The 57,100-nt window shown below is 61.0% G+C and carries 53 protein-coding genes, 1 tRNA gene and 1 pseudogene; 28 read left to right on the top strand and 27 right to left on the bottom strand.

Features of this window, described 5'->3' with window-relative positions:
- Positions 1 to 39: 39 nt before the first annotated feature.
- From C8264_RS10885 to C8264_RS10855, 7 genes are all read right to left on the bottom strand, one after another.
- On the bottom strand, positions 40 to 1,938 hold the full coding sequence (locus tag C8264_RS10885; RefSeq protein WP_162783578.1) for an ABC transporter ATP-binding protein: 1,899 nt from the start codon (positions 1,936 to 1,938) through the stop codon (positions 40 to 42).
- Complete coding sequence (locus C8264_RS10880) at positions 1,935 to 3,791, bottom strand: ABC transporter ATP-binding protein (protein WP_108461005.1); 1,857 nt, start codon at positions 3,789 to 3,791, stop codon at positions 1,935 to 1,937. The genes C8264_RS10885 and C8264_RS10880 overlap by 4 nt, the downstream gene beginning before the upstream one ends.
- A gap of 171 nt (positions 3,792 to 3,962) precedes the next feature.
- Positions 3,963 to 4,964: a heparan-alpha-glucosaminide N-acetyltransferase gene (locus tag C8264_RS10875; RefSeq protein ID WP_162783577.1), complete on the bottom strand. Its 1,002-nt coding sequence runs from the start codon at positions 4,962 to 4,964 to the stop codon at positions 3,963 to 3,965.
- Positions 4,965 to 5,088: 124 nt separating this feature from the next.
- Positions 5,089 to 6,891, bottom strand: a complete 1,803-nt coding sequence (gene recQ, locus C8264_RS10870; RefSeq protein ID WP_108461116.1) for a DNA helicase RecQ — start codon at positions 6,889 to 6,891, stop codon at positions 5,089 to 5,091.
- Between the two features lie 140 nt (positions 6,892 to 7,031).
- Entirely contained in the window at positions 7,032 to 7,598 is a 567-nt protein-coding gene (locus C8264_RS10865) for a DNA-3-methyladenine glycosylase (protein ID WP_108461003.1), read from the bottom strand.
- A 25-nt stretch (positions 7,599 to 7,623) separates the two neighbouring features.
- The gene (locus C8264_RS10860; protein ID WP_108461002.1) at positions 7,624 to 9,501 is read right to left on the bottom strand and encodes an ABC transporter ATP-binding protein; all 1,878 of its coding nucleotides are present in this window, start codon (positions 9,499 to 9,501) and stop codon (positions 7,624 to 7,626) included.
- A gap of 126 nt (positions 9,502 to 9,627) precedes the next feature.
- Positions 9,628 to 10,617, bottom strand: coding sequence for a potassium channel beta subunit family protein (locus C8264_RS10855; protein ID WP_108461001.1), 990 nt, complete (start codon positions 10,615 to 10,617; stop codon positions 9,628 to 9,630).
- 133 nt (positions 10,618 to 10,750) lie between these two features.
- Between C8264_RS10855 and C8264_RS10850 the strand changes: the two genes are divergently transcribed.
- Positions 10,751 to 11,122 (top strand): VOC family protein, encoded by a 372-nt coding sequence (locus C8264_RS10850; RefSeq protein WP_108461000.1) that lies wholly within the window; start codon positions 10,751 to 10,753, stop codon positions 11,120 to 11,122.
- Here the strand turns inward: C8264_RS10850 and C8264_RS10845 are convergent.
- From C8264_RS10845 to ilvA, 3 genes are all read right to left on the bottom strand, one after another.
- Positions 11,119 to 11,823, bottom strand: a complete 705-nt coding sequence (locus C8264_RS10845) for a pyrimidine 5'-nucleotidase (protein WP_108460999.1) — start codon at positions 11,821 to 11,823, stop codon at positions 11,119 to 11,121. The genes C8264_RS10850 and C8264_RS10845 overlap by 4 nt on opposite strands.
- A gap of 79 nt (positions 11,824 to 11,902) precedes the next feature.
- Positions 11,903 to 13,144: a hypothetical protein gene (locus tag C8264_RS10840; RefSeq protein WP_108460998.1), complete on the bottom strand. Its 1,242-nt coding sequence runs from the start codon at positions 13,142 to 13,144 to the stop codon at positions 11,903 to 11,905.
- Positions 13,145 to 13,332: 188 nt separating this feature from the next.
- Positions 13,333 to 14,850, bottom strand: a complete 1,518-nt coding sequence (gene ilvA / locus C8264_RS10835; protein ID WP_108460997.1) for a threonine ammonia-lyase, biosynthetic — start codon at positions 14,848 to 14,850, stop codon at positions 13,333 to 13,335.
- 229 nt (positions 14,851 to 15,079) lie between these two features.
- Between ilvA and C8264_RS10830 the strand changes: the two genes are divergently transcribed.
- Complete coding sequence (locus C8264_RS10830; protein ID WP_108460996.1) at positions 15,080 to 16,567, top strand: DHA2 family efflux MFS transporter permease subunit; 1,488 nt, start codon at positions 15,080 to 15,082, stop codon at positions 16,565 to 16,567.
- Between the two features lie 36 nt (positions 16,568 to 16,603).
- Here the strand turns inward: C8264_RS10830 and argB are convergent, their stop codons facing one another.
- On the bottom strand, positions 16,604 to 17,506 hold the full coding sequence (argB, locus tag C8264_RS10825; protein WP_108461115.1) for an acetylglutamate kinase: 903 nt from the start codon (positions 17,504 to 17,506) through the stop codon (positions 16,604 to 16,606).
- A gap of 192 nt (positions 17,507 to 17,698) precedes the next feature.
- Between argB and C8264_RS10820 the strand changes: the two genes are divergently transcribed.
- The 7 genes from C8264_RS10820 to C8264_RS10795 all read left to right on the top strand — a co-directional run bounded on the left by C8264_RS10820 (position 17,699) and on the right by C8264_RS10795 (position 21,532).
- Positions 17,699 to 18,253 carry a sigma-70 family RNA polymerase sigma factor gene (locus C8264_RS10820; protein ID WP_108461114.1) on the top strand — a complete coding sequence of 185 codons (555 nt, stop codon included), beginning with the start codon at positions 17,699 to 17,701 and terminating at the stop codon, positions 18,251 to 18,253.
- A complete protein-coding gene (locus tag C8264_RS10815) occupies positions 18,250 to 18,975 on the top strand; it encodes an anti-sigma factor (protein ID WP_162783576.1) in 726 nt (241 codons plus the stop codon). The genes C8264_RS10820 and C8264_RS10815 overlap by 4 nt, the downstream gene beginning before the upstream one ends.
- Before the next feature lie 151 nt (positions 18,976 to 19,126).
- A complete protein-coding gene (locus C8264_RS10810; RefSeq protein ID WP_108460994.1) occupies positions 19,127 to 19,693 on the top strand; it encodes a fasciclin domain-containing protein in 567 nt (188 codons plus the stop codon).
- Between the two features lie 162 nt (positions 19,694 to 19,855).
- Positions 19,856 to 20,347: a peptide-methionine (R)-S-oxide reductase MsrB gene (gene msrB / locus C8264_RS10805; RefSeq protein WP_245893106.1), complete on the top strand. Its 492-nt coding sequence runs from the start codon at positions 19,856 to 19,858 to the stop codon at positions 20,345 to 20,347.
- Between the two features lie 78 nt (positions 20,348 to 20,425).
- Positions 20,426 to 20,596, top strand: coding sequence for a type 1 glutamine amidotransferase family protein (locus C8264_RS22530; RefSeq protein WP_245893069.1), 171 nt, complete (start codon positions 20,426 to 20,428; stop codon positions 20,594 to 20,596).
- A gap of 3 nt (positions 20,597 to 20,599) precedes the next feature.
- Positions 20,600 to 21,133 (top strand): type 1 glutamine amidotransferase, encoded by a 534-nt coding sequence (locus C8264_RS22525; protein WP_342748694.1) that lies wholly within the window; start codon positions 20,600 to 20,602, stop codon positions 21,131 to 21,133.
- 3 nt (positions 21,134 to 21,136) lie between these two features.
- Positions 21,137 to 21,532, top strand: a complete 396-nt coding sequence (locus tag C8264_RS10795) for a DUF1801 domain-containing protein (RefSeq protein WP_108460992.1) — start codon at positions 21,137 to 21,139, stop codon at positions 21,530 to 21,532.
- 193 nt (positions 21,533 to 21,725) lie between these two features.
- On the opposite strand, the gene yihA is transcribed toward C8264_RS10795, so the two are convergent.
- From yihA to rpmH, 4 genes are all read right to left on the bottom strand, one after another.
- Positions 21,726 to 22,370, bottom strand: coding sequence for a ribosome biogenesis GTP-binding protein YihA/YsxC (gene yihA, locus C8264_RS10790; RefSeq protein WP_108460991.1), 645 nt, complete (start codon positions 22,368 to 22,370; stop codon positions 21,726 to 21,728).
- Positions 22,371 to 22,445: 75 nt separating this feature from the next.
- Positions 22,446 to 24,287, bottom strand: a complete 1,842-nt coding sequence (yidC, locus tag C8264_RS10785) for a membrane protein insertase YidC (RefSeq protein ID WP_108460990.1) — start codon at positions 24,285 to 24,287, stop codon at positions 22,446 to 22,448.
- Complete coding sequence (gene rnpA / locus C8264_RS10780) at positions 24,287 to 24,658, bottom strand: ribonuclease P protein component (RefSeq protein ID WP_245893066.1); 372 nt, start codon at positions 24,656 to 24,658, stop codon at positions 24,287 to 24,289. Before rnpA ends, yidC begins: the two co-directional genes overlap by 1 nt.
- A gap of 44 nt (positions 24,659 to 24,702) precedes the next feature.
- Positions 24,703 to 24,837: a 50S ribosomal protein L34 gene (rpmH, locus tag C8264_RS10775; protein WP_108396167.1), complete on the bottom strand. Its 135-nt coding sequence runs from the start codon at positions 24,835 to 24,837 to the stop codon at positions 24,703 to 24,705.
- Between the two features lie 216 nt (positions 24,838 to 25,053).
- Between rpmH and C8264_RS10770 the strand changes: the two genes are divergently transcribed.
- From C8264_RS10770 to C8264_RS10760, 3 genes are all read left to right on the top strand, one after another.
- Complete coding sequence (locus C8264_RS10770; protein WP_162783575.1) at positions 25,054 to 26,496, top strand: FAD-dependent oxidoreductase; 1,443 nt, start codon at positions 25,054 to 25,056, stop codon at positions 26,494 to 26,496.
- Between the two features lie 53 nt (positions 26,497 to 26,549).
- Positions 26,550 to 27,977, top strand: a complete 1,428-nt coding sequence (locus C8264_RS10765; RefSeq protein ID WP_108460988.1) for a sensor histidine kinase — start codon at positions 26,550 to 26,552, stop codon at positions 27,975 to 27,977.
- Between the two features lie 120 nt (positions 27,978 to 28,097).
- Positions 28,098 to 28,174, top strand: a tRNA-Arg gene (locus C8264_RS10760).
- Between the two features lie 18 nt (positions 28,175 to 28,192).
- On the opposite strand, the gene C8264_RS10755 is transcribed toward C8264_RS10760, so the two are convergent.
- The 4 genes from C8264_RS10755 to C8264_RS10740 all read right to left on the bottom strand — a co-directional run bounded on the left by C8264_RS10755 (position 28,193) and on the right by C8264_RS10740 (position 30,624).
- On the bottom strand, positions 28,193 to 29,305 hold the full coding sequence (locus tag C8264_RS10755; protein ID WP_108460987.1) for a tyrosine-type recombinase/integrase: 1,113 nt from the start codon (positions 29,303 to 29,305) through the stop codon (positions 28,193 to 28,195).
- Positions 29,292 to 29,579 (bottom strand): hypothetical protein, encoded by a 288-nt coding sequence (locus C8264_RS10750; protein ID WP_108460986.1) that lies wholly within the window; start codon positions 29,577 to 29,579, stop codon positions 29,292 to 29,294. The genes C8264_RS10755 and C8264_RS10750 overlap by 14 nt, the downstream gene beginning before the upstream one ends.
- Positions 29,580 to 29,648: 69 nt before the next feature.
- The gene (locus C8264_RS10745) at positions 29,649 to 29,972 is read right to left on the bottom strand and encodes a DUF2190 family protein (RefSeq protein WP_162783574.1); all 324 of its coding nucleotides are present in this window, start codon (positions 29,970 to 29,972) and stop codon (positions 29,649 to 29,651) included.
- A 118-nt stretch (positions 29,973 to 30,090) separates the two neighbouring features.
- Complete coding sequence (locus C8264_RS10740) at positions 30,091 to 30,624, bottom strand: hypothetical protein (protein ID WP_108460984.1); 534 nt, start codon at positions 30,622 to 30,624, stop codon at positions 30,091 to 30,093.
- Positions 30,625 to 30,802: 178 nt separating this feature from the next.
- Here C8264_RS10740 and C8264_RS10735 point away from each other — a divergent pair, with 178 nt between their 5' ends.
- The 3 genes from C8264_RS10735 to C8264_RS10725 all read left to right on the top strand — a co-directional run bounded on the left by C8264_RS10735 (position 30,803) and on the right by C8264_RS10725 (position 35,122).
- Complete coding sequence (locus C8264_RS10735; protein WP_108460983.1) at positions 30,803 to 31,081, top strand: hypothetical protein; 279 nt, start codon at positions 30,803 to 30,805, stop codon at positions 31,079 to 31,081.
- An 844-nt stretch (positions 31,082 to 31,925) separates the two neighbouring features.
- On the top strand, positions 31,926 to 33,776 hold the full coding sequence (locus C8264_RS10730) for a sensor histidine kinase (protein WP_108460982.1): 1,851 nt from the start codon (positions 31,926 to 31,928) through the stop codon (positions 33,774 to 33,776).
- Positions 33,773 to 35,122, top strand: coding sequence for a sigma-54-dependent transcriptional regulator (locus tag C8264_RS10725; RefSeq protein ID WP_108460981.1), 1,350 nt, complete (start codon positions 33,773 to 33,775; stop codon positions 35,120 to 35,122). Before C8264_RS10730 ends, C8264_RS10725 begins: the two co-directional genes overlap by 4 nt.
- Before the next feature lie 31 nt (positions 35,123 to 35,153).
- Here the strand turns inward: C8264_RS10725 and C8264_RS10720 are convergent, their stop codons facing one another.
- Genes C8264_RS10720 through C8264_RS10710 form a run of 3 tightly spaced genes read right to left on the bottom strand, consistent with a single transcriptional unit; the run spans position 35,154 to position 37,967 of the window.
- The gene (locus C8264_RS10720; protein WP_108460980.1) at positions 35,154 to 35,513 is read right to left on the bottom strand and encodes a hypothetical protein; all 360 of its coding nucleotides are present in this window, start codon (positions 35,511 to 35,513) and stop codon (positions 35,154 to 35,156) included.
- 3 nt (positions 35,514 to 35,516) lie between these two features.
- Entirely contained in the window at positions 35,517 to 35,972 is a 456-nt protein-coding gene (locus tag C8264_RS10715; RefSeq protein ID WP_108460979.1) for a hypothetical protein, read from the bottom strand.
- A gap of 45 nt (positions 35,973 to 36,017) precedes the next feature.
- Positions 36,018 to 37,967: a thiamine pyrophosphate-binding protein gene (locus tag C8264_RS10710; protein ID WP_162783573.1), complete on the bottom strand. Its 1,950-nt coding sequence runs from the start codon at positions 37,965 to 37,967 to the stop codon at positions 36,018 to 36,020.
- A 315-nt stretch (positions 37,968 to 38,282) separates the two neighbouring features.
- Here C8264_RS10710 and C8264_RS10705 point away from each other — a divergent pair, with 315 nt between their 5' ends.
- Positions 38,283 to 38,690, top strand: coding sequence for a hypothetical protein (locus C8264_RS10705; RefSeq protein WP_108460977.1), 408 nt, complete (start codon positions 38,283 to 38,285; stop codon positions 38,688 to 38,690).
- Positions 38,691 to 38,766: 76 nt separating this feature from the next.
- Here the strand turns inward: C8264_RS10705 and C8264_RS10700 are convergent, their stop codons facing one another.
- Both C8264_RS10700 and C8264_RS10695 read right to left on the bottom strand, forming a co-directional pair.
- On the bottom strand, positions 38,767 to 39,099 hold the full coding sequence (locus tag C8264_RS10700; protein WP_108460976.1) for a hypothetical protein: 333 nt from the start codon (positions 39,097 to 39,099) through the stop codon (positions 38,767 to 38,769).
- A gap of 515 nt (positions 39,100 to 39,614) precedes the next feature.
- Positions 39,615 to 40,772: a pyridoxal-phosphate-dependent aminotransferase family protein gene (locus C8264_RS10695; protein ID WP_108460975.1), complete on the bottom strand. Its 1,158-nt coding sequence runs from the start codon at positions 40,770 to 40,772 to the stop codon at positions 39,615 to 39,617.
- 165 nt (positions 40,773 to 40,937) lie between these two features.
- Between C8264_RS10695 and C8264_RS10690 the strand changes: the two genes are divergently transcribed.
- The 10 genes from C8264_RS10690 (at position 40,938) to C8264_RS10645 (ending at position 52,006) form a co-directional block, all read left to right on the top strand.
- Positions 40,938 to 41,609, top strand: coding sequence for a GntR family transcriptional regulator (locus C8264_RS10690; protein WP_245893104.1), 672 nt, complete (start codon positions 40,938 to 40,940; stop codon positions 41,607 to 41,609).
- A 159-nt stretch (positions 41,610 to 41,768) separates the two neighbouring features.
- Positions 41,769 to 42,908: an NAD(P)/FAD-dependent oxidoreductase gene (locus tag C8264_RS10685; protein WP_108460973.1), complete on the top strand. Its 1,140-nt coding sequence runs from the start codon at positions 41,769 to 41,771 to the stop codon at positions 42,906 to 42,908.
- Positions 42,905 to 43,894, top strand: a complete 990-nt coding sequence (locus C8264_RS10680) for an ABC transporter ATP-binding protein (RefSeq protein WP_108460972.1) — start codon at positions 42,905 to 42,907, stop codon at positions 43,892 to 43,894. Before C8264_RS10685 ends, C8264_RS10680 begins: the two co-directional genes overlap by 4 nt.
- Entirely contained in the window at positions 43,891 to 44,979 is a 1,089-nt protein-coding gene (locus tag C8264_RS10675) for an ABC transporter ATP-binding protein (RefSeq protein WP_108460971.1), read from the top strand. Before C8264_RS10680 ends, C8264_RS10675 begins: the two co-directional genes overlap by 4 nt.
- A gap of 73 nt (positions 44,980 to 45,052) precedes the next feature.
- Positions 45,053 to 46,552 carry an ABC transporter substrate-binding protein gene (locus C8264_RS10670; RefSeq protein WP_245893064.1) on the top strand — a complete coding sequence of 500 codons (1,500 nt, stop codon included), beginning with the start codon at positions 45,053 to 45,055 and terminating at the stop codon, positions 46,550 to 46,552.
- A 62-nt stretch (positions 46,553 to 46,614) separates the two neighbouring features.
- Entirely contained in the window at positions 46,615 to 47,562 is a 948-nt protein-coding gene (locus tag C8264_RS10665; RefSeq protein WP_108461111.1) for an ABC transporter permease, read from the top strand.
- Entirely contained in the window at positions 47,559 to 48,428 is an 870-nt protein-coding gene (locus C8264_RS10660) for an ABC transporter permease (RefSeq protein ID WP_108460970.1), read from the top strand. Before C8264_RS10665 ends, C8264_RS10660 begins: the two co-directional genes overlap by 4 nt.
- Before the next feature lie 18 nt (positions 48,429 to 48,446).
- Positions 48,447 to 49,832: a M20/M25/M40 family metallo-hydrolase gene (locus C8264_RS10655; RefSeq protein WP_108460969.1), complete on the top strand. Its 1,386-nt coding sequence runs from the start codon at positions 48,447 to 48,449 to the stop codon at positions 49,830 to 49,832.
- Positions 49,833 to 49,845: 13 nt separating this feature from the next.
- Entirely contained in the window at positions 49,846 to 50,967 is a 1,122-nt protein-coding gene (locus C8264_RS10650; RefSeq protein WP_108460968.1) for an NAD(P)/FAD-dependent oxidoreductase, read from the top strand.
- A gap of 4 nt (positions 50,968 to 50,971) precedes the next feature.
- A complete protein-coding gene (locus C8264_RS10645; protein ID WP_108460967.1) occupies positions 50,972 to 52,006 on the top strand; it encodes an NAD/NADP octopine/nopaline dehydrogenase family protein in 1,035 nt (344 codons plus the stop codon).
- Positions 52,007 to 52,306: 300 nt separating this feature from the next.
- Here the strand turns inward: C8264_RS10645 and xth are convergent, their stop codons facing one another.
- The 3 genes and pseudogenes from xth to C8264_RS22520 all read right to left on the bottom strand — a co-directional run.
- Positions 52,307 to 53,077, bottom strand: a complete 771-nt coding sequence (xth, locus tag C8264_RS10640; RefSeq protein WP_108460966.1) for an exodeoxyribonuclease III — start codon at positions 53,075 to 53,077, stop codon at positions 52,307 to 52,309.
- Positions 53,078 to 53,088: 11 nt separating this feature from the next.
- Positions 53,089 to 55,023 (bottom strand): DNA ligase D, encoded by a 1,935-nt coding sequence (gene ligD, locus C8264_RS10635; protein WP_108460965.1) that lies wholly within the window; start codon positions 55,021 to 55,023, stop codon positions 53,089 to 53,091.
- Positions 55,024 to 55,135: 112 nt separating this feature from the next.
- A pseudogene (locus C8264_RS22520) lies at positions 55,136 to 55,402 on the bottom strand (transposase family protein); the annotation flags it as partial.
- On the opposite strand from C8264_RS22520, the gene C8264_RS22515 reads away from it, so the two are divergent.
- Both C8264_RS22515 and C8264_RS10625 read left to right on the top strand, forming a co-directional pair.
- A complete protein-coding gene (locus C8264_RS22515; RefSeq protein WP_245893111.1) occupies positions 55,371 to 55,643 on the top strand; it encodes a hypothetical protein in 273 nt (90 codons plus the stop codon). The pseudogene C8264_RS22520 and the gene C8264_RS22515 overlap by 32 nt on opposite strands.
- Positions 55,644 to 55,656: 13 nt before the next feature.
- Positions 55,657 to 56,688 carry an IS110 family RNA-guided transposase gene (locus C8264_RS10625; RefSeq protein ID WP_108460963.1) on the top strand — a complete coding sequence of 344 codons (1,032 nt, stop codon included), beginning with the start codon at positions 55,657 to 55,659 and terminating at the stop codon, positions 56,686 to 56,688.
- The last annotated feature ends 412 nt before the right edge of the window (positions 56,689 to 57,100 follow it).

Below are 57,100 nucleotides of genomic sequence, written 5' to 3'. Positions count from 1 at the left end.
GGGAGAAATAGCACGCCCGGCGAGGGCCGCAGCACCGGTTCAGGTGTTTGCGGCCCTGGCATTTGCCTGCGCCACCAGTTCGTCGGGAATGTCGTCGAAGCTGGCGTAGTTCATGTTGTAGAGCTTGGCGTAGAGCCCGTCCCTGGCCATGAGTTCGTCATGATTGCCGCTCTCGATCAGCTCGCCATTCTGCAGCACGATGATGCGGTCAGCGCCGCGAATGGTGGCGAGGCGATGGGCTATCACCATGCCAGTGCGGCCCTGCAACAGGGTGACGAGGGCCTTCTGGATCTGCCGCTCGGTGTAACTGTCGATATTGGCGGTTGCTTCGTCGAGCACCAGGATTTTGGCGTCGGCCACCAGCGCCCGGGCGAAGCTGAGCAATTGGCGCTGCCCGAGCGAGAGATTGGAGCCACGTTGCTCCAGAACACTGTCATAGCCGCCGGGCAGGCGCATGATGAAGTCGTGCGCGCCCACCGCCTTGCAGGCAGCAATCACATCATCGAGCGTCGCCGAAACCTTGTTGTAGCGGATGTTGTCGAAGACGCTGCCGGTGAACAGGAATGGCTCCTGCAGCACCATCGCCACCTGCTCGCCCAGCGATTCCTGGGTGACGTCGCGCACGTCGTGCCCGCCGACGAGCACCGCGCCTGACTGCACTTCGTAGAAGCGGTGCACCAGCGACATGGCGGACGTCTTGCCCGAGCCGGTAGGACCGACCAGGGCGACGGTTTCGCCGGGCTTGACCACGAAGCTGACGTTTTTGAGCACGGGCCGGTCGGCGCTATAGCCGAAGTCCACATTGCGGAACTCGACCGAGCCATCCATGTCGCGCGTCAGGGTAATGGCATCGGGCTTGTCGGTGATCGAGGCGGGAACATCGAGCACTTCGGTGATGCGGCGGCCCGAGGTCATGGCGCGCTGCATGATGGAATACTGCATGGTCAGCGAGCGGATCGGGTCGAAGAAGCGCTGGATATAGAAGATGAACGCGACGATCACGCCGATCTCGAGGCTCCCGTTGAGCACGAGCGAACCGCCAACGACTATGACAATAGCCATGGCCATGCCGGTGAGGCTGTCCACGATCGGTACCATGACCTGGGCGTAGCGCGAGCCGGTCAGCTGGGTTTGCAGGTTCGCATAAGCCTTGTCGTCATAGAGGTCGAAATTGACCTTCTGGCGGTCCAGATTCTGCACGGTGCGCACGCCATTGATGCCTTCGGCCATGGCGCCCGCGGTGATCGAATTGGTTTCATGCGCGGCCCAGAAGGCACGCTTGGCGCGGGGCAGCCAGAAAATGCGCACGATAAACAGCACCGGCATGGTGGAAAGCGTCAGCAGCCCCAGCCGGAAATCGAGCGTCAGCAGCACAACAATGATGCCGACGAGGAGCACCATGTCGCCCACCGAAATGACGGAGGTTTCGAGGAACTCCTGCATGGAGCTGACGTCGCCCTGCAGCCGGCTCATCAGGCGGCCGACTTCGGTTTTGTCCATGAAGCTGAGGGAAACGCGTTGCAGCTGGGCGAACATCGCCCGGCGCATGTCGAACAGCACGTTCTCGGCAACCTTGCCGACCTGGGTTTCCTGCACGAACGAGGCGCCGTAATTGACCAGGAGCACCACGGCGAACATGCCTACGGCCCATAGCAGATTGGTGTGGTTGCCGCCTTCCGTCATGCCGCTGTCGATGGCGCGGCCGATGATCAGGGGAATGGCGAGCTGGGTCGCGGTGAAGACCAGGACGGCCGCCACCGAGAGGTAAATCTTGCGCCGATAGGGCTTAACGAACGCCCAGATGCGGCGGACGGTGCGCGGGTCATATGCCTTGCCGAAGACTTCTTCTTCGATGCGGTGCGAGCCGACGCTGGCGCGCGGTGGGCGCTGGCCGGGGAAGCGGGCAGTCTCGCGGTCGTCTTCCTCGATAACGCTCACTGTGCCGCACTCCCGAAATGAATGTCCTCGTCTGGCCGGGTCTGCAAATCATAGAGCGCCCGGTAGCGTCCGCCTTTTGCCAAAAGCTCCTCATGGCTGCCGCTCTCGACGATTCTGCCGTCTTCGAGGAACAGGATCATGTCGGCGTGCAGGAGCGAACTCAATCGGTGAGAGATCACCAGGGTGACCCGGTCCTTGGCGTAGCGGCGAATGGCGCTGCGGATACGATGCTCGGTGCCGGCGTCAATGGCGGCGGTGGAGTCGTCGAACACCATCACGGCGGGTTTAAGCACCAGGCTGCGTGCGATCGCCAGACGTTGCCGCTGGCCGCCGGAAAGCGATACGCCGCGTTCGCCCACAACCGTGTCGTAGCCCAGGGGAAGTCCCTTGATGTAATTGTGGAGCTGCGCGCTTTCGGCTGCTCTTTCGATCTTGGTTTCCTTGGACCACGGGTCGCCATAGGCGATGTTGTTTTCGATGGTGGTGGTGAAGAGGAATGAATCCTGCTGCACCACGGCAACCGAGCGGCGTAGCGATTGCAGCGACACTTCGCTGACATCCTGCCCATCGATGGTGATCCTGCCCCCGGAAACATCGTAGAAGCGCGGGATGAGGTGGGCCAGGGTGGATTTCCCGCTTCCCGGCGCGCCGACAATGCCGATGGTCTGGCCGGGATGGGCTTCGAACGAAACGCCATCCAGCGTCGGATGGGTGGCGCCAGGATAGGTGAACCGCACGTCTTCGAAGCGAAGAATGCCCTTGCTGACCTTCAGGTCCGGCACGCCGGGCTTGTCGGCAATGCTGATGGGTTCATCGATGAAGCTGAACAGGCGATTGCCGCAGATGGAGGCGCGGGCAAAGGAATTGACCATCATGCCCAATTGGCGAACCGGCATCTGCAGGATGGTCATGAAGGTGAGGAACGAGGCAAGCGTGCCCACGCTCATTTCGCCCGCGATGACTTTTGTGCCACCGATCCAGAGCACCAGCCCCATGGCGGCAAAGAAGGAAAAGGTCATGATCGAGGTGTTGCGCACGCGAATGCCGACGCGTTCGTGTGACAGCTCCAGCGCCGCCTCGGACGCCGCTTCGAACTTGGCGAGTTCGAAATTCTGCGCGGAAAAGGCGCGCACCACGCGGATGCCGCCCAGGTTCTCTTCCATCACGCGGGTCAGGGCGGAGAGCTTGTCCTGCAGCACAATCCATGTGGCGCGCAGGGTCAGTTGCGCCACTGATGAGCGCCAGGCGACGAAGGGCACGAAGCTGAGCGCCAGCAGGCCCAGCACCACATCGGTCGAGAGCAGCATATAGGCGCCGACCCCGATCAGCACCGAGAGCAGGACGACGCGCACCAGCCCGGTCGAGAAGAACATGCGCACGCCATCGAGGTCGAGCAGGCCCATGGTGATCAGATCGCCGGTATGGACCTTGTCGTGATAGGCGTAGGGCAGGCGCTGAACCTTGTCGTAGAAGGCCAGGCGCAACTCGTAGCCGACATGGTGGCCGACCGATTCCGAGAAATAGTTCTGGCACAAGGTGAAAACGCCGCGCGCGACCGACACCGCGAGGAGGGTCATGGCGCTCCAGAACAGCGCCTGTTCGGCGCCCTCGGCGCCAACGCTGAGGATACCCTGCGCCTGATCGACGGCGTGACCCAGAAGCCGGGGGATCATCAATTGCAACACCGAGGCGATGATTGTCGCCCCGATAGCGGCAGCGGCCCGCCAGGGATGGCGCAGCGAATAAAGCGTGATCCGCAATAATGGGCTTTGACCTTTGCCCGCATGGGCAGCGGCAACATGTGCCTGTGCATCGCCGCGTGAATGGACGCGGCCAGCCTTATCGGTGGTCAAGGAAGTATCCAGACTTCTTAAAATGTGGAGTTCGAAACGGGGGCGGAGCAAACCGTTAGCCACGGATCGAACAAAAAAATAAACTCGCGCTCCCTATAGAATGCCCATTCGCCCTACCATTCAAGATCGAATCTAAGCAAAAAACGCAAATCAGTGGCGGAACTGTCGCAATCAGGGGGCGGGCAAGTCCTCGGGCGCCACAAGGTTGAGTTCTGGATAGATTACTGCCGAGCATTGCCGGTTGCTGGCATCAAGGATCGTCTGCTCCTGCGCAGTCAGCAGGCCGGAATAGACCGCCTCCCACAAATCATTGTCCTCGATGGTCTTGAGGCCGCATTGGCAATAAGTGGTGCAGAGCCCGGGCGCGGTGCCGCCCTCTTCACAGGTGCTCTGGCAGGAGCCGAGGAAATCGGATTGCCGCATGGCGATCTGCGGCTGCGCGATGGCGGCAGCCGGATAGATCAGCGCCAGGAGCAGCGGCTGATGCAGCAAATAGATCAACAGGCTCCGGCGGCCCACGAAGGCGAGGACGCGCGGCAGTCGCCCCAGCGGATTGATGGCGGCGAGGCGTGTGGCAAGCGGGGACGCCAGGACGATCCGCGTGGCGACGACCCCCAGCAGCACCACACCGAACCAGGGAAACAGCGGGACCAGATCATTGGCGGGCGGCGGCACTTGCCAGAAGCCGATCCAGGAGAAGGGTTTGGCATTGAACAGCGCGTCCGAATAGAACCAGGGCAGGGCGATGACCAGTATCGCCACGGCGATGGGCAGCCATAGCGGCGCGAGCAGGAACGGCAGGGTGAGAACGCTGAACAGGGCAATGGCGTGCAGGACGCCGAAATAAACAAAGCTTGCCGGGAAGGCGATGAAGGTGCCCAGCGTAATCAGCAGCGCGCCGGCCAGCACGAACCACCACCGGCGCCAGAATGCGCGCCAGCGAATGCCGCGACCATGACCGAGCACTAGGCCGACGCCGACCAGGAACAGGAAGGCACTCAGGATGGTGCGGGCTATGGCCACCCATTGCGGGTCATAGCCCACATCGGCGGAAATGAAGCGGAAATAGCTGAGGTCCCAGCAAAGGTGATAGGCGATCATGGCGATGATCGCGACGCCCCGGGCGATGTCGACGACGGCGAAGCGGGGTTTAGACGAACGAGGATCGGTCATGGGATCTGCATTGTCCAATTCTCGGTGTCATTCCCGCGAAAGCGGGAATCTCGGTTTCCTTGCGCTTGATAACAGAGGTTCCCGCTTTCGCGGGAATGACCCGGTGGCAGGGTCGCCGCCTTGTTCAACTGGCGAACCCTGCCAGCACCGCTAAAAAGTCCTCGCCATAGCGGTCGAGCTTGGCCTGGCCGACGCCGGGCAGGTTCAGCATGTCATGCGGATGGGTGGGCTTAGCTAGGGCCATGGCGCGGAGCGTGGCATCATGGAAGATGACATAGGGCGGCACGCCCTGCGCCTTGGCAATGCGCGTCCGCTCCTCGCGCAATGCCTCGAAAAGGGGCAGCGCATGGTCCGGCACGGTCGCTGCCCGCGCCAGCGCGCGTCGAACCTCGATCGATTTCTTGGGCCGGTCCTTGCGCAGCGTTACCGTGCGCTCGCGCTTGAAGACGGCGCGAGCGCCTTCGCCCAGCGTCAGTGCGCCATGGGCGGCGTGGTCGACCACGATCAGGCCGGCGGCGGTCAATTGCCGGATCACCGATTGCCAGGTTTTGCTGTCGAGATCGGCGCCCTGGCCGAACACGGCCTGGTTGTGGTGGCCGAAGCGTTCGACCTTTTCGGTCTGCTTACCCATCAGCACATCGATGACATGGGCGGCGCCGAAGCGCATGCCGGTGCGGTAGATGGCGGCCAGTGCCTTGATGGCGGCTTCCGTGCCGTCCCAGGATTCGACGGGCGAACGGCAGGTGTCGCAATTGCCGCAATTGCCAGGGTGCGGTTCGCCGAAATGATTGAGGATGGCCTTGCGGCGGCATTCGGGCGTTTCGCAGACGCCGAGCAGGGCATTGAGCTTGCCGTGCTCCAGCCGCTTGATATCGTCGGGCGCATTGCCTTCGTCGATCATGCGGCGGCGCTGCACCACATCGGCCATGCCATAGCTCATCCAGGCGTCGGCTGGCTGGCCATCGCGCCCGGCGCGGCCGGTTTCCTGGTAATAGGCCTCGATGGAGGCGGGCAGGTCCATATGGGCGACGTAGCGCACATCGGGCTTGTCGATGCCCATGCCGAAGGCGACGGTCGCCACCATGCAGATATTGTCTTCGCGCAGGAACGCGTCCTGGTTGGTGCTGCGCATCTCGGCGCTGAGGCCCGCATGATAGGGTAGGGCCGGAATGCCCTTGGCCGATAGCCAATCGGCAACGTCCTCGACCTTGGCGCGGGAGAGGCAATAGACGATTCCCGAGCTGCCCTTGTGCGCGGCAAGGAACGCCAGCAGCTGCTCGCGCGCCTTGTCCCGCTCGACGATGGAATAGGAGATGTTGGGGCGGTCGAAACTCGTGGTGAAAACCTGTGCCGTTTCCAGCCCCAGCCGCTCGATGATATCGGCGCGGGTGGTGGGATCGGCCGTGGCGGTGAGGGCAATGCGCGGCACGCCGGGGAAGAGTTCGGTGAGATGGCTGAGCTCGCGATATTCCGGGCGGAAATCGTGGCCCCATTGCGAGACGCAGTGCGCTTCGTCGATCGCGAACAGCGCGATTTCGATGCCCGAAAGCATGTTGGCGAAGCCCGATGTCGCGACGCGTTCGGGGGCGACATAGAGCAGGTCAAGCTCGCCCGCCCGCAACTGACGCCGGACGGCGGTGGATTCCTCGGGCGTGAGCGAGGAGTTGAGCGCAGCCGCCGCAACGCCGGCCTGGCGCAGGGCTTCCACTTGGTCACGCATCAGGGCGATCAATGGCGAGATGACGATGCCGACGCCTGGACGGCAGATCGCGGGGATCTGGTAGCACATGGATTTGCCGGCGCCGGTGGGGAACAGCACGACGGCATCGCCGCCATCCACCAGATGATTGACCACGTCGGCCTGCTGGCCGCGGAAGCTCTTGTGGCCGAACACGTCGCGCAACACGGCCAGCGGGTCACGCGGCATGGCGGCGGTGCCAATGCCGAAGAGATCAAAGCTCGATTCGAGAGTGCTCACATCCGGTGTTGAATCACAGGGGTGGGTGCGCCGCAAGGCGGCAAAAGGCCGTGATGGGCTCTATGCACCGGCCATGTGGCCTGCCGCAGTCACGATTCAGCCAGGCGCCTGCTGAGGAATGGCGATCCACGGCGCACGAAACGCCAGGGCACTTCGGCGGCCTTGGTGATGCCGATGCGCGTACCGGTGGCGACCTCGTGACCTTCCTCGGCGCTGCTTAGGGCGAATGGCGGTGCGTCGAGCGGCAGGCCATTGTGCCTGAGGTCTATGCCGAGCGCCTGGCAAAGCTTGCCGGGGCCGGAGCACAATTGCCGCTCGGTCAAGCCGCCGCGCCGCTCTTGCATCTGGTCCAGCCCATGCGTGGGCTCGAGCGCGCGCACAAGCACGGCGCTGCCCGGCTGGCAGACGAAATTGAGGCACCAGTGAATGCCGTAGATCTTGTAGACATAGGCATGCCCGGGAGGGCCGAACATGGCGGCATTGCGCGTCGTGGGGCCGCGGAAACTGTGGGAGGCCGGATCGCTCTGGTCATAGGCCTCGACTTCCACCAGCACGCCGCCAGCGCCGTCGAAAAGCAGTGTCGCGCCGATGAGTTCGCGCGCCACATCGACCACGGGCCGGTCGAAAAAGGCGCGCCCGAGAGGCTGGGGGCTCATGAATGCTCCGGCCTTGTTGCGCGCATTAGCGATAGCCCGCCGCCTGCAGTTCGAACAGTTCGGCATAATGCCCGCGCAGGGCAACGAGTTCATCGTGCGAACCGGATTCGAGAATTCTGCCGTTTTCCAGGACCAGGATGCGATCGGCCATGCGCACGGTGGAGAAGCGGTGCGAAATGATGACGGCCGTCTTGCCGGAAGCCAGGCTCTTGAAACGGGAGAACACGTCTGCCTCCGCCTTGGCATCGAGGGCCGCAGTGGGTTCGTCGAGGATGATGAGGCCGGCGTCGCGCATATAGGCGCGGGCGATGGCGACCTTCTGCCACTCGCCGCCGCTGAGATCGCGTCCCTTCTTGAACAGGCGCCCGAGTTGCTGGTCATAGCCCTGCGGCAGCTTGCGGATGACAGCATCGGCAAGGCTGCGCTCGGCGGCATCCTCGATGCGGGCCATGTCGTTCTGGTCTTCGATGCGGCCGACCCCGATATTCTCGCGGGCGGTGAGGCTATAGCGGATGAAATCCTGGAAGATGACGCCGATATTGGCGTGAATATCTTCCACGGCAAAGTCCTTGAGGTCGATGCCATCGATGGTGATGCGGCCTTCGCTGGGATCGTAGAGCCGGGTCAGGAGCTTGACGATGGTGGTTTTGCCGGCGCCATTTTCGCCCACCAGCGCCAGGGTTTCGCCGGCCGACAGGGTGAAGCTCAGGTTTCGGATGGTCCAGTCTTCGGCCTCGGGATAGCGGAAGCCCACATTGTCGAAGACGATGCACTGCCGGATCGGCTGCGGGAACGGCTTTGGCGCTGCCGGCGAGAGGATGGTCGGCTCGATCTCGAAGAACGAGAACAGATCATCGAGATACATCGACTGCCCGGCTATCTGGGTGAAGCCGAGCAGGATCTTCTGGAACAGGCTGTTGAGGCGCAGGAACGAGCCCGACAGGAAGGTCAGGTCGCCGATGGTGAAATCGCCGGTGATGGTGCGCCAGACGATGAAGCCGTAAGCGCCGTAATAGGTCAGCGTCGAAATGGACGAGAACAATGCGCCCCAGCCGGCGCGCTGGGTGGCCAGCGAGCGGTTTTCGAGGAAGATGGTGTGCGCAAGTTGCTTGAAGCGGCCGATCAGGAAACCGCCCAGGCCGAACAGCTTGAGCTCCTTGGCGGTTTCGGCGCTGGCGCCGATGTAGCGGATGTATTCGAGCTCGCGCCGCTCGGGTGTGCGCCAGCGGCTCATGGAATAGGCGAGGCTGTTGAACCGCGTCTCGCCCCAGATGGCGGGAATGAAGCTGAGCGGCAGCAGCAGGATCAGCCAGGGTGCGAAGGCAAAGAGACCCGCCGCGAGGGTGGCGACGGTAATGATGTCCTGCGCCTGCCCGAACATCTGGCTGAGCAGCGCATTGCGTCCTGCGGCCTGCCGGCGGGCGCGCTCCAGCCGGTCCTGGTATTCGGCGGATTCGAAGTGCATCAGGTCGAGCCTGGCCGCGTGGGTCATCAGCTCGACGCTGACTGTGTTGGAGTGCAGCTCGGACAGCACGGAATCGACCAGCCCCGTAGCGCGGGAGAGGAGGTCCGAGCCGATCACTAACGTCAGTTCGATAGCGAGCAGCGTGAGGATGGGCGAGAGCGCGCCGCTTTCCCACCAGTCGGCAAAGCTGGGGCCGGGGGCGACGGTGCCGGTGAGGCGCACCACCTCGTCGATGATCAGCTTGCCCACATAGAGCATGGCGATGGGCTGCAGCGAGGCGACGAGGCGCAGGCCGATGCTGGCGGAGGTCAGCGGGGCACTGGTGCGCCAGATCTGGGCCACTAGCCTGCCCAGATGGCGCAGATTGTGCAGCCGTTCGCGAAAGCTGGGCGCTTGATCGGGCGTAGGCAGGGGGCGGCGCCCGGAGGGGTTGGTCATGCGTGGATGATAGCGGGGCGGTGGGGAGGGGGAAATAGGGTTGCGGCGAATGTCGCACCAACGCTTCCACGAACACTGGGCGGTCCCTCCCCGCAAGGGGGAGGGTGCCGACTACTGGTCTTGCGCTCAGTACCGCTGGGCAGCTTCGGGCTTGTTGCCCATGATGGCTTCGATCTTTTCGATCACGTCGCCACTCAGCTTGTCCTTGGACTTGAGGGCCGAAAGGTTGTCCTCAAGCTGGGCTTTCTTGGAAGCGCCCAGGATGACCGTGGACACATGGGGATTGTGGAGGCACCACAGCAGCGCCAGATGGTGGACGGGCAGGCCGATCTCCTTGGCCAGATCAGCCAGCTGGCGGATCTGCTCGAGCTTGGCCTTGCCGGCTTCGCTGGTCCATTCCTTCTTGAGCCATTCATAGCCGGGCAGGTTCATGCGGCTGTCCGCGGGGATGCCGTCATTGTACTTGCCGGTGAGGGCGCCGGACGCGAGCGGCGACCAGATCGTGGTGCCAAGACCCATCAGCTCGTAGAGCGGCAGATAGTCCTTTTCGACCTTTTCGCGCACGAACAGGTTATATTGCGGCTGCTCCATGCTGGGGCCGATCAGGCTGTTGGCGCGCGCGAAAGCCCAGGCTTCGGTCAGCTGCTGGGCGTTCCACTCGGAGGTGCCCCAATAGAGCACTTTGCCTTGCGTGATGAGGTTATGCATGGCCCAGACGGTTTCTTCGATAGGGGTATCGATGTCGGGGCGGTGGCAGAAATAGAGATCGAGATAGTCCACCTGCAGGCGCTTGAGCGCGGCGTGGCAGGCTTCGGTCACGTGCTTGCGCGAAAGGCCCTTCTGCGTCGGTTTGGTGCCGCCCCAGAATACCTTGGATGAAACCGAATAGCTGTCCCGGTCCCAGCCAAGGTCCTTGAGTGCGGCGCCCATCAGTCTTTCGGATTCGCCGGCTTCGTAGCCCTCGGCGTTGTCGAAGAAATTGACGCCTTCGTCATAGGCATGGGCCATCAGGGCAAGCGCTTCCTTGTGATCCACCTGCTTGCTGAAGGTGACCCAACTGCCCAGCGACAGTTCACTGACCTTGAGGCCAGACTTGCCCAAGCGACGATATTCCATGGCTCATGTCCTTGATTTGTTTCATCGGCGATTGCCGATACCTGTTTAGGCCGCTGCCCGGCAAAGGCAAGCTTGAACCATCGGGGCCATCGCGGCGTTCCCTAGGGAGCGCTCAGAAAGGACGCAGGGGAAAATGCTCAAGGACAAGGATTCTGCCGCCATCGTTGCGGTCACCGATGTCGCCAAGGCGCGACAATTCTATGAGCAGACGCTCGGACTGCAACTGATCCGGGGCGATGAGGACGTGCTCGAGTTTGCGACCGGCAAGACATCACTCGTCGTGTATGTCTCCGACTTCGCTGGTACCAACAAGGCCAATGCGGTGGTTTGGGGTGTTGGCGAGGAAATCGAGCAGATCGTCGCCGATCTTGCCGCCAAGGGCGTTACCTTCGAGCACTATGAAGGCATAAATTTGCGCGGCGATATCCATCACGCCGGAGATTTCCGGATGGTGTGGTTCAAGGACCCGGACGGCAATATCCTGCACATCAACAGCGCCGACTAGGGCCGTTCGCGCAGGAAGCGGGCCAGATCATCGGTGACATGATGCACATGGGCACCCAGGGCGCGGTCCAGTTCCCAGGCTTCCACCTGCTCATGCCTATAATCGGGCGCCGCAACCACCTGGACGGTTGCCATGCCCATGTCATGGGGTACGACGAGGTTCTTTTCCAGATCGTCGAACATCACGGCCCGGGTCGGGTCGATACCGTAAAGGGCAAAGAAGCCTTCATAGGCTGCGCGGTGCGGCTTGGGCACGAAAGTCATGGCGCGGATATCATGCACATGCTCGAACAGGTCATCGCCACCCAGGCGCGTCAGGACGGAGCGGGCGTGGCTGGTATCGCCATTGGTGAGGATGAACTTGCGGCCGGGCAGGGCGCGGATGGTTTCCACCAGGTCCGGATGCGGATCGACCGGCGAATAGTCGATGGCATGGACGGTGTTCAGGAAATGCTCGGCATCGACCTTGTGCTGGTGCATCAGCCCGTTCAGCGTTGTGCCGAACTCACGGTAGTAGGATTTCTGCAGATCGCGGGCGGCCTCGAAGTCGAGCTTGGTCAGGTCCATCACATAATTGGTGATCCTGACGTCGATCTGCGCGAACAGATTACAGGTGCGCGGATAAAGCGTGTTGTCGAGGTCGAACACCCAATCGGTGACATGGGAGAGGCTGCGAGCGGCGGACGGCGTAAGATCGTTCATCGCGCCACTCTATGCCGAAACGGTGAAATTTTCATCTAACGAGTGCGGGAACGGTACAATGCGCCGTTCCCGCTGATCGTTATTGGGCCGCCTGGTTGGCCTGAACGGTCAAGCCAAGGGCGCTAATCAGGCCAGCAGGATTGGCCGCAGCGGCCATCAGGACCAGCACCGAAGTGGGGGATGGGGGCGCCACCGCGATCTCTAGGCTCTGTGGATTGTCGAGGAATTCCGAGACCGGCGGCACCACGAGGTCGTTGAGGGCCGGAATGCCCGACTGTGAGATCATCGCGGGCAGGGTGGACTTGAGGCCTTCAACGAAGCTGGCGCGATCGGCGCCCGACTGGGCGGCGAAATAGTCCAGCAGCTTGCCGGCAAGCGAAGCATCGTCATAGCGAATGGAAGCGCCGACGATGGAAACGCCCTGCATGATGGCCATGCCCTGCATCATCTGGGCCTGGGACTGCTCTTCGGTGGTCTCGCCGCCCGCTGCCATCTGCGCCTGCATGGCGTAGATCTGGTCGAGCACTGCGGGGGTCATGCCGGTGACATCGAGATTGATGTCGAGTGCGCCGACATCGGCAAAGTCGAACAGGAACTGATCGACAACCATGTGGCCATCGGCCATGGACCAGGTGAGGCTCTGGGTAATATCGCCGGACACATTGGTGAGGCCCAATTGCTCGATGGTCTCGGCGGCAGCGGCGTCTTCCTCCTCGACGCTCGACAGGTCCAGCGTCATACCCGTGATCGACAGGGTGGAGGTAAGGTCCGCCAGCGCGTCGCTGCCCTGCTCGGGATTGAAGGTGTTGGCCGCTTCGATGCCCTCATAGGCGAACACTTGCTCGCCATTGCGCTCGACCGAGAGCGGTCCCGTGCTGATGGTGCCCACCAGCTGCAGGATGTCGGACGCCGGCACGGTTTCCCCGCCCGGCACAAAGAACCCGTCAATGCGGATATCGCTGAGGGTGATGTGGCCGGTGGGCTCTTCGGCGAAATCGGTGTCGATATCGGGAATCGTGACGCTATCGGCCATGTAACCGCCGTCGGGGCGTTCGTTAACGCCGGTGAAGGTGATCACTGCATCTGATTCAAAGCTGGTCGGCTCGCCTTCCATGCCGATCAATTTGACCGTCACGCCATCCACCGTGACGGTGTCGCCGTCCAGTGTTGCCGGGCCGAATTCGAAATCATAACCGATGGTCTGATAAACCTCGGCAACCCGATCCACGAAAGCCTGTGCCTCAAGGGCTGAAGCAGGCTGCATCAGAACGCCGGTCGCGACACTGGCGAGCAGCAGGAGCTTGGATGAAGGCATCGGCATGAAATCGTCTCCGGTCAGGTGATGGTTTGTCGTGCGGTGATCGGGAAGGCTTTTGTTTTCGGGAAGTCGTCCCAAGCGGATGGCAACGCAATACGGCAGAATAACGCTCCCGTGAGCGATAATGTAATTGTCTCGCAAAGATAAGACAGTCTCAGGCGAAGTTGCCCACGCCGGCGACGGTTTGCCTTTTACTGGTTAGCCAAAAATTGCCGGTAAGCCGGGTTTTCGGTTTCATCCCAGTAGGGAAAGCCGATGGCATCGATATGGGCGATGAAGGCGCTGCGCGTTGCGGCCGGCACCTGTATGCCGACCAGCACCCGTCCATAATCGGCGCCGTGATTGCGGTAGTGGAACAGGGAAATGTTCCACTCGTCATTGAGGCCTTCGAGGAATTTGAGCAGGGCGCCCGGCCGTTCGGGGAACTGGAAGCGATAAACGGTTTCATCGGGCAGGTCCGCAACGCGGCCACCGACCATGTGCCGGACGTGGAGCTTGGCGACCTCGTTGTCGGTCAGGTCGGTCACCGACAGGCCGTGGCCCTGAAGCTGCGCGATGATTTCCCGCTTTTCGGCATCGCCGCCCGTGAGCTTGATACCCACGAAGATCTTGGCCGTGGTGCCATGGGCAAAGCGGTAGTTGAATTCGCTGATCGAGCGCTGGCCGAGAAGCCGGATAAAGGCGCGATAGCTGCCTGGGCGTTCGGGGATTTCCACCGCCAGCAGCGCTTCGGCCCGCTCCCCGATCTCGGCGCGCTCAGCCACATAGCGCAGGCGGTCGAAATTGACATTGGCGCCTGAATTGATGGCGATCAGGGCGCCCTTGGGTGCCTCGCCGGTTTCAACCTGCCGGCGCAGGCCCGCCAGCGCCAGGGCCCCGGCCGGCTCGGCAATGGCGCGCATGTCATCGAAGATGTCCTTGATACCAGCGCAGATCTCGTCGGCCGAAACGGTGACGATATCGTCCAGCAGGTCGCGGCACAGGCGGAACGTCTCGTTGCCGACCTGTCGCACGGCAACACCGTCGGCGAAGAGGCCAACCTGATCGAGCGCTACGGGATGGCCCGCAGCGATGGCCGCCTTCATGCTGGCGGCCTCTTCGGGCTCGACGCCGATGATGCGGATCTCGGGGCGCAGGAATTTGACGAACGCCGCAATGCCCGCCGCTAGCCCGCCACCGCCGACTGGCACATAGATGGCGCCGATATCGCCGGGATGCTGGCGCAACAATTCCATGCCGATCGTACCCTGGCCCGCAATGACATCGGGATCGTCGAACGGATGGACCACGACATAGCCGTGCTTGTCTGCCAGTTCCTGCGCATGGGCACGAGCCGCGTCGAACCCATCGCCAAACAGCACCACTTCGCCTCCGAGCCGGCGCACCGCGCCGACCTTGATCGCGGGCGTCGTGGTGGGCATGACGATGACGGCGCGGATGCCCAGGCGCGTGGCCGAGAGCGCTACACCCTGCGCGTGATTGCCGGCCGAAGCGCAGATAACGCCGCGGGCCCGTTCACCGGCACTCAGCTGGGCAATGCGATTATGGGCGCCGCGAATCTTGAACGAGAATACCGGCTGCAGATCTTCGCGCTTGAGCAGCACTTCGGCGCCAAGGCGCGCAGATAGCAGCTGCATCTTTTCCAGCGGCGTTTCCTCGGCGGCCTGGTAGACCGACGATGTAAGAATGCGGCGGACATAATCCAGCATGATGGCGCTCCATTGGTCTGAGGGGAGGGAAGCCAGCGCCGCTGTTTTGTCAACCGCAGACCGTTTAGGCGCAAGCAAACGATTGAATGTTGTCGGAGGCAGGCGTATGGCTACGCCCCCCGAACATCATGACCGCAAAATTGTTCAGCGCGCCGTCGTCGCTGCTCGGGGCACCCCGGAGCCTATGGTGCTCCTGCTGCATCTAGACCCATCATCAAGGACTATTTCGATGGCTGACACCCATGCGCATGGCGCGCCCGCTACTCTTGATCCGCGCCGCTGGCCCGCGCTGTTCGTGCTGCTCATCGCCAATTTCATGAATTTGATCGATGTGACCATCGTCAATGTGGCGCTGCCCTCGATGCGCGAGAGCCTGGGCGCCAGTGACAGCCAGATCGAGTGGGTAGTTGCAGCCTATATCCTGGCATTTGCGCTGGGCCTGCTGCCCTTTGGGCGGCTGGGCGATATCTTCGGCCGTACGCGGCTGTTCCTGATCGGCGTTGCAAGCTTTACCGGTGCCTCAGCGCTGTGCGGGCTTGCGCCCAATATCGAGCTTCTCATCCTGGCGCGAATTCTCCAGGGCTTGGGCGGCGCGATGATGACGCCGCAGGTGCTGGCCATTGCCACCGTTACCTTCCCGCCGCACGAGCGTGGGCAGGCCTTCTCGCTGTTCGGTCTGTCCGCGGGCCTCGCGTCGGTTTGCGGCCCGATCCTGGGCGGCGTGCTGGTTTCGGCCAATCTCTTCGGCATGGAATGGCAGCCGATATTCCTGGTCAATATCCCGATCGGGATCGCGACGATTGTCGCCGGCTGGTTCCTCATCCCGCGCCTGCCCGGACATACCGGGCTCAAGAATGATTTCGTCGGCATCGTGCTGTTTGGCGCCGCCATCCTCGCTGTGGTGTTCCCGATTGTCGAAGGGCGCACCTATGGCTGGCCGCTCTGGGCGTTCGGGATGATGCTGGCCGGACTGGTGCTGATGGGTGTGTTCGTGGTCTGGACGCGTGGGCGCGCCAAGGCGGGCGAACCGCAATTGCTCAACTTCGATCTTATCACCAACCGGCAGTTCATGTTCGGCGCCTTCGTGATCACGGTCTTTGCCTCGGGTATTCCGGGCATGTTCATGATCATCTCGCTGCTGCTGCAGGGTGGCTTTGGCTTTACCCCGCTCGAATCGGGGCTGACCAACACCCCGTTCTCGGTTGGCGTCCTGGTTGCATCGGGCATCGCTGCGCGTCTGGGCTCGCGTTATCTGCGGGCGCGGCTGGCCACTGCCGGCTTGCTGCTGGTGCTTGGTATCGGCAGCCTGCGATTCTATATCGCCGGTGTCACCGACACCATCGATCACTGGGCGTTCCTCGCGCCGCTGCTGATCGCCGGCATTGGGCTGGGGCTTGGCTTCTCGTCGTTGTTCCAACTGGTGCTGGCCAATGTGCCGCCGCGTGACGCAGGGGCCGGGTCGGGTGCTTTGCAGGCGTTCCAGCAGGTTGGCGGCGCCTTGGGCGTGGCCTTTATCGGCGAACTGTTCTTCTCCAATCTGGGCAGTGGCCTCGCCTCGGGTGCGCCACAGCACGAAGCCTTCGCGTCCGCGGCAGGTGCCGCGTTCTGGTACGTGGTGGGCAGTTTCGCGCTGGTGCTGCTGATGGCGCGGTTCTTCAAGCGGCCCGCTCCCGTGGCGGGGCAGGCACCGGCCCAGCCGGTTCTGGTGGAAGCCTAAAAGCAAAGGCCGCCCGGTGGGCGGCCTTTTCGTTGGTCAGTGCACGATCAGCGTGCCGGCACCGAATTCGGTGAACAGCTCCACCAGCACCACGTGGGGCTGCTTGCCATTGAGGATTACCACGCCCTCGACGCCGTTCTCCAGCGCTTCGAGGCAGGTTTCGACCTTGGGGATCATGCCGCCCGAGATCGTGCCGTCGGCAATGAGTTCCTTGGCTTCACGGACCGAAAGCTCGGGGATCAGCTTGCCGTTCTTGTCGAGCACGCCGGGAACGTCGGTCAGGAACAGCAGGCGCTTGGCGCCCAACGAACCTGCGATGGCGCCCGCAAAGGTATCGGCGTTGATATTGTAGGTATTGCCGTCGCGGCCCGGCGCAACCGGCGCGATCACGGGGATCATTTCGGAGCGGGCCAGCAGGTCGAGCAGGGTGCGATCAACTTCCACCGGCTCGCCGACGAAGCCAAGATCGAGCACCTTTTCGATATTTGAGGACGGGTCCTTGACCGTCTTCACCGCCTTCTTGGCAAACACCATGTTGCCGTCCTTGCCGCAAAGGCCAATGGCCCATTCGCCCTCGGCATTGATCAGCGCCACAATTTCCTTGTTGATCGAGCCGGCCAGGACCATTTCGACCACTTCCATAGTGCGTTGGTCGGTGACGCGCAGGCCGCCTTCGAACTTGGATTCGATCCCCAGCTTGGCCAGCATCGAGGCAATTTGGGGCCCGCCACCATGCACCACGATCGGGTTGACCTTGGACTGCTTGAGCAGCGCGATATCGCGCGCAAAGGCGGCGCCCAGCTTGGCATCGCCCATGGCGTGCCCGCCATATTTCACCACGACGGTCTTGCCCTCGTAGCGCTGCATATAGGGCAGGGCCTGCGCGAGAATGCCCGCGTCGTGGCTGAACCGTTCGGTCGTTGAAGTCTGATCAGTCATGGACGGACCCATTGGTTGGCGCGCAGGCGAGGAAAAGAACCAAAACGGGTCTAGAGCATCAGTGCGGAAAGGAAAAGACGGTTCGGCCATTTCCGCAATGATCCAATTGAGTGTAACAGTCGTTGTGGACATGCCGACACATCGCGCCGGGAGGGGCGAAGGAAAGGCATGCGCCCGGAGGCCGCCACATCCATGTCAATACAGACGACCCCCTCACAGGACATCTCCGACCTCATCGCGCGGTGCGCCCTACGTGACCGAGCCGCGTTTCGTGTGCTCTACGAGCGTACCAGCGCGAAACTCTTCGGGGTGACGCTGCGTATCTTGAAAGACCGTTCGGAGGCCGAAGAGGCCATTCAGGAAGTTTACGTCAAGGTCTGGCAACGCGCCGATCGCTACGTGGCCGGCAATACCAGCCCGATCAGCTGGCTGGTGGCCGTAGCGCGCAACCATGCGCTCGACATCCTGAGGGCCCGTCGCCCGGTTTCCGAGGACATCGATGTGGCGCTGGAGATACCCGATGGCGGACCTTCCCCGGAGCGGGCCGTTCAGGACAGCCAGGACAGGGGCCGCATCGATCATTGCCTGGGCACGCTCGAACCCGATCGCGCGGATGCCGTGCGGGGCGCGTATCTCGATGGCTATTCCTATGAGGAATTGGCCAGCCGATATGCAGTGCCCATCAATACGATGCGAACATGGCTGCGCCGCAGCCTGATCAAACTGAAGGATTGCCTTTCGGCATGAGCACGAGCGATGACAATAGCGAGCAGGTGGACGGACGCAATGCCTTGGTGGCAGAGCATGTGCTCGGCCTGTTGTCCGCTTCCGAGCACGAGCGGATTGGACGCCTGATCGAAAACGACCCGGCACTCCGCAGCGAACGCGACTTCTGGGTATCGCGGTTTGCAGCCCTCAACGCCGAATACGAGGAAACCCCGGTTCCTCCCTATCTTTATGCCAAAATCGAAGCCCGCGCCTTTGGCGACGTGGTGCGAGCCGGAAGACGCACATCGTGGTGGGATAGCCTCGCCCTGTGGCGCAGTGTTGCTGCCGGCGCGCTGGCAGTCGCTGTCGCTGCGGTTGGGTTCAATCTCCTGACGCCGCGCTTCGACGCCGACCAGGTGGCGGTGCAACTGGTAGCAGCCTTGCAGGCGCAGGAAGGCAGCGGCGTCGAGTTCCTCGCGGTCTATGACCAGGGCCAGGGAGAGGTGCGCATCACTTCGCTCAAGGGTGCAGCCGTGCCCGAGAAGGATTTCGAACTCTGGTACATCAATGGCGATCAGCCCGCCGTATCCATGGGCGTTATCCCGGTCGATCAGCGGCTCCAGATTCCGCTCGATGAGGCGACCAGGGCCCAGATCGAACCGGGCACGGTCTTGGCCGTGACGCTGGAACAGGCCGGTGGTTCGCCCACCGGCGTCGCCCAGGGCCCGATCGTGGCTGTGGGCTCGGCCATTCCGATCTGATGGGTGCGCCCGCTACGAAAGCGGGCGCCACAAAGTTTCACTCGAAACGCGAAATATAGGGTGAAACTGACCGAAACCAGCTTTGGCGGTTCCTCGTAACTTCCTTCGTCCCAGCCGAACAATGGGAACGAAACACAGGAAGGAACACCACATGAATTTCCGCACTCTCACTCTTGCCGCCATGCTCTCGGTCGCTTCGCTCTCGGGCACTGCAGCCTTCGCTCAGGACAATCCCGAAGTCGGTGGCGCTGCCATGTTCGCCGACAAGAACATCATCGAAAACGCAGTAAACTCGGCTGACCACACGACGCTGGTTGCCGCCGTTCAGGCCGCCGGCCTGGTCGAGACGCTGTCCGGCGAAGGCCCGTTCACGGTTCTGGCTCCGGTCAACGCAGCATTCGAAGCCCTGCCCGAAGGCACGGTCGAAACCCTGCTCAAGCCAGAAAACAAGGAAATGCTGTCCACCATCCTGGCTTGCCACGTGATCCCGGCCAAGGCGCTGTCTACCGACATCGTCGGCATGGTTGAGGCCGATGGCGGCGAGCACATGGTTGACACCGTCGGCGGTTGCAAGCTGACGCTCAAGGCTGCCGATGGCAAGGTCACCGTCACCGACGAAAACGGCACCGTCGCCAACGTAACCATCGCCGACGTGATCCAGTCCAACGGCGTGATCCACGTGATCGACGCCGTGCTGACGCCAAAGTCTGCCATGTAGTCGCCTACCTGAGGGGCCGCACAGCGCCGCCCCTCACCACAACTTGACGTGCCACGACCCTGCCGCAAGGCGTAGGGTGGCAGTCATATCAGCCCCGCACCGGGCGCCGCGTCCCTCCCGCGGCTCGGGTGCGGGGTTATTGCCAAAAGGGGAAAGACCATGGTGATCGATCGTCGTAGCGTGCTTTTGGGCGGAACCGGTATCGTCGCACTTGCCGCCTTCGGCATTCTGCGCCCGGTGGCCCCCGCCCAGGCTGCGGAAGGGGACTTTCCATTCAAATTGAGCGATGAAGAATGGCGGGCAAAGCTTGATCCGGCCGCCTATGACGTGCTGCGCCACGAAGGAACGGAACGCGCCTTTACTTCGCCTCTCGATGCCGAGAAGCGGGCAGGAACCTTCATCTGTGCCGGATGCGATCAACCGCTGTTTTCTTCGGAAACCAAATTCGACAGCGGCACGGGCTGGCCGAGCTTTTATACCTTCATCGATGGCGCCCTCGGCACCTCAGAAGACAATTCGTTGTTCATGGCCCGTATCGAAGTCCACTGCTCCAATTGCGGCGGCCACCAGGGGCACGTGTTCGAAGATGGTCCACCGCCCACTGGCCTGCGCTATTGCATCAATGGCCTGTCGCTGAAGTTCGTGCCGGCCTGATCGGGGCGCCGCGTTTCGGCTTCCGCTCGGGCGGGATCGTGAGCTATATGGGCTGACGATCCGCTCCCCTTGTGTTCCATGAAACTGACCATCATCCAGACTGGCGACGTGCCCGCGCCGCTACGGCCTAGATTCGGGCCCTATGGCAAAATGTTCGAAACCATGTTCTACAGCACCGGACATGGCTTTTCCTATGTCCTGGTGGCAGTCTCCGAGGGGGAGCCATTCCCCGATCCGTCTAGCCTGTAAGGCATCGTCATCACCGGCTCGGCGGCCGGGGTCTATGAAGACCTGCCCTGGCTGGAGCCGCTACGCAACTTTATCCGGGTGGGCTATGACAGCCGCACGCCAATGCTCGGCATCTGTTTTGGTCACCAGGTCATGGCGGACGCGCTGGGCGGAGACGTGCGCAAGTCCGAGAAGGGCTGGGGGCTCGGCCGGCATAGCTACGATGTTGTCCGGCGGCCCGGTTTCATGGGTTCAGCCCCTGTTGCGCTCTCCATTGCCTGTTCGCACCAGGATCAGGTGATCGCGCCGCCTGCTGAAGCCGAAGTGCTGCTTGCTTCCGAATTTACGCCCAATGCCGGACTGGTTTACCGCAACGGCGCCGCGTTGAGCTTCCAGGCGCATCCCGAATTCGCCGATGACTACACCCTTGCCCTGGCCGAGATGCGGCGCGGCAAGGCGCCCGACGCTGTCGTGGACAAGGCGCTTGCCTCGATTGCCAAACCTTCTCACAGCGGTGATGTTGCGGGCTATATCGGGCAGTTCTTCAAACGAGGCTAGTTCATGGTCGTGGCAGGACAGGTGTCGGCACTCGATAGCTATTTCGACGATCTGGAGCATGACCGCAAGGCCGAGATCCAAGCGCTGCGCCTGCTGATCCTGGATGCCGTTCCAGGGTTGAGCGAAACCCTCAAGGGAACAACCCCCGCCTTTGCCCGAGGCGACGCCGAGCGCATTGCCATGCGGCTGCAGCCTGGCAATCGCGTCCAGCTGATCCTGCATCGCGGCACCAAGGCTGGGGCCGACGATCTGTTCCGCTTCGAAGATCCGGATAGGCTGATTGCCTGGGCAGCACCCGATCGCGGCGTCATCACCATCTGCGATGCGGCCGATCTGGCAGGTAAGTCCGAGGCGATCAGCCAAGTACTCCGCCGCTGGGTGGCAATGACGACGCGCTAGGGCGTGACGTGCAGAATAGGATGCACTCAGTAGACCTCATCCTGAGCCTGTCGAAGGACGAGGTCGTGGCACCCAAGCCTCCACTCGCTCGACCCAGGGACAAGGCCAGCGCAGGCTCTCGTGGCTCGACAAGCTCACCATGAGGTCTTCCAGGAGCTGTCAATTGAGGCCAAAAGCGACGCGTTGTAAGGCCTCAGCTTTCCAGCAGCATCGCGATTTCGGTGCGCAACTCCCGCAGGCCATCGCCTTTGACCGACGAGGTCAGGATCACATGCGGATGGGCTGCCGGACGCTTGGCGATGGCGGCCTTCGTGGCGGCAATGACCTTTTCCAGGTCCTTGGCTAGCGGCTTGTCGGCCTTGGTCAGCACGATCTGATAGCTGACGGCCGATTTATCGAGTTCGTTCATCACCGTCAGGTCATTTTCCTTGGGTCCGTGACGGCCATCCACCAGCACATAGACGCGCCGCAGCGTCGCGCGGCCGGTCAGGTATTGGTGGATCAGCTTGGTCCAGGCACGCACCTTGTCTTCGGGCGCCTTGGCATAGCCATAGCCGGGCATATCGACGATGCGCAGATTTTCGCTCTGGCTCTCGAAGATATTGAGCTCTTGCGTGCGACCGGGCGTGTTGGACGTGCGGGCCAGGCCGGAGGTGCCGCACAGCGCGTTGATCAGGCTCGACTTGCCGACGTTGGATCGACCGGCAAAGGCAATCTCGACACGATCCATTGGCGGCAAATCGGCGATCCGGACGCAGCCCTTGGTAAACAGGAACGGCCGTGCAAACAGCAGGCGGCCGCGTTCGATGCTGTCGGGCGGATAGTCGATTTCGCTCATCTTTGGCTCGCTTGAAAGAATTTGCCCGCCGGAGGGTGTCCGGCGGGCTGTAGCATTTCTGACACCAAATGGCGATCAGGACTTGGTGGGTTCGACCGTCTTTGGCTTGCGCCGGAAGCTGTCGATGATGTTGCCGAGCAGGTTAACCTCGGCGCCATGGCGCTTCATGATGAACCACTGCTGGGTGACCGATAGCGTATTGTTCCACGCCCAGTAGATCACCAGGCCCGCCGGGAAGGTCCCGAGCATGAAGGTGAAGATCACCGGCATCCAGTTGAAGATCATGGCCTGCGTCGGATCGGGCGGCGGCGGATTGAGCTTCATCTGGACCCACATGGTGATGCCCATGATGACCGGCCAGATGCCCAGGTGCAGGAAGCTTCCGACAACCGGCAGCACGGTTGGGTCCCACGGGATCAGTCCGAACAGGGTGAAGATATTAGTCGGATCGGGCGCTGCCAGATCCTGGATCCAGCCAAAGAACGGCGCATGACGCATGTCGAGGCTGATGAAGATGACGGTGTAGAGGGCGAAGAACACCGGAATCTGGATCAGGATCGGCCAGCACCCGCTCAGCGGATTGATCTTTTCGGTCTTGTAAAGCGCCATCATCGCCTGCTGCTGGGCAGCGCGGTCATCCTTGTGGCGCTCCTGGATGGCCTTCATTTCCGGCTGCACACGACGCATGGCGGCCATGGAGGCGTAGGAGCGGCTGGCGAGCGGGAAGAAGATCGCCTTGACGATCACCGTCACCGCCAGGATGGCGAGGCCGAAATTGCCCAGGATTCCGTAGAGGAACGTCAGCAGGTAGTACATCGGCTTGGTGATGAAGTGCAGCCAGCCCCAGTCGATCAGCAACTCCAGCCGATCAAAGCCATATTGCTGCTCATAGGAGGAGATGACCGATTCTTCCTTGGCACCGGCAAAGAGGTAGCTTTCATGGGACGCCGTCTGGCCGGGCGCTACGACAATCGGCGTCGTTTCGACGAAGCTGGTCTGGTAATCGTCATAGCCATTGGCGTTCTTCCAGGAGAACAGGGCGTTGATCTGCTGGTCCGGCTTGGCCAATACGGCGGTGGCCCAGTACTTGTCGGAAAAGCCGAGCCAGCCCGTGGTGTTGTCGAGGCGCACCTGTTGGTCGTTCTGCAGGTCGGAGTATTTTCTGGAAACCAGGTTGTTGGAGCCCAGCACCCCGTGCGGGCCTTCATGCTGGATGAAGAAGTTGGCGACCTTGGGCGTGCCATGGCGCGCAATACGAGCATAGGGGAACAGCGCAACGTCACCGGTACCGACGTTCTCGATCGATTGGGTGACGGTGAACAGATAGTGCTCGTCGACCGCAAAGGTGCGGCGGAAAATCAGGCCCGCGCCATTGTCCCAGACCAGGGTGACTGGCGTTTCGGCGGTCAGCGTTGCGTTCTCGCCCTCGACCGACCAGACCGTCCGCCCGTCTGGAACGGCGATATTGGCGCCGGCAGCCGGCACCCAGCCCTGTTCGGCAAAATAGGCGTTTGGCGCACCGGCGGGGGTCAGCAGCGTGATGATCGGGGATTCTGGATCGACCGTCTCGCGATACTGCTTGAGCTCGAGATCATCGAGCCGCGCGCCGGTCAGGTTGATCGAGCCTTCGAGATCCTCGGTGTTGATGGTCACGCGCTCGCTGGCGGCAATCGCTGTGGCGCGATCAGGGAAGGAAACCGTACCATCGGCAGCCACCGCGCCCGGAGCGCCAGCGACACCTGGCTGGGCGTTTGCCGCAGGCGTTGCCAGCGCGGCTTCGGACTGCGCCTGTTCCGCCGCGATCTGCGCCTGCTGCTGGGCACGCTCGAGCTGCGGACCGGCAACGAAGAACTGCCAGCCGAACAGCACGATCATGCTGAGCACAATGGCCAGGATTATGTTGCGATTGTCAGTCATTATTTCGGTTTCCGTGGGCCGCGGCCGGATGATTTATGATCATTGGGCGATCTGGGAGCGTGCACGCGCACGAGTGTGGCACCCAGATCGGCAACCAGCTTGCTAAAGGGTTCACTCAACGCTTCGCGCTTACCGACCAGCACATAGTCATGCGCGGGCTGAAAGTCACGCGCGCAAGCTGTCACAGCCGCGCGAAGACGGCGCTTGATACGATTGCGCTGTGGAGAATTGCCCGTCTTCTTGGTGACGGTGAAGCCGATGCCGGCATCCGGCTGAGGCGCGGCGATAGCCTGCAGGCCAAACGCAGAACGCCCGGCGCGATTGCCCCGGGCGGCCCGTTGAAACTGCGAACGCTTGGTGAGCCGGCGCAATTTGGTGCTCGGCTGCTCCATGGCCGTCATCCGGCCAGAAGGCCTTAAGCCGAGAGCTTTTTGCGGCCCTGATTGCGGCGGCGGTTCAGGATGATGCGACCGTCCTTGGTCGCCATGCGGGCGCGGAAACCGTGACGGCGGGCACGCACGAGCTTGGACGGCTGGTAAGTACGCTTCATGACATTAAACCGCGCCGGGCACGGTTCCTCTTGTTTGGCTGCTTATCGCAAGAATTTAGGGCACACACGGGCGCTGGGCGTCCACGGTGCGGTTGGTGGGCTCTATAGGGAAAACTTGGCCCCAAGTCAACGCGGCCGCGCGCACTTCCTTGGCCCATCGATCCCCGGTTGTCATGGCGCCCTTATCGCCCCATAAGTCCCTTCGAGTTCTGTTGCGTGCTGCTGGCGGTCATGGCCGAAATTCTCAAACCAGATGTCTGCATCGTCGGCGCCGACGATCTGGGCATAAACCTTGCTATCGCTGCGCGCCAGCGTGGCCTCGACACCGTGCTGATCGATCGTGGAACGCCCGAAGCAGGAGACCCGCGCCAGGGGAGCCTGCAACGCGCGGCCCTGCGGGCAAGCGCCGGGCGAGCCGAAGCAATCCGCAGCGGCGCGCGCCTGGGTCTCGACAACGCCACCCTCAAGCTCAACTACAAGACCATCGCCGAGCACGCGGCAACGCTAGCCCGGGCGACCTCACCCAATAGCAGCGCCGAACGGCTTGTGGCATTGGGCGTGGCCGTGGTGAAAGGTGCGCCAGAATGGGTTGACCGGCGCAGCATGCGCGTCGGCGAGACGATGCTCAGGCCCGGACACATTATACTCGCAACCGGCGCTGCGCCCTTCGTGCCCGAACTGCCGGGTCTTGCGGAGCTTCCCTTTTTTACGCCGGACACGATCCTGGCCAATGTGCGCAAGCTCAGCCATCTCCTCGTGGTGGGGGGCGACGCCGTGGCGCTGGAATGGGCCCAGATCTATCGCCGCCTCGGCTCGGACGTGACGCTCGTACCGCACGGCGCGCTGCTGCCCGGCCATGACGAAGAAACGGTGTCGATTCTGCTGCGGCAACTGCGCGAGGAAGGCCTTGTCGTCCTCGAAGGGGCGAGGGTCGCGGCGTTCCTGCCGCGCAGCCAGGGCGTCGGCGTCACGCTGGCGCATCCCACGGACGATCTGCCGCCACTCGACATCTCGCATGTGCTGCTCGCAGCCGGACGCGTTCCCGAACTGGACTGGATCGCTCTCGAAAAGGCGAAGCTGAAGCGAGCGGCGGGAGAGCCGCCTCGGCTGTTGCTCGACGATTGGGGCCGGACATCTCATGCGGGGATCAGCGCCTTTGGAGGCGCGGGGAACGAAGAAAATCACCATGCCGCGCTATGGCTCGGCGAGCGCCTGCTGGACCGGTTGGCCGGGCGACCGACATCTGGCCGCGAGGTGCTGTTGCCCCGGGAAGTGCAAACCACGCCTGCCCTCGCGCAGGTCGGAGCGCTCGATACCATCGATGGCCTCAAGCATGGGCAAACCGTACTTCGCACCAATCTGGCCGAAAACGACGCCGCCCGAGCGCAAGGCATGGGGCAGGGGTGCGCCAAGCTCGTCATCGATCGTCGCGGCAAGATCCTGGGTGCGGCAATGGTGGGAGAAGGTGCGGGCGAGGCCATCGCAAGTCTGGCCCTCGTCATGACCAAGGGGCTCAACGCCGCCGACTTGGCTAGTTTGCCGGTCACCGGAACCAGCGTCCTTGCGGTCCTCAAGGACCTTGGCCGGCAATTTGCCGACCAAAGACCCGTGGCGCGCTGGCAAAAGCGGCGCGCTGCCATGCGGCGGCTACTGCCCTGAACTGAGCTGGCCGGGGCTTACGCGGGCCTGAGCTTTGACTATACTGGCTTGAAATGACAGCCAAACGCAGTTTCCTGCCCGCTCGATTCTGGGGCCTTTCCAACAAGCTCATCGCGACCATCATCGCGGTGATCCTGCTGGTCGAAATTGTCTTCTACGTCCCCTCGCTCGCCTTGTTTCGCGCCAATTGGCTGAATGATCGCTTACGAGTCGGCGTGGTTGCCGCCCGCGTGCTGGATGCCGTGCCCGATGTCATGGCGTTGCCGCGCAACCTCACCGACCGCCTGCTGACATCCGCCGGTGCGCACGCCATCGTCTACCGCCGCGAAGGGCAGAGCCAGCTGATCGAGCTTGCCGATCCGGTGACGCTCGACGTCGTGGCTACCGCCGACATGCGCCAGACCGATTTCATGACCCTGATGCTGGGGGCCTTCGATACGCTGTTTGCCAATCCGGGCCGCACGTTGCGCATCGTTGGTCAGGGGGATCTGGATGATAGCCTTGTCGAGCTATTGATGCCCGAACGCCCGCTGCGCCAGGACATGCTCGATTATTCCCGGCAGATCGGCGTCCTGTCGCTCGCCGTGGCCGCTGCGACTGCCGTGGCGCTTTACCTTTTGGCCAGCTTCCTTTTCATCCACCCCGTGCGCCGGCTGACCGAAAACATGCTGGCGTTCCGGCAGGCGCCCGAGAACGGCAATCTGATCATCACGCCATCGACGCGGCGCGACGAGATCGGCGTGGCCGAACGCGAGCTGGCGTCCATGGAGCAAGATATTTTTTCCATGCTTCGGCAGCGCCGGCACCTGGCCGATCTGGGGCTGGCGGTCGCCAAGATCAACCACGATCTGCGCAATACGCTCACCTCGGCGCAATTGCTGTCCGATCAGGTGGCAACGCTGGATGATCCCAAGGTGCAGCGCCTGGCGCCGCGCCTGGTGACGACGCTGGACCGCGCCATCGGCTTCGCCCAATCGGTGCTGGAATATGGCCGCGAGACCTCCGTGCCGCCCGTTCCCACCCCAACCCGGATGCACAGCCTTGTGGATGATGCTGCCTTCGACGCGCGCCTCGTCGGGCACCCCACGATCGCCTTCATCAATGAACTTCCACTTGAATTGCAACTTAATGTCGACGCCAACCAGATGGGTCGTGTCATGCTCAATTTGCTCAAGAACGCCCGTGAGGCGCTGGAGGCCGCCAATGGGCCCGCCGAGCCGGCTGTGCGCGCTACAGCCCAGCAGACCGAGGACTGGATCACCATCGAGGTGAGCGACAACGGCCCCGGCCTGCCGCCACGGGCGCGCGAAAACCTCTTCGTCGCCTTCGAGGGCTCGGCTCGCGCCGGGGGCACGGGCCTGGGCCTTGCCATCGCGCGGGAGATCACCGAGGCGCATGGCGGGCAATTGCTTTTCATCGATCAGCCCACCGGCACGCGCTTTGACATCATGTTGCCGCGCAGCCTGGAAGTTTCCCCATAACAAGATCGAAAACTGCCATCTGCATGCTTGCCAAGCCGGAAACGCCCATGTATGGGTTGCGCCGCTTCAGGCAGTTAAGCCATCAGTGCTTCACCTGAACCGCCGTTCCGACGGCCGTGCGCGCCCTTAGCTCAGCTGGATAGAGCACCAGACTACGAATCTGGGGGTCAGGAGTTCGAATCTCTTAGGGCGCGCCATCTAACTACCTGATTTTCTTATTGTTTTTGGACTGAAACGAGTTGCGCTTCAGGCGTGGTTTGCAGGCGGTTTGCAAAGGCTGTTGCTGGTGCGTTCTCGAACAATAGAATCGCCGCCTCGGATAGCCGCTTAGTCCGGGCCAGATATCGCTCCAAAATTCGTGTCGCTGATTCAAGCGTGTGACCCGTGATGGAGACGATCTGCGGGATGCTGGCGTTCGCTTCGGCCAGCAGCGTGACCGCCGTTCCGCGCAAGTCGTTGAAGTGGAGGCGTTTGCTTGGGTCAGTGCAGTAAAGCTCGGCATCCTTCATGCGCTGGGTCCACGCTTTCGCGAGTGCCTTGTCATCTTTCTCAGTGTGCCAAGGGCGGCCATCTGGGCGGGTTAAAATATAGGGTCCTACCCGTGGTGTTGTGTCCAGCATCAGTTTTAGAGCAGCGGTGCTCTTGATCCAAACCCGCATGCTGGTCTTCGATTGTTTGAGGCTGATGGCGTCCCCGTCATAGTCCGACCAGCGCAGCCGAACGAGGTCGCCATATCGTTGCCCAGTGTGAATGGCGAGGATCATGGCGCGCTGAAGCTCAACAGGGCATCCTTTCATAAAAGGAATGATCTCCGCTTCGGTCCAAATTTTCTCAGCCCGGTCGCCAGCGTAAAGCCGTTCGAAGCCTTCCAACGGATTGCGACCAATGCGTCCTTTGCTCTTGGCATACGAGAACACGGCAGACATGATGGTCAAGCGGTTGTCGGCTTCACGAGGCCGGTCCCGACCAACCTCTTCTTGGTAGTCGATAAACTTGCCTATGACCCGTGGCGAACCAAGTGCCACGACGGGCATTGTGCCGAACTTAGTTTCCAGATGTGTTAGCATCCGCTTGTACTCGCGTTGCGTGGAGTCACGCTTTTTGGCGAACTTGGGCGAGGCGCGATATTCCCGAATTAGGCCAGCAACCGTCCCAATATCGCGCGGCATCACTCGTTCCGCGTCGTGATAGGCACCTAGGAACGCCGTCGAGCCGGGCACGCCATCTAGCCGCTTGCCGCTAGAACGATGATAGAAATAGAGGCGTGTGGAGCCGTCCGCTAGCTTTTTGCGGACAGTGTTCACGCCCTTCAAATCAACCGTAACCATTCTCCGCTTCCCACTTGTTCAGCGCCGCGTCTGGGTCATCGGTGCCTTGTTTTTGTAGAAAGCCGTCGAGGCGAAAAACTGCCTGTCTCAATCCTTCTACAGAAACGCGGCCGGTGGCATTCATCGGCGGCAGCATATTCTTTTTCATGTACTTGTCGTACGTCGTCACGCTCATAGAGCAAAGCTGGGCAGCCATGGCTTTGTCCACCATCAGCGGGGCCAAGTTAGCCAGCAGCACTCCACGGCGGGATTCGCTTGTCGCGTCCGTCGTCATTTTTGTGGCTCGATTTCCGGGTGATTTGCTTTGTCAGGAGCGGCGGCCCCATGGAAATCGTCAGCCCGATTAGAGAATGCCGTTCAGGCGCGCATCTACAGTGCCGGACGGATTTACTGTCGCGGTCACGGCCATGCCGAAAAGGGTCTTGCCAGCCGAATGTTGACCAACCCGGTTACTGCCTCGAAAATGAAGCCCGTCGCCGATGGCGATATTGAGGGCGACTTTCGGCAGTGTGGAGACGCCAACCGTCCCAAGATTTAGGTCGGAGCATGTCTTCGCGGCCCAGGCGGTAATGCCCAATTGGGATCCGACTAGAATGGGCGCGCCCGAAACGCGATCGGCTGGCGCGGGAATGTTGATGTTCTCACCCTTCTGCAGATAGTTTCTCATGGTGAAAGTCCTTTCGAAAATCGGAAGAGGATGCTGTGAGCGCCGGCTCAGATTGAGCGGCGGCAATTGCGGTGTCGGCAACGGCGAGGGGTAAGAGGGGGGTCGGTAAAGCCATCCTTCAGTCAGCCATTTTCAGAATTGGCTTCAACAACAAGTCAGCGTTCATCACCATTCGCCAACGCATGACGAACCCCTGCAGAATGGGTTCTGTAGCTGTATTTGCGGCGTGTGCTGTGTCTGGCTGCCCATTGATTTGGAAGAGACCACCAAAACCTGCTTCGCCACTCACGGGGGACAAGTGGTGGAGGACTTCAAAGGAAACCGTGTGCCCCAGTCGGATGGCGGCTATCGCACTCTTCATACGGGTGGGGACAAAAGTCTGACGTAGTCGGCGCAACTCGCTATAGTCCATGCCGATCTCATAAAGCTCAAACAGAAGCACACCTGCGCACCCCATCTCCTCGGTGTAGACGGCAGTTTTGCCTTGCCCGTTTCCGCTATACGGCTCGATAATTGCGCGTCGCGCAAAACTGCGAAACTTCTCAAAAACCCTTTCCATCTGGTCGTTGCTTGCGTTGGCATATGGCAACGCTGCTGCACAACTGGCAATTTGCCGAAGAGTTAGCTCGGCTGTGGTGGTCTCGTTATGCATATGGGGCTCCCTCTGCGTCGGGACAGGAATACTCAACTTGTAGAGCCAACGCAAGCTACTTGTGGAGCCAACGCAAGCTGTGTAGTTTGGCTGTGGCGTTTTGCCCGTTCACTCGGATAGCTTCCGAGCGGGACGGGTTCTCCGACGGCCATGCTGACTAAATTTGCAGGAAACAAAGATGCAACGGATTACAGAAGACGGCCTTGTTAAAGCGGGACTGGCTACTGCTGGAGCCGCTGGAGGACAGCAGCAGAGAAAGCTGGTGCGCTCAGAGCGTGCCCGGCAACGTGCATTCAATGCGGAATGCCGTCGCGCCCAAAGGTTAATTGAAAACGAACACGGTACTCTGGGAGCTATCCCCACCTCCATCTCTGCGATGGTAACACGCGCAGCTGTTGATCCGGTCTTTGCAATGTTGTTTAAAGAGATGCAGCGGCTTGCGCAAAAGTGGGGATAGGGCTGACCAAATCTGCAGCTTGGTCGCTCACCGGACTCCCTCTCTCTCCGACACCTTCTCTGGAAAAGCCTTTAAATCCTGATGTTTATGGCCATTGGCGTTAGTGTGCTCCATCAGCTGTCCTATCAGCCGAGTTCGGTGAGGTCACACCAACTCGCGAGGGGACAAAGTGTCGGGGAATCACACGGCTCGTGATAGATCAAGCGGCAGAGAAGGGGCCGACAGCAGTCCGGCAGCTTTCAGGCGACCAGCTCGGAATAGCTGCCGTTAGGCCCCGCATCGGACATTGGCAGATGCCGACCCCCATTCGGTCATCGCGGTTTGTTTTGGCCATGGCCAAAAGCAGACATCATTTTCAGGTCCATAATCGCGTATGTGCGCTTAGGATGAACAGTTCAGATGTTTCGCTTCAGGGCGGCGCAGCGAGCCCGTCAATGGCTCGCTCGGTTTCCGCACGGCACTGGACATTTAAGCAGTGGGCGCCTGGGTCAGACCGCACAGCAGCGGTCAACCCGAAGCGTCAGGGAGTTCCTTCTAACCGTGGCATGCTTTCCTGCTCATGGCCCAGGTACAGCCCGTGCTCTGGGCGAGCTACGGCGCGAAAACGAAGCGGCAAGGAGAAGTCAAGGGTTCCACGGCGCGGAAGCGCAATCTCTGCCGTTCGGTGTGCACATTCTTTCCCGCACACGATCCGTACGCGGTCGGAACGGTGACATCGCCCCCGAACCAAGCCCATCGGTGGACGTGAAAAGTCGAGACTAATGTTCTACTGGCCGAGCGCTTTTTCTCACGTTATGACTTCGGTAACAAAGGCGAAAACGCCACGAGGGAGGAACCGGTTCTGTTGGCTCAGTTCCGATGGAAGCTCTTTGCCGCATTGGTTGGCCTATCGATCCTGCTGACAGCCTTGACCGCGCAGTGGTACGTCTGGCCGATCTACCTTGATCAAACCACCTCGAGAGGCCTAACGACCTTGCGGCAATCGGTGGCAAGCATGTTGGGCATGGTGCATCAATACGAAAAGCTTCCCGAGCTCTTGGCTCAGGATGATTTGCTTGAGCAACTGGTGCAAGACACCGACAACATCTACCTGATCGACCAAACCAATCGCGCTCTTTACCAGACCAACGCGTTGCTGGGAGCATCCGACATCTATGTTCTCGACCTACGCGGCATCACCATCGCGGCCAGCAACTACGCCAGCGACGTTTCCTTTGTCGGGGACGACTTCAGCTTCCGACCCTATTTCCAGACGGCACTGAAAGGCGGAAGGGGAAGCTACTTTGCCCTGGGCGCCACTTCGTTGAAGCGAGGATACTATTTTTCCTCGCCCGTTCGCGTCGGCAACATCATCAAGGGAGTCGTCGTCTTCAAGGTCAATATCGAGACCATGGAGAGCGCCTGGGGAGGCGCCGAGCAGGAAGTAATAGTTACCGACCACGATGGTGTCATCTTCATGTCAAGCGAGCCCGAATGGCTTTTCCGCTCACTTGAGCCCCTCGATAAGGCCACAACGGCAGAGATTGCGGCATCGAAACAATATTCTGGCATTTCCATTGAGCCTTTGCCCGCGGTTTCCCGAAGGCAGGACGACGAGGAGACACTGCTGTCGGTCCGACGCGGCGAGAATGTTCAAGAGTTCGTGGCCGTGTCGGCGCCGATGACCGAAACGCATTGGATCGTGCACGTCCTGTCCGACACCAAGGCTGCCGCGAACCAGGCGACGCTCGTAACGATCGCGCTGCTGCTAGCTGAGGCCGTGATTGCAGGCGGCTTAGTCATTTTGCATCATCGGCGGACCCGCATGTCGCAGTATCTGGAAGTACAACGCCTGGCGCAGCGGGAACTCGAAGAAAAGGTGCAATCGAGAACAGCGGACCTGCACGAAGCCAAGACCGTGCTGGAAAAGGAAGTCCAGGAACGCATCGCCACCGAACAGGCGCTGCGCCAAACCCAATCAGAACTGGTGCAGGCGGGAAAGCTGGCGGCGGTCGGCCACATGTCAGCAGCCGTGTCGCACGAGCTTAGCCAGCCGCTCACCGCTATTCGCGCCTATGCCGACAGTGCGATCATCCTGGTCGAACTCGATCGGCAGGAAGAGGCCGCATCGACGCTCAAGCGCATTGTTGCGATGGCCGACAGAATGTCAAAAATCAGCCATCAACTTCGCAGCTTTGCCCGAATCCCGACGGGTAAAGTGCGCACCGTCGAACTTGCTGTTGCGCTTAACGACGCGATCGAAATCATCAGTCCGCGTCTCAAGGAAGCCGATGTCGAACTTGCTGTCCATGTGCCATCCTGCTTTTTGGTTGAAGCGGGCCTGGTGCGCCTGGCGCAGGTCTTCGTCAACATCCTGAGCAACGCCGCCGATGCCGTCGAAAATTGCGAAGAGCGCCGCGTGATGATAACTGCCCGTCTCGATTGTGATCGCGTCGCCATCTCATTCCACGACAGTGGGCCGGGCATTGCGGCGGACCGGATAAAGCGCGTCTTTGATCCATTCTACAGCACCAAGGGTACTGGCTCGAGCGCAGGTCTTGGCCTTGGCCTCTCCATTTCCTTCAACGTGATCAGGGATTTCGGAGGCGAGTTGAGCGTTTGCAACCATCAACAGGGCGGTGCAGTGTTTACCGTGACATTGCCCGCCGGCCTCGCCAACCAACCAATCGCGGCCAGGGAGGCAATCGTGTCATGAGCCGTGGCAGCGTGTTGCTTGTCGATGACGAAGATGGTCCGCGGAACGCCTTGATCCAGGCGCTGGAACTGGCCGGCTTCGCCGTCCAGGGCTTCCCCACTGCGGCACCGGTGTTGGAACTTGTAGGGTTTGGCTTTTCCGGTGCAATCGTCAGCGATATCCGAATGCCCGGCCTTGACGGCATGACACTGCTCGAGCGCATCCGTGAGATCGATCCAGAACTTCCTGTCATCTTGATGACCGGACATGCCGAAGTCCAACTCGCGGTGCGGGCGATGCAGGACGGGGCCTACGACTTCCTTGAAAAGCCGTTCCCGACATCCGAGTTGCTGACCACGGTGGCTCGCGCCCTGGAATGGCGCAAACTGGTGCTGGAGAATCGGCGTCTGCGGTCATCGACCCGCAATGCGGGAGACGACCTCGAACTTCGTCTGGTGGGGCGAAGCCAGAAGATGGTCGATCTTAGGTATAAGATACGCGCTATCGCCAGCACCGATGCGGACGTGCTGATTATCGGTGAAACCGGGACGGGCAAGGAAGTCATGGCACGGGCGATCCATGACTACTCATCGCGCGCCAATAAGCCCTTTGTGGCGATCAACTGCGCGGCGATGCCAGTCAACCTGATCGAAAGCGAATTGTTCGGCCACGAAGTCGGGGCTTACGCCGGGGCACTGCGCACACGTTTCGGAAAGTTCGAACATGCTCGTGGTGGCACAATCCTGCTCGATGAGCTGGGCTCCATGCCGATAGACATCCAGGCAAAGCTGCTCAGGGTGTTGCAGGAGCGCCAGGTCAGCCGGATCGGCTCAAACGAATTGATCGATCTTGATGTGCGATTTATCGCGGCGAGCAAGACGGACCTTGAGAAAGAAATTGCCGAGGGCCACTTTCGAAGTGACCTTTTCTACCGCCTGAACGCCGTTATGCTGCGCATTCCGCCGCTCCGGGAGCGGCGGGCCGATATTCCGCTACTGTTCCTGCAACTGATCGATCAGGCAGCCAATCGCTATCGCACCGAGGCAGTAGATGTTCCGCCGCAAGTGATTGCATCGATGGCGGAGAGAAACTGGCCGGGAAATATCCGGGAACTGCGAAATGAAGCGGAGCGCCGGTTGCTCGGCCTCAGTTGGATCGATGACGAGCAGAGCAGTGGCGATACCTTGACTCTGGCCGATCAAGTCGCCCGCTACGAACGCAACCTGATCGCGGCAGCGCTGGTTGCGCATCCAGATGGACTAAAGGCGGTCTATGAGGCACTTGGGGTGTCGCGCAAGACGCTCTACGAAAAAATGCGGCGCTATGGCCTGCATCATCGCGACCAGAATTCGGAAGAAACAGAATAGCTGCCGCCCGTGTTTAAACGGGCGGCAGTTTTCAGCGACCCAGCGTGGTCGATAGATATTCGATCACCTGCTTGGCCTGCTCGCTTTCGACGTCACTACCCACCATCACCTTGTAGTACCGCACGGCCTCTTCGTGATTGTATCGCAGATCGGTCACGACCTGGCCCATGTGGCACTCGGTGCAGACCTGTTTGACGACGCCTGCGTAGCGGCCGGGGGGGAACGGCGCTGCACTCATATCCTCCCGACTAAGCGCCTCTTCGGTGGTATCTTCGGCGGTCTCCGCAGCATCTGCCGGTTTGCTCTGAGAGAGAGCACCCGTGCTCAGCAACGGCAGGCCAGAAAGCGCGGCCAAAAGGAGACCACCGACGACAAGAAACCGATTGGTCATGACCTACTCCAAGGGTGATCCGAAGGATTCGTACATGTATTCAGGCCATCTCTGGTGAAGGAAAATAAAGGTCTCGTGCATCACCGCCATGAGCTGGCGCGTCCCCTCCTCTTCGGTCCCCGTCTTGAGCCGAATACCTACCGACATTTGAGACTTTCGATTTTCGCAGACGAGATCGAACGCATCGGGGTCGACGCGCCGATGCTCCGGCAAGTCTGCTGTGGTGCGCCCTCTCAGAAACGCGCGGATTTCCTGGTCCATCTTGGAGCGGGCAGCGACATTTGGGATCACATCCCGAAAATAGATCGTCTGTTGGGCCGGCTGCCACTGCACCCGCATGCGCTGGTAGTTGAGCCAGACAAAGTCGAACATCTTCTTGTCAGCCGCCGGGCGGAAATCCTGGAACACGCCGCGCTGAACGTAAGTTTGCAGCACTTCTGGAACTGTCATTGCAATCATTGTCTGAACGGCAACCGGGCTTGCCGGTTGCCGCCTCCTATCGTGTTAGTGGTAGTAGGACATGACGCCTGGTTCGACCTTTCCGAGGAAACCCGGTTCATATTGCTCGCGGATCCAGAATTCCTTCTTGGCCTGGCAGTTGATGACCGAGGGGATGCCTTCCTCGGCTGCGATCTCGTAGGCGCGCTTAAGCGCTGGCAGGAACTGGTCCGGCGTCTGGACATATTCGCCATGCGCACCAAGGCCTTCGGCCACCTTGTCGTATCGCAGGTTCTCCTGGAAAAGGTGCAGTTGGGCACCGCGCGGCAGGTCACGGCTGCTGTACCAGGTTCCCCATGAATTGTTGTTGTAGACGATGTTGACTACCGGGAGGCGGTACTTGGCTTGGGTTTCCAGTTCCATGCCAGTGAAGCCGAAGCCAGCATCGCCGGTGATGTTGATGATGGGCGAACCCTTTACCGAGGCCTGCACGCCGGCCCCTTGCTGTACGCCAGCGCCGACACCGACAGCATAGGCAACGTCGGGTCCGATCGAGCCGAACTGATAGGCGCCGTTGATGACCTGGCCAGGACGGTGCGCTTCGAGATAGCGACGGGTGTATCGCGCAATACCGAAACCGCCTGCAACCACTGTCGTTTGTTCGGGGGCAAGCTCACCACGATAGAGGAAATCGCCCAGTTCCTTGGCGATGACCGCCGGATGCACAGCATCGGTATAGCCGCTGCCGATACGGTAGTACTCGTCGTTCTGGGCCTGGAAGCTCTTGCGCGCCGCAGCGATTTCGTTGATCCAGGACGCTCGATCGGTCTTGCGGACCATGTCGGCGAGCGCTTCCAGCGCCAGCTTTTCACAGGCCACGATGCCCACATTGATTGGCATGTTGCGACCGATGTCGAGGGCTTCGGGTTGGATGCGGATGTACTTCGCCTCCGGCCCGAAAGCGTACTCGCCAGCCGATGGCATACAATATTGACCAACGAGGATGACGAGATCGGCGCTGGGCAGCGCATCCGGAGCGGCGCTGGCCGAAAGCGGATGATTGTGGGGGAACTTGCCCATGGTCGGTCCGGACTCCACGACGGGAATCTGAGCCTTTTCGGCAAGTGACATCAAGGCGTCCCAGGCTTTGGAATAGAACACACCGGTGCTCGCCACGATCATCGGGCGCTGCGAGGCATTGATCAGGTCGATGGCCTTAGTGAGGTCCGTCGTCGACGGGGCCGGCCGCGAGTCGGTGCGATAAAGACCGCTGTCGCCATAGTAGCCAAGCTCGGCTTCGCTCTTGATCTCGTGATTTGAAACTTCGGCGGTGAAGTCGATGTGGACTGGGCCCGGAATGCCGGTCTTGAGCTGGCGGAATGTATAGCCGACATATTCTGCGAGCCGCTCGGGCGTGATCAGCCGCTTGCCGTATTTCTTGATGCCAGTCGTCAAAGGCTGCTGCTGCATGACTTGAATTGCTGATTCAGTGTCATCCATGGACACCCGCATGTTGCTGGCGACAAGCAGAAGCGGAGTACGCGACGAATTGGCCGCCGCCAGCCCGGAGATCATGTTGGTAAAGCCGGGCCCCTCTGTGCCCGAAGCCACAGCAAGCTCGCCAGTCGCGCGGATGAAGGCGTCAGCGGCACTGGTCATGGCACCTTCGTGCCGGCCCGAATAGGAAGGAATGCCTTGATCGGCAATGGCATGGATAATGTTGTAGTTTCCGGGGCAGCAAAACAAAGCGGCCACGCCCTCTGCGGCACAGGCGCGCCCAAATAGGTTTGCGCCGGTCATTGGGAACTCGATCTTCGGCAAAGGGGCCGCATTGCGGTCCGCAATCTCCGCGGGAACTGTCGGGGCAACTTCGGCCTCCGCTTCCTGAGCGGCGGCATTACCTGCCATCCCAGCTGAGGTTGCGGCAGCCCCTGCACCGGCAGCGGCATATTTAAGGAAACTCCTCCGCGACGCTTTCATGGGCTCGTCGTTCGACCCGGTTTCTTTCGAAGACATGGACATCTCTCCTCCAATAAGGCTACGGCGGCGGTCACCCGCTTCTATCCGCGCTAAGGAAATAGAAGCGCCCAAATGGTCGCGTGCAACGCATCACACAGTACGTCGAGCCGGTTTTTGAGCGATCAAGGAGCGGTTTGGGTGGGTTCGGTAACACCGGATAGCGATGGTGTTACCGAACCATCCCAAAAGAGCGAAATTCATCGGGCACTAGTGACAAGTGAGCGCAACCGAGGGGAGCGGCGACGGTTTTCCAAGTGCCGCAGAGAGGCAAAAAGCCCGACCGGCGCCGTCACTCACCCGAGGAGAGTCTTGATGAACCGTACAGTTCTTGCTGCATCCACAATCACGCTTGCCATCGCCATGTCCGCCCCCACCCTGGCACAGGTCACCATCAACGGGAGGGACGTTCCTGCAAATCAGGTTGCCCAGCTTGAGGAATATTGCTTTCAGCTCAGCACCGATACGGCTGTTGCGGACACCGGGTCGCCTGAAACCGACCTGCAAGCCAGCGAAGAGGAAGTCGAGGCGCAGGCTGGTGGTGGAGCTACTGAAGGCGAAGTGGCCACCGATGAGCCGCCAGCCGATGCCAGGAAAGGGGAGCCCGAAGCGACTGATTTCTCGGACATCGACCTTCAAGCCTGCATCGAGTCGGGCCTTGTGCAGGCCGGCGCCAATGGCGAAGCTGGTTTTGGCGCAGAGGAACCCGCTGTCCCCAACTGAGGCCAAGTGCCTGCAAGACAAAATGCGGGTCGGCGCCCTTGCCGGCCCTAACGCTCGAGACCCAGCAGATACGAAATTACTGCGCCGCGGCGCACCGTATCCTGCCGTACTCCGAGGTAAATTCGAACACCGTCCGACGATCAACGTCGGTCTTATGGGTGCCCGAACTCTGGATCGTGGCCAAAGGGCCGCCTGTCGGCTTTACGACTGAACCGTAAGGTCCGAGGTGTCCCTCTCCTGATTCCATGGTGCTCGATTTTAACTGGTATTCGCCGGATTTAAGCACAGCCATCGTTCCAAGCTCGATGCCGTTGGCATCCGTGCAGAGATAGCTTCCTGCAGGAAATGACTGCGCCACGCCCGGAAGCGAAAAGGTGACAAGAACGGCCATGACGACGAGTGTGCGCATATCAACAGATTATAGCTTGAAGCGCCGGCGATCAATCGGCCGATGCCCCTGTCCGCCCGATACTCGACTCACTGTCTGCTTGACGCCAAGTTTCCAGCATAATTGCACTGATGCGGGTGTAATGGAGCAAAGGCCGCTGCCAAGATGCGCACAGAGCCAGCGAAGCCGCTCTTTGCGCCAAAGCCAGCAAGCGACTACTAGAATTCGTCTGCTTATCGTCGGTCCTTCCCCGAAGCGGACTGTCGGAAATCCTGAAGAGTTTCGGCTGCCGATGGGCGCCCGAAAGTCTGGGATGACCGCGGCAGCAACGGCAGCTAACGGGCACCGCAAACACCGCCCGAATGTCCTAACTGAGCGCGTTGCCGACCAAAAATCTGCAAGCCTCCTTTCGAATATGGCCAGCCGCCAAACGAGCTACTGGACAGTTGGAACAAGCCTTCATTCGTCCCGATACGTTCCTAACCGTCCACTAGTGGAGGACTCCCGCTCGTACCTTATAGCACCTTGGGTGCAGTCTATAGGCAGCTCATGGCTGCACTAACCCCTCTGGACACGTGGGGAACCTGGAGATCGCGAAGGCCCATCTCGATGCCAGACAGGGTCCCCATCAATACCAGTTCGTTGCACTGGCCCAAATGCCCGATACGGAAGATTTTGCCCTTGAGGCGGGTTAGTCCCTGGCCGAGGGACAGGTTGTACTTGGCAAGGACATGTCGGCGGAACATGTCGGAATCATGTCCTTCCGGCATTACGACAGCGGTCAGCACCGAGGAATGGGCCGCCTCGTTCTCGCAGAGAATTTCCAGCCCCCAGGACCTGACCGCGGCGCGTGCGGCAGCAGCGAGCCGATCGTGCCGGGCAAAGACATTGGCGAGGCCCTCTTCCTCGAGCAAGGCAATGGCCTCTTTGAGGCCATAGAGGAGGTTGGTCGCAGGCGTGTAGGGGAAAAACCCGGTTCGGTTAAGCTCGATCATCTCGGCCCAGTCCCAATAGGAGCGGCGCGAACCGCCGGTACGAGCCTGCTCGATAGCCCGGGGGGAAAGGGCCACGAATGCCAGGCCCGGCGGCAGCATGAGACCCTTTTGCGAGCAGGTGACCGTCACATCGGCGCCCCAGGCATCGTGCTCGTAGTTCAGTGAGCCGAGCGAAGAGATGGCGTCGACCAGCAGCAGGGCCGGATGGATTTCGGAATCGATCGCCTCGCGAATGGCCTTGATAGGACTGACAACGCCGCTTGAGGTCTCGTTGTGAACGACCATGACGGCCTTGATCTTGTGCCCGGTATCGGCAGCCAGGCGCGCTCGGATCTGTTCGGGATCGGCCCAGTTGCGCCAGTTGCCAGCGATGAACTCGGTCTCGATGCCCATTTTTTCGGTCAGCTTGCGCCATTGAGTAGCAAAGTGGCCGGTCTCGACCATCAGAACCCTGTCGCCTTCAGCAAGGAGATTGACCACCGCCGATTCCCAAGCTCCAGTACCCGATCCGGGAAAGATCAGCACCGGGCTCTCAGTCTTGAAGATGCGCTTGATGCCGGCAAGTACCATATTGGCGAGATCCGCGAATTCCGGCCCCCTGTGGTCGATGACCGGCATGCTGATGGCGCGCAGCACGCGGTCAGGCACCGCGCTGGGGCCGGGGATTTGTAGGAAGTGTTGGCCGAAATGCTGGTTCATGATGCGCCTTGCGATCTTGCGTCATTCTTCAAGCCATTTTGCATTCATTTTTCTTCGATAACAAGAATTTTGAATTCGATATGAGCGGTGATATGAATGACAAGGCAAATCACGAGGATTGCGATGGCGATAGCGGATGATGCGACGGAGGCGAGCGAGGTGACCATGCTGGTGCCGCTAACCGGCACGAGCGGCTCCCTACATGACGAAATTCTCGTCGGTTTGCGCCGCTACCTGGTGGAGGGTAACCTGCCCGACGGCGCGCGCATCCCAGAACGCCTACTATGCGAGACCATGGGTGTGTCGCGCACGCCGCTACGCGAAGCCCTTAAGGTGCTTGCTGCAGAAGGGCTTGTAGAACTTCTCCCCAATCGGGGCGCGCGGGTCCGGGCCTTTGATGAGAACGATATTCGAGAATTGTTCGAGGTTATGGGGGGGCTTGAGGCGCTGGCGGGGCGGCTGGCGTGCGAACATATCACCGATGCCGAGATCGCGGGCATCGAGCAGCTGCATTACGACATGTATGCCAGCTATATGCGACGCGACCTGCCGGCCTATTTTGCACTCAACCAGAAAATCCACTTGGCGATTGTTGCTGCGGCAAGAAATGCCATATTGGCAAATACTTACGCCAATTTTTCCAGCCGCTTACAGCGCGTGCGTTACAATGCCAATCGCGAGAATCACAAGGATCGGTGGGGCGAGGCAATGCGCGAGCACGAGCACATCCTTGAGGCCTTGCAGCGTAGGGCCGGGTTGGAGCTCAGCGATATCCTATTCCGTCACCTCCAGAACAAGCGCGTAGCAGCCTTGCGCTATCTCGGCAATCATCCGTGAGTGACGAGGCCTGAGCTGTGGGAACTAACTGCACTAAAAATGTGCTCCTACGCATTCTGCCCCTCGGGACGTCAAAATTGCATTCACTTTGAGATTTCCTCTTGAGTTGAATTCATAATTGGGCATTCTGTCCTTGCTAATGCATTCTAGCGAGGCTCCATGAAGGCGATTGTCATAGGCGGAGGTGTGATCGGTGCAGCCGTTGCCTATCGGCTATCCGAGGCGGGCGCGAAGGTTGTGCTGGCTGAAGCTGGGCGCATTGCCGAAGGTACGTCGCTGACCAGCTTTGCCTGGGTCAGTGCCTGCGAGAAGATTGATTCAGATAGCTACTATCGCCTCAGCCTTGCTGGTGTGGCTGCGCATCGCGAGCTCGTCTCCGAATTTGGGGAGCGAGGTACGTGGTATCGCCGCCCGGGTGTCATCCAGTGGCTAGAGGCCGGCTATGAAGGACTTTCGCTGAGCAAGGGGCCGCACGAACAAAAGCTCACTCGCCTTCGGGCGTTGGGCTATCCCGCCGAAGCGATCGGCGCTGACGAGCTGCGTCGGCTCGAGCCTGGCCTGAGACCCGATGCCCTAAGCCCTGATGGTGTTGCTATCCACTATCCCGAAGACGGATATGTCGAGGCGCCGATCATGATCGCGACGCTGATCGAAGCAGCGGTCAAATGCTTCAATCTTGATCTCCGAATTCACACACCGGTTCGCCGGCTGCTGGTTTCCAGTGGCAAGGCTACTGGCGTCGAAACTGTGAGCGGGGAAATTCTAGCAGCCGATGCCGTGGTCAACTGTGCCGGCCGCTGGGCTAATGACGTTGTTGGAAGTGCCGATGTAGCCATTCCACTCGCCCCGACCCAGGGCCTCATTGCCTACACGCCTGCACTTGGTACTGCGATCCATAGGGTTCTGCGGAGTCCTACGGTCAATGTGCGCAGTGACGGCGGCGGCAGACTGCTGCTGCGCGCCAATGATCTCGATGAAACGCTCTCTGTTCAGGACAAGGCGCAGCCGGACCACCCTGCGGCCCGCGAACTGGCGCGTCGCCTGGGCGAGCTCGTCCCCTCGCTTCGCGGCGTCGAGGCTGAAGCTGTACGAATGGCCATTCGACCCATCCCGCAAGGCGGCCTGCCCTGTGTCGGCTCCATTCCCGGTCTGGGCAATTACTGGGTCGCGGTGACCCATGGGGGCATCAACACCAGCGCTTTTATCGGCCTCGCTCTGCGCGACGAAATCCTCCACGGGCGCCCGGCACCTGAGTATTCGCCTTTTCGGCCCGACCGTTTCTTCAAGGCTGCTGCATGACCACGACAGAGCCGCTCCTCAGTGTCGAAAACTTCTCGCTCGGCTTCGGAAGCAAGATCGATCTCATTGACGGCATTTCCTTTTCCGTCGAGCCGGGCAAGACACTCTGCCTTGTGGGTGAATCAGGCTGCGGCAAGAGCGTCACCTCGCTGGCGCTGATGGGTCTGCTGGCGACGACCCCAGCCCGTATCACGGGGGGCAAGGCGCGCTTCGATGGCAAGGACCTCTTCACCCTGTCGGAGCGGGCCCGGGCGGATTTGCGTGGCAATGACATCGCCATGATCTTCCAGGAGCCGATGACCTCGCTCAATCCCTCCATGACCATCGGCCAGCAGATCGTCGAAGGTATTCTTCGCCACAAGCCGGTGTCCAGGGATGCCGCGCAGGCGCGGGCGCTCGAAATGCTTGGCCTCGTGCGTATGCCGGCGCCTGAAAAGCGCTTCCATGCATATCCGCACCAGCTTTCGGGCGGCATGCGGCAGCGCGCCATGATCGCCATGGCGCTGGCGAACGCACCCAAGCTGCTGATTGCAGACGAGCCGACGACGGCACTCGACGTGACCATCCAGGCTCAGATCCTCGCACTAGTCAGCCGCCTGCAGGCCGAGACCGGCACGGCCATGATCCTGATCACGCACGATCTCAGCGTCGTGGCTGAGGTCGCCGACCACGTGGCCGTCATGTATGCCGGGCGCATCGTTGAGGTCGGATCCGTCGATGATATTTTCTCCGATCCGCAACATCCCTACACATTGGGCCTTTTTGGCTCGGTCCCATCGATTGGCCGCCGTAGCAGCACGCTCGCCACCATCGAAGGCTCCGTCCCTCCGCTCGAGCACATGCCTAGGGGCTGTCGCTTCGCTACGCGCTGCCCGTTTGCCGATCAGCGCTGTATGGACGAGGTGCCTCCCGACTATGAACCCAAGGCCGGACATCGCGTCGCATGCTGGTATGCGCCCCTTGAAGCACATGTGAGGGCCGCATGAGTGGCGGGCGGAATATCATTCTGGAAGCGCGAGAGATCACCAAGCGCTTCGGCCATCCGGCAAGTTTCATAAACCAGTCAACCTTGGTTCATGCCGTCACCGCTGTTTCCCTCTCGGTACGCCGCGGCGAGACCCTGGCCATTGTTGGGGAATCGGGCTGCGGCAAATCTACCCTAGGGCGGTTGCTGCTGCGGCTGATCGAGCCCAGTTCGGGCAGCGTCTTCTATGAAGGCACCGAGATTACGGCGCTCAAGCAGAAGGATATGCGCCGGCTGCGCCGCGAGCTGCAGATCATCTTCCAGGACCCGTTTGCTTCGCTCAATCCGCGTATGACGGTGAGGCAGATCCTCGCCGAACCGATCCGCCTCCATCGCCTTGCCGTCGGCAAGGATGTCGATGATCGAGTCGATCGGCTGATGCGCACGGTCGGCCTGCGTGCCGACTGGAGCGACCGCTATGTACATGAGTTTTCGGGCGGCCAGCGCCAGCGCATCGGCATTGCCCGTGCTCTGGCTGGCGATCCCAAGCTCATCATCGGTGATGAGCCGGTTTCCGCGCTCGACGTGTCGATCCAAGCCCAGGTAGTCAATCTGCTCGGCGAACTGAAGCACGATTTTGGCCTGACACTGGTGATCGTTGCGCATGACCTCGCCGTCATTCGCCACATGAGCGACCGTGTGGCGGTGATGTATCTGGGCGAAGTGGTGGAACTGGCGCCGGCCGATGACCTCTATGAGGCTCCGCTTCACCCCTATACATCGGCGCTTTTGCAGGCGATCCCGGTTTCCGATCCCGCAGCGCGCGGCCAGCGGCAATTGCTGCAGGGGGACTTGCCGAGCCCCACCGCACCGCCTTCGGGTTGCCGCTTCCACACGCGCTGCCCGCATGCGCGCCCGCTTTGTTCTCAGGCACATCCGGCGCTCGAAGCCGCCGGCGAGGGACGCTTCGTTGCCTGCCATTTCTGGCGGGAAATCCAATCTGCCGGCGTGAGTCTTCCAGTGGCGACAACACGGCGCTCGGCGCTGGAGCTGCGCCTGGGGCTCTATCGCGCCCGGCAGGCAGAAAGAAAGCAAGGTGCCCAGTGAGGGCTGGCGCCAAGAATGACTTCCAGGGGAGGCCGTTGCGACGGCCGGAGAAACAAGAGAACAGGAGAGAACTATGATGAAAAAATTAGTGCTTGGCGCAATGCTGATGGGATTGCTAGCAACAACCGCGGCCTCGGCGGCCGATCTCAACGTGGCCTTGCAGGATGATCCCGATATTCTAGATCCCCATCGCGGCAATACCTTTGTTGGCCGCATGGTTTTCGGCCCGCTGTGTGATGCGCTTTTCGACATCGACACCTCGCTCAATATCGTGCCGCGTCTAGTGGCCGACTGGAGCTGGTCCGAGGGCGACACAGTTCTGACCATGAATCTGCGCGACGACGCGCTGTTCCATGACGGCACCCCGGTCAATGCCGAGGCGGTGAAGGCCAATCTCGAGCGCGCGCTCACTCTGCCCGAAAGCAATCGCAAGGCCGAACTAGCCTCGATCGCTTCCATTGAGGTGCTCGGCGATCTTCAGGTCGCGATCACCCTCAAGGCGCCGGACGCCGCCTTCCTCGCCAACTTGACCGATCGCGCCGGCATGATGGTTTCGCCCGCAACGTTCGACACGGCCGGCGAAGGTGGCCTCGTCTGCGCTGGTCCCTACAAGTTCGTCGAGCGTATCCAGAACGATCGCATCGTCATGGAAAAGTTCGCCGACCACTGGGACGCCGACAATTACCATTTCGACCAGGTGATCTATCGCCCGATCCCGGACACCACCGTTCGCCTGGCCAATCTGCAGTCCGGCGATCTGGACATCATCGAGCGTCCGGCGCCCGCCGACATGGAAACGATAAAGGCGGATAGCAATCTGGTCTTCGACATCGTCACCGGCCTCGGTTTTTATGGCGTGAACTTCAACATGGGCAATGGCGACCGCTCGCAATCGCCGATCAACCAAGACAAGCGCCTGCGCGAAGCCCTCAACCTGACTATCGATCGCAACGTGCTCAACGATGTGCTCGGGATGGGCACCTATCCCCCGGCCTACCAGCCGTTCTCGACCGCATCTTGGGCCTATAATCCCGAATTTGACGGCGGCGAACGCGATATCGAACGCGCCAAGCAGCTGATGGCCGAAGCTGGTCATGAATCGGTTTCGTTCGAGATTCTCTACGCCAATAACAGCGCTATGCAGTCGCTTTTCGAACTGGTGCAGGCCATGGCCAGCGAAGCAGGCTTCAACATCACCCTGCGCCCCACCGAATTTGCCGCCTATGTCGACGAGCGCGAAGCCGGCAATTTCGAAGTCAGCCAGTTCGGCGCTTCGGGGCGTATCGATCCCGATGGAAACTTCCATCGCTACCTCGCCTGCGGCAGCGCCGGCAATGTAGGCAAGTACTGCAATGACGAGTTGACGGACCTGCTCAACAAGGCCCGCGTCATCAATGATGTTACCGAGCGTAAAGCACTTTACGACCAGGCCCAGAAGGTCGCCGCCGAAGACCTGCCGGCGCTCTATTTCTACTACACCCCGCGCACCTGGGCCTATAGCGCCAAGCTCGACGGCTTCGTCGCCTATGCCGATGGCGTGCTGCGCCTCGCCGGGCTCAAGACCAAGGAATAATGACCTTGACGGGCGGCGGCTTCCGCTGCCGCCCGTCGCTTTCCAAAAAAGGCCCCGACGCAGTGCTCAAGCTAATCGTCAGACGAATTCTGCTCGCCTTGCCGACGCTGATCATCCTCTCGATGATCATCTTCGGCCTGCAGCGCCTACTGCCCGGCGATCCCATCCAGACGATGATGGCCGAGGAATCCGACCCTCAGGTCGTCGAGTTCCTGCGCGAAAAATACCGCCTCAATGACCCCATCCCACTGCAATATCTCGCCTGGGTCGGCAACGTGCTGCAGGGCGATTTCGGCAGTTCGCTGCGTACCGGACTGCCAGTGACCCAGATGATCCTACAAAAGCTGCCGATCACCGTGCAGCTGGCGAGCATGGCCATGATTATGGCCCTGCTGATCGGTATTCCTGCCGGCGTCATCGCCGCGGTGCGAAAGAATACGATGGTCGATTATGCCGCCAATGCGGTCGCCCTGTCGGGCATGTCCGTGCCAAATTTCTGGCTAGGCATCATCTTGATCATGGTTTTTGCGGTGAGCTGGAAGATCCTGCCCGCCTCTGGCTATGTGCCCATCACCCTGGATTTCTGGCTGTCGATTAAGAGCATGCTGATGCCGGGGTTCGTGCTGTCCACGGCAGTAGCTGCCTATCTCATGCGCCATACGCGCAGCGCCATGCTCAGCGTGCTCAGTTCCGACTATATCCGCACCGCTCGGGCCAAAGGATTGCTCAGCAATGCCGTGATCATCAGGCATGCCCTCCGCAATGCGCTCATGCCCATCGTCACCCTTTCGACGCTGCTCTTCGGAGACCTCCTCGCGGGCGCTGTCCTGACCGAACAGATCTTCGTCATCCCCGGCTTCGGTAAGCTGATCGTCGATGCGGTCTTCACCCGCGACTATGCCGTGGTGCAGGGGGTCGTGCTCTTCACCGCCATCGGCTTTATCGCCATGAACATCCTGGCCGACGTGCTCTACATCGTCATCAATCCACGCCTGAGGCACCCACAATGACCCTGGCCTCGCAGATCGAAATCGTTGCGCCGCGCCGCCGCTTCCGGGGCTTCAGCAAGCTCGCCGGCAATCGCGGAGCGCTCGTTGGCGGCGCCATTGTCATTTTCTTCGTCGTACTTGCGGTTTTCGCTCCTCTGCTCGCGACCCACGACCCCTTCGCCTCGGCCTTTACCAGCGTACGGAAGCCACCTTCGGCTGAATTTCTGCTGGGCACCGACGAGATCGGTCGCGACATTTTCAGCAGGTTGCTGTTCGGTGCTCGTGCATCGCTTATGGCCGGCGTCGTCTCTGTTGCCATTGCTCTCGCTATCGGGCTGCCGTTGGGCCTCGTCGCCGGTTATTTCGGCGGCCTTGTCGATGGCGCGATCTCCCGCGTCATCGATGCGCTGCTGGCTATCCCCTCCCTTATTCTTGCTATTGCGCTTGCGGCGACGCTCGGGCCGAGCCTGATGAACGCCATGCTGGCCATCGGCATTGCAGCCACCCCAATATTTGTGCGCCTGACGCGCGGTCAGGTGCTGGCGGTCAAGACCGAGGACTATGTGGAAGGCGCAAGAGCCATCGGCCTGCCGCATGGGTTGATCATCATGCGCTACATCCTGCCCAACGTGCTATCCCCGGTGGTGGTACAGGCGACTATCACCATCGCCACGGCCATCATCGCTGAAGCGAGCCTCTCGTTCCTGGGTCTCGGCCAGCAGCCGCCCAACCCATCCTGGGGCTCGATGCTCAACACGGCTAAGAATTTCATGACACAGGCCCCCTGGATGTCGATCTTCCCGGGTGGGGCGATCTTCCTCGTCGTCCTGGGCTTCAACCTGCTCGGCGACGGCCTGCGCGATGCGCTCGACCCACGCGACCACTGATTTAACTAGGAGTAACCGATGTCACACCGCGTAGCCGATCACCTGGGTGGGCAGTTGGAAGCCATCATCGACCGGCTCGGGCAGTATGTCGCCTGCGCCAGCGTCAGCGCCGATCCACAGTTCGAACCGGGCATGCAGGCGGCACGCGAATTCCTCATCCACCGCCTGGGCGAAATCGGCCTCGAAAACGTGCAACTCCTCGACGGTGGCGGCCACAAGGCCGTCTATGCCGATTGGCTGCACGCGCCTGGCAAGCCGACGCTGCTCGTCTATGGACACTATGACGTACAACCGCCTGATCCGCTTCCCGCCTGGGAGAGTGAACCCTTCGTCCTCACTCGCAAGGGCGACCGTCTTTATGGCCGCGGCGCCTCCGACAACAAGGGTTCCTCCACTATCGCAATCGAGAGTCTCGGCGCCTATCTCAGTATTGAAGGCGGTTTCCCATTCAATATCCGCTGTCTTTTCGAGGGCGAGGAAGAGGTTGGTGCGGTGTCGCTGCCGGCAATCTTCGAGCGCTATCGCGATCTCCTCAAGGCGGACTTGGTACTATCAGCCGATGGCGGCCGCAACGGTTTCTGGCCCGCCATCAATGTCGGTTGCCGCGGCGTAAATGCGCTCGAAGTGACGCTGAAAACCTCGGCAGTACGAGATCTCCATTCGGGTCGTTACGGCGGCACAACGCGCAATGCGCTGCATGACATGGCGCGTCTGCTGACCAGCCTCCACGACGAGGATGGCCGTGTCGCAGTGGACGGCTTCCTGCCCGAAGCGGCGCAACCGACACCGCAGCAGCGTCAACACGCCGCCGAGCTGAAAATGGACGAACCGGCTTTCTTCGCAAGCTTCGGCGGCACCGCCCATGGCTACCCTGAATATATGGCCATCGAGCGCCTGACCTTGATGCCAACGCTGGAAATCAACGGAATGTGGGGCGGATACACCGGCCCGGGCTCAAAGACGGTGATTCCTAATTCTGCCCACGCCAAGATCACCATCCGCCTCGTCGCCGGACAAGATCCCAAGGAGACCGCGGCCGCCGTCATCCGCCATCTTGAGGACCATGCGCCCAAGGGCACGAGCATAGAAATCCAGTCGGATCGCAGCGGGGCGCCGGCCTATAGCCTGAGCGAAGATAGCCCGCTGGTGGTCGCAGCAGACCGGGTGTTGCGTGGAATCACCGGCGAGACGCCGGTTCGGGTCCGCAGCGGCGGCACCTCGCCGATCACCTCTACTATAAAGGAACTGCTCGGCATCGACACGCTGATGTTCGGCTTCAGCCTGCCCGCCGATGGCGTGCACGCGCCCAATGAATCCTATGCGATAAACAGCATCAAGGAAGGCATCGTGTGCTGGCCGCTGATGCTGACCGAGCTCGCTCGTGTCTGGAACGAAAGCAAGTAGGAGGATTGCAGCCATGAAAGCCATCGTAATCGGGGGCGGCGTCATCGGGTCGTCGATCGCCTATCGGATGTCGGAAGCCGGCGCAGACGTCACCCTGGTCGAGAGCGGGCGTGTTGGCAGCGGCACCTCGTCCACTAGCTATGCCTGGGTCAATGCTTGCGAGAAGCTGACCTCGCGGGCCTATTTCGAGCTCAACTTGGCCGGCGTGAAGAGCCACCGCAAAATCGCCGACGAGTTCAAGGGCGCCAACTGGCTGCACCGGCCCGGCGTGGTCCAGTGGCAGGATGCAGGCGCCGAGGCTGCCGGCTTCGATGAAGGCGATTTCGACAAGCTCGAACGCCTTACCGAATGGGGCTATCCGGCAGAGCGCATCGACAGGCAGACCCTGGCCGAGCTTGAACCCGATGTCGATCTCGACACCTTTCACGAAGATGGCGCGCTCTACTATCCCGAGGATGGCTGGCTCGACGGTCCGGTTTATGCCGGCGCCATGGTGCTCGCCGCGCGCCAGCGTTTTGGCCTCAAACTCTTCCAGGGCAAGGTTGTCGGCCTCCTCACACGCAATGGCGCGGCGGTTGGCGTTCAGCTTGCCAATGGCGAAACGCTGGAGGCCGATTTTGTGATCAACAGCTCGGGCCGCTGGGCCAATGAAGCGGCCGGCAAGGCCGAATACGAGCTGCCGCTGGCCCCGACAGTCGGGCTCATCGCTTATACCGCGAGTTGCGATACCAGCCTACGCCACGGCCTGAGGACCCCGTTGGTCAATTGCCGTCCGGATGGCGCCGGCCGCATCCTGCTCCGCGCCAACGACATCGACAAGAAAGTGCCGGCCGATGCAAATCCCGTGCCCTCCAACGTGGCGGCGCAGCAATTGCTGGCCCGCGTCAAACAACTGATGCCGGCGCTCGAGGGCGTGCAAGTCGAGGCTGTCCGCACCGCTATCCGCCCCATTCCCAAGGATGGCTATTCCGCCATCGGACCGCATCCGGCGCTGTCCAACTATTATGTGACGGTGACCCATAGCGGCGTGACACTGGCAGCTTTTATCGGCGAGGGCGTCACCGCCGAGCTCGTCCATGGTCGTGACGTTACGGAATTTGCCGAGTTCCGCCTGACCCGTTTCTTCAAGGACTAAGCTCATGCGCATTGCCATTCTTGGGGCCGGCGCTGTTGGCCGCGCCAGCGCTGCCTATCTGCTCACGTGCGGGCATGAAGCGGTCATCTGGTCCCCGTCGGGCAAAAGCACGGCTGGTTTTCGCGGCGGGATCCTGACCGTCGAAGGTGAGATCGCCGGAGAATTCCGCCCCCTTGTGGCCAACAGCGCTGCCGAGGCCATGGCCGGCGCCGATCTGATCCTCATCGCCCTTCCGGCCAATGGCCAGCGCATGGTCTATGATGAAGTCGCGCACCATGCCGTGCTTGGACAGGTGGTGATCATCAATGCCCAGCCCGTACTCGGCGGTTTCGCCCTTGCCGAGCGCCTGCGCCAGGCCGGAAAATCCAACCCCATCCTGGCCTGGGGGACGACCCTTTTGCGCTCACGTCAGGTCGGCGCATCGGGCGTTCGCATCAACACCATCCGCAAGTCGGTCGACATGGCGGCCCTGCCGGTCGATGCCGATGAAGCGGTGGCGCGCTGCCGCGCCGCGTTCGGCGATCATTTTGACATTCGTCCGAACCTGCTTTCGATCTCCCTGTCCAACATCAATCCCCAGGCGCATCTAGCACTGGCGCTGACAAATTTCACTCGTATGGAGCGCGCGGAGACCTGGGGGCAGAGTGAGAACCTGACCTCGGGGGTCGCGCGCCTACTCGAAAGGCTCGACGGCGAACGTCTGGCCCTCGCCGACAGACTCGGCGTTTCGGTCCGCAGCATGGCCGAACACTATAGTCGAACCTATGACTTCCCGGCTGAACCGCTGCAAGCGATGGCGGTGAATATCAGGACCGAGGGAAAGGGGCAGCTTGGCCCAACCACCGAGCAAAGTCGGTACGTGCTCGAAGATGCACCCTATGGCTTGGCCCCCCTGGTCAACCTCGGTCGGGCTTTTGGTGTTGACATGGCATTGCATCAAGCGGGTCTGTCGCTACTTTCCGCCCTCTATGGCCGAGACTTCGCTCGGGAGAACGATCTCGTCGATGACGTCGCCTCGCTGGTCTCCTACATCGCGTGACGGGAGGTTTGTTCTGCCACGGTTGCGAGCCTTCTCAACGACACAGGTCTCCCATATATCGAGCAAAATTTTGAATCTGCCGGTATTGGGAGGGCAACGGAAGGTCAGCTATCGGGATATTTCTCAAGTACCAGATGACCGGAAGGGGGGCGAACCTGCCGAGGAGAAGGCTTTATGCCAGACAGCGACTTTCGATCCTTCTCAGACATTTAGCGCGTCTAGCAACATTCTTGCAGCACACGCCAGCCGTTCCTGAGGCCAGCTTTGGAATTTCGTCGTAACGCGGGAGCGACCAACGTGTCATTTCAGCACTATCCATGTTAGCGCATGATCACTGGATTTGTCCCAGCCGCGGACATGGCGATCCACACCGGCCGAGGCCAATTGTTTGGCCACAGCTGGGGCGAGCAGCAGGTGGTCGATCCGCAGACCCGCATCACGGCCATAGACGTTTCGGAAATAGTCCCAGAAGGTATAGATGCGCTCATCTGGATGAATCGAGCGGAGTGCGTCGGTCCAACCTTGATCAACGACACGGCGGTAAGCCTCTCTGACCTCCGGTCTGAACAAGGCATCGCCCAACCATCGCTCGGGCTTGTAGACGTCGAGATCGGTGGGCATGACGTTGTAATCACCTGCCATGATCACCGGCAGGTCGCTATCGAGTAATCCCTGGCCATGGGCGATTAACCGCTCGAACCACTCCAGCTTGTAGTCGAACTTAGGGCCGGGAGCGGGGTTGCCATTGGGCAGATAGAGGCAGGCGATCAGGATACCGTCGACAGCGGCCTCAAGATATCGACTGTGCAGGTCCAGTTCATCTCCCGGAAGGCGCCGCCTGGTTTCGATCGGCGTCGCACCGCGCGCGAGGATCGCTACGCCATTCCAGCTCTTCTGGCCCTGCCAGATGGCACCATAGCCAGCCTGTTCGATAGCCAAGAGAGGAAACCGCTCGACGGGTGCCTTGAGCTCCTGCAGACAAACCACGTCGGGTTGAGCTTCCTCCAGCCACCGCAGAAGCACAGGAAGCCGGCCATTGACGCCGTTGACGTTGTAAGTGGCGACCTTCATTGCCAAAGCCCTCAGTGGTTTCTGATGACCTCTTGAATGCGGTTGGTGAGCGTTTGCTCCGTCTTGAAATAGCCGGCCCAGGCATCTGGCCCCTGCGCTCGATCGGCGGCCACGAAGATGTCGAAGGTGTTGGCACGATCGAGTTGCTCCAACTCGTCCCAGGTCACCGGCACGGCAACGGTGCCGCCGGCGCGGGCACGGGTGGACCAGGGACAGATCGCCGTGGAACCCTGGCCATTGCGAAGATAGTCGATAAACATCCTACCCTGCCGCCTGGCCTTGCTCATGTTGGCGACAAACCGGTGTGGATCGGTTCGCGCCAGCAGTTCTGCAAAATTCTGGCAGAAGGTTTTAACCTCGTCCCAATCGGCCTCCGGCAGGAGCGGCACCACCACATGCACGCCCTTGCCGCCGGACACCAGCGGCCATGACTTCAAGCCAAGGGCACCCAGGATATCGCGGATATCAAAAGCGGCTTGCTTGACGTGCTCGAAGCCGAGCCCCTCATCGGGATCGATATCGAACACCATGCGCTCTGGGAGGTCAGGCTCATGGCGCTCGCTCCCCCAGACGTGGAACTCCAGCGTATTCATCTGCACCCCGCCGATCAGGCCGGAGAGGTCCTCGATCCACAGGATGCGGTTGGTCTTGCCCGACATCTTCTGCAACTCGCCCGCCTTGAGCGTCTTCGGCATGCCCGGAAGTTGGTGCTTCTGAAAGAAAGTCCTGGACAGATCATTATCGGTATCGCGCACCAGGGAAAGCGGCCTATCCCTAATGTGCGGCAGCATTCGATCGGCCACCGCGGCGTAATAGGCGACCAAGTGCGCCTTGGTGATCTCCGTGTCCGGATACATCAGCTTCTCGGGATGGGAGAGTTTTACACCCACAGCCGCGGCGATCTCTGCACCCATAGCAGGATCAAGGAGGGTGCCGGTTGTTTCCTCAACAGGCCGCTCAAGCACGACCTGACCGACCCGTTTATCTGCCCGAAGTCCCTGGAAGCTGGCGTGGCGCAGTGAACCGTCAGGTGTGATCTCCGCGTAGGCGACTTCGGCCACCAGTTCTGGGCGCACCCAGTAGGCTTTGCGGGCAATGTCTCGTGGCACATTGGTAAAGACAGGCTTCTGCACGCGCAGCGCTTCCATCTGCTTGAGGATCTTACCTCGCATGGCCTCGCTGAAACCGGTGCCCACCCGACCGCGGTAAACAAACTGGCCCTTTTCGAAGGTGCCCAGGATCAGGGAGGCCATGCCTTTGCCGGTATCGCTTGGACGCCACCCGCCGATGACGAACTCCTGACGCTTGGTGCACTTGATCTTGAGCCATCCGGAGGTGCGATCGCCGATGTAGCGCCCGTCGGCCTTTTTGGCGATCATGCCTTCATGCCCGCCGGCACACATCGCCTCGAACATGGCCTCGCCATCTACCACGTGGCTCGAGTACTGCAGGCTATCCTGCGGCCTGCGCTCGCCCAGCAGTTTCTCGAGCAGATCCTTGCGCTCGGACAATGGAAGTGGGGCCAGATCCTCGCCGTCCTGTTCAAGGATATCGAAGGCATAGAACTTCAAAGGAATGCCAGCCGCTATGCCGGACTTGAGCATGCTGAAGTTAGTACGTCCGGCATTGTCGATGGCCACGATCTCACCGTCCAACAACACGGATCCACTGGTAAGGGTGCGCAGTGGCTCAAGGATCACCTTGAACTGTTTGGTCCAGTCGTGCCCGTTGCGGGTGTAGACCCTCACCTCTGATCCCGAGATGGCGATCTGCGCCCGATAGCCGTCGAACTTCATCTCAAACAGCCAATTGTCGCCGGTCGGGATGCTGTTGGTCAGGGTGCAGAGTTGGAAATGACGGAACGAGGCGAGGGGGTGGCGAGAGGTAGATTCTGAGTCCCTGCGGCGCCGCCGCTTTGGGCGAGGTGCGGACTCTAGGGCCGGCATGGAGAACTCAGGTACATCGGCGACTCAAGTCGGCACCGACGAATCAGTTCCGACTCAAGAATGTCAAATTGTCACCGCGGGTGGCTCAGGACACGCAACCTGACGGCCCGACCGACATTGAAGAACCGTCGCTGCCACCGAGGGCCACCCCCAGATGATGAACGATGCACTCCAGCCTCGACGACCGTCGTGATCGTTCAGCCACAACGCCATCGGCAAAGCGCTCAGCAAAGATCTTTCGCCGGCAGAATGGCGCGCCGCAAACGAACCGCCGGGACATAAGGCGAAGTTCAGCACGGCGACCGGCGCAAGGTAGGTCGGAAACGGCCCGGAGATAGCGGCTATGAATGCGTCTCGAGCGAGTTCCGCACAGCGGGCAAAGCCCCTCAGGCTCCGCCGCCCGCGCCAGAACGACGATCTTCGTTTCTGTCTCGATTGTGCTCTCAACGACCAGTCCTGCCGGGATCAAGGACGAGATCCGCATATTCATCGCCTGCTGCTTCCTCTTCGAAAACAGCACCACTTCGCCAGTAAATATTATCGAGAGTGATGGTGTGGAACGGCCCTCCGAAACGACAGCGAAGGTGCATATCATGGGGGCGCAAACCGCCACGCTATAGAAGGAGCTATTCCATGGAGAAGATCACCACGATTGGGTTAGACTTGGCCAAATCGGTCTTTCAGGTCCACGCCATCGCCGAAGATGGCCGCGTCATCGTTCGCCGAGCCCTTCGGCGGTCACAGCTGCTGGAGTTCTTTCGTAGCCTCGAACCATGCCTTGTCGGGCTTGAGGCCTGTGCGAGCTCACACTACTGGGCCAACGCCATCAGCCAGTTCGGGCACACGGTGAGGATGATGCCGCCGGCTTACGTGAAGGCTTACGTCAAGCGCAACAAGACCGATTCGGCCGACGCCGAGGCGATCTGTGAGGCTGTGACGCGCCCTACCATGCGCTTCGTGCCGATTAAATCGCCTGAAGAAATGGCTGCCGGCATGGTCCTCAAGTCCCGCGAGTTGTTCATCCGCCAACGAAGCCAGACAGCCAACGCCATGCGCGCTCACATGGCCGAGTTGGGTATTGTCGCGGCGACAGGCATGACCAGCATCTCCAAGCTGATCCTCGTTCTACGCGATGATCAAGATACCCGTCTTCCACCTGCGGCCCGAGCAGCACTTCTGGAGATGGCTGAGCAGATCGAGATGCTGACGGCGCGCATCGAAAAGCTGGAGAGAAAGATAGTTGCGGCGGTGAAAGCCGACGAGACCGCCCGGCGCCTTACCAGTATTCCTGGTGTCGGGCCAATCATCGCCGCGACCGTTCGGACCACCATCCAGGATCCAGCAGGATTCCGAACGGGTCGCGATCTCGCCGCCTGGATCGGGATCACCCCACAGGCCCATTCGAGCGGCGGTAAGGAACGGCTTGGCCGGATATCAAAACGCGGAAACAAGCAGTTGCGAACACTGCTGATCGTCGGCGCGACATCAATCCTGAAACAGGCACGCAGAGGAGCGCTTCTGCCGTCGTGGGTCATTTCGCTACTGTCGAGGCGTCCCTACAAGGTCGTAGCTGTCGCGCTCGCCAATAAAATTGCCCGGACGATCTGGGCTCTGCTCGTCAAGGGCGGCATCTATCAAGCCCCAGCGATCATGGCGAAAGCGTAGATCAAAAAGAATTCCGGCGTCCCAACGCTGGAATAAAGCGGCAAGGTGCCAACGCGTGATGAACCCGAGAGACGATAGCTCGATGCTGACCAGACCGTCTGACTCACTGCGCCGTCGAGCGCGCGAAATTGATTAGGCAACCAGCATCGCGGATATCATCGTGGCCAACGGTCGGTGACCGCGTCGACAGGCCGGACATATGACTGCACCGTCCGAAGGAAACTTACGCGAAGAATACCTTGCTAACCGGGCCGTTCCACATATGAGTCAGAGCCCTTATCCGACGCCGATGGGGTGGACGCCCCCCGACGGCATTTATGTGCCAGAGTTGCGGTGTCGAGAACCGCTACAGAGGAGGCGTCCATGAACGAGGTTAGCATCATTGGGTTGGACTTGGCCAAAAACGTGTTTC

It is taken from the genome of Devosia naphthalenivorans (assembly GCF_003056355.1).
Classification (GTDB): domain Bacteria; phylum Pseudomonadota; class Alphaproteobacteria; order Rhizobiales; family Devosiaceae; genus Devosia; species Devosia naphthalenivorans.
Note: the sequence above shows the minus strand (reverse complement) of the source record. Positions and strands in the feature narration are given on the sequence as shown.

Coding starts and splice junctions, on each gene's coding strand:
- C8264_RS10710 (WP_162783573.1), bottom strand. CDS start 37,967: ATGTCTTCGAAAGAAACCGGGTCGAACGACGAGCCCATGAAAGCGTCG.
- C8264_RS10740 (WP_108460984.1), bottom strand. CDS start 30,624: ATGCATAACGAGACCACCACAGCCGAGCTAACTCTTCGGCAAATTGCC.
- C8264_RS10660 (WP_108460970.1), top strand. CDS start 47,559: ATGACCCTGGCCTCGCAGATCGAAATCGTTGCGCCGCGCCGCCGCTTC.
- C8264_RS10765 (WP_108460988.1), top strand. CDS start 26,550: ATGACAGCCAAACGCAGTTTCCTGCCCGCTCGATTCTGGGGCCTTTCC.
- C8264_RS10680 (WP_108460972.1), top strand. CDS start 42,905: ATGACCACGACAGAGCCGCTCCTCAGTGTCGAAAACTTCTCGCTCGGC.
- C8264_RS10815 (WP_162783576.1), top strand. CDS start 18,250: ATGAGCACGAGCGATGACAATAGCGAGCAGGTGGACGGACGCAATGCC.
- C8264_RS10685 (WP_108460973.1), top strand. CDS start 41,769: ATGAAGGCGATTGTCATAGGCGGAGGTGTGATCGGTGCAGCCGTTGCC.
- C8264_RS10855 (WP_108461001.1), bottom strand. CDS start 10,617: ATGGAATATCGTCGCTTGGGCAAGTCTGGCCTCAAGGTCAGTGAACTG.
- C8264_RS10745 (WP_162783574.1), bottom strand. CDS start 29,972: ATGAGAAACTATCTGCAGAAGGGTGAGAACATCAACATTCCCGCGCCA.
- xth (WP_108460966.1), bottom strand. CDS start 53,077: ATGAAGGTCGCCACTTACAACGTCAACGGCGTCAATGGCCGGCTTCCT.
- C8264_RS10845 (WP_108460999.1), bottom strand. CDS start 11,823: ATGAACGATCTTACGCCGTCCGCCGCTCGCAGCCTCTCCCATGTCACC.
- C8264_RS10695 (WP_108460975.1), bottom strand. CDS start 40,772: ATGAACCAGCATTTCGGCCAACACTTCCTACAAATCCCCGGCCCCAGC.
- ligD (WP_108460965.1), bottom strand. CDS start 55,023: ATGCCGGCCCTAGAGTCCGCACCTCGCCCAAAGCGGCGGCGCCGCAGG.
- C8264_RS10650 (WP_108460968.1), top strand. CDS start 49,846: ATGAAAGCCATCGTAATCGGGGGCGGCGTCATCGGGTCGTCGATCGCC.
- C8264_RS10750 (WP_108460986.1), bottom strand. CDS start 29,579: ATGACGACGGACGCGACAAGCGAATCCCGCCGTGGAGTGCTGCTGGCT.
- C8264_RS10755 (WP_108460987.1), bottom strand. CDS start 29,305: ATGGTTACGGTTGATTTGAAGGGCGTGAACACTGTCCGCAAAAAGCTA.
- C8264_RS10675 (WP_108460971.1), top strand. CDS start 43,891: ATGAGTGGCGGGCGGAATATCATTCTGGAAGCGCGAGAGATCACCAAG.
- C8264_RS10690 (WP_245893104.1), top strand. CDS start 40,938: ATGCTGGTGCCGCTAACCGGCACGAGCGGCTCCCTACATGACGAAATT.
- C8264_RS10655 (WP_108460969.1), top strand. CDS start 48,447: ATGTCACACCGCGTAGCCGATCACCTGGGTGGGCAGTTGGAAGCCATC.
- ilvA (WP_108460997.1), bottom strand. CDS start 14,850: ATGCTGGATTATGTCCGCCGCATTCTTACATCGTCGGTCTACCAGGCC.
- C8264_RS22515 (WP_245893111.1), top strand. CDS start 55,371: ATGCGTCTCGAGCGAGTTCCGCACAGCGGGCAAAGCCCCTCAGGCTCC.
- C8264_RS10725 (WP_108460981.1), top strand. CDS start 33,773: ATGAGCCGTGGCAGCGTGTTGCTTGTCGATGACGAAGATGGTCCGCGG.
- C8264_RS10830 (WP_108460996.1), top strand. CDS start 15,080: ATGGCTGACACCCATGCGCATGGCGCGCCCGCTACTCTTGATCCGCGC.
- C8264_RS10875 (WP_162783577.1), bottom strand. CDS start 4,964: ATGACCGATCCTCGTTCGTCTAAACCCCGCTTCGCCGTCGTCGACATC.
- C8264_RS10645 (WP_108460967.1), top strand. CDS start 50,972: ATGCGCATTGCCATTCTTGGGGCCGGCGCTGTTGGCCGCGCCAGCGCT.
- C8264_RS10715 (WP_108460979.1), bottom strand. CDS start 35,972: ATGATTGCAATGACAGTTCCAGAAGTGCTGCAAACTTACGTTCAGCGC.
- C8264_RS10820 (WP_108461114.1), top strand. CDS start 17,699: ATGTCAATACAGACGACCCCCTCACAGGACATCTCCGACCTCATCGCG.
- C8264_RS10670 (WP_245893064.1), top strand. CDS start 45,053: ATGATGAAAAAATTAGTGCTTGGCGCAATGCTGATGGGATTGCTAGCA.
- C8264_RS10705 (WP_108460977.1), top strand. CDS start 38,283: ATGAACCGTACAGTTCTTGCTGCATCCACAATCACGCTTGCCATCGCC.
- C8264_RS10625 (WP_108460963.1), top strand. CDS start 55,657: ATGGAGAAGATCACCACGATTGGGTTAGACTTGGCCAAATCGGTCTTT.
- C8264_RS10840 (WP_108460998.1), bottom strand. CDS start 13,144: ATGCCGATGCCTTCATCCAAGCTCCTGCTGCTCGCCAGTGTCGCGACC.
- rpmH (WP_108396167.1), bottom strand. CDS start 24,837: ATGAAGCGTACTTACCAGCCGTCCAAGCTCGTGCGTGCCCGCCGTCAC.
- C8264_RS10810 (WP_108460994.1), top strand. CDS start 19,127: ATGAATTTCCGCACTCTCACTCTTGCCGCCATGCTCTCGGTCGCTTCG.
- C8264_RS10860 (WP_108461002.1), bottom strand. CDS start 9,501: ATGACCAACCCCTCCGGGCGCCGCCCCCTGCCTACGCCCGATCAAGCG.
- C8264_RS10735 (WP_108460983.1), top strand. CDS start 30,803: ATGCAACGGATTACAGAAGACGGCCTTGTTAAAGCGGGACTGGCTACT.
- C8264_RS10720 (WP_108460980.1), bottom strand. CDS start 35,513: ATGACCAATCGGTTTCTTGTCGTCGGTGGTCTCCTTTTGGCCGCGCTT.
- recQ (WP_108461116.1), bottom strand. CDS start 6,891: ATGCCGCGTGACCCGCTGGCCGTGTTGCGCGACGTGTTCGGCCACAAG.
- C8264_RS10795 (WP_108460992.1), top strand. CDS start 21,137: ATGGTCGTGGCAGGACAGGTGTCGGCACTCGATAGCTATTTCGACGAT.
- C8264_RS10700 (WP_108460976.1), bottom strand. CDS start 39,099: ATGCGCACACTCGTCGTCATGGCCGTTCTTGTCACCTTTTCGCTTCCG.
- yidC (WP_108460990.1), bottom strand. CDS start 24,287: ATGACTGACAATCGCAACATAATCCTGGCCATTGTGCTCAGCATGATC.
- yihA (WP_108460991.1), bottom strand. CDS start 22,370: ATGAGCGAAATCGACTATCCGCCCGACAGCATCGAACGCGGCCGCCTG.
- C8264_RS10865 (WP_108461003.1), bottom strand. CDS start 7,598: ATGAGCCCCCAGCCTCTCGGGCGCGCCTTTTTCGACCGGCCCGTGGTC.
- C8264_RS22530 (WP_245893069.1), top strand. CDS start 20,426: ATGAAACTGACCATCATCCAGACTGGCGACGTGCCCGCGCCGCTACGG.
- argB (WP_108461115.1), bottom strand. CDS start 17,506: ATGACTGATCAGACTTCAACGACCGAACGGTTCAGCCACGACGCGGGC.
- C8264_RS10850 (WP_108461000.1), top strand. CDS start 10,751: ATGCTCAAGGACAAGGATTCTGCCGCCATCGTTGCGGTCACCGATGTC.